The sequence below is a fragment of the Pseudomonas sp. GV047 genome (assembly GCF_003058245.1).
GTDB classification, from domain to species: domain Bacteria; phylum Pseudomonadota; class Gammaproteobacteria; order Pseudomonadales; family Pseudomonadaceae; genus Aquipseudomonas; species Aquipseudomonas marginalis.
The window spans coordinates 1-56,221 of record NZ_QCWA01000020.1; the positions used below are offsets into that span (position 1 = coordinate 1).

Here is a 56,221-nt window from a genome sequence, read left to right on the forward strand (position 1 = left end):
AAGCCATGTTCCTTGCCGGCTTTTTCGGCAAAGGCCCATTCGGTCTGGAACCACGGTTCCTCGGCCTGCTTGACCAGGAAACCGATCTTCACTTCCTCGGCAAATGCGAAAGTACTGAGGCCGCTGAGCACGGCGGCAGCTGCCAGTACGCGTATTGCTTTTTTCATGAACGGCACCTCTTGTTGTTATTGGGAGTGGCAAGTTCTAGTCGTGGTACATCACCGACCGCCCGCCATCGATCATCAGGCAGGTGGCATTGATAAAGGGCGCCTCGTCGGTGGCCAGGAACAGCGCCGTCATCGCCACCTCGACGGGCTGGCCGATGCGCTTGGGCGGGTGCAGGTCGAACGCGCGCTGGCGCTCGGCGTGGGGGTCGGGGAAACCGTTCCAGTAATCGACGTTGAGCTGGGTCTCGATATAACCCGGGGCGATGGCATTCACGCGGATGCCCTTGGGCGCGTATTCGATACCCAGGGCGCGGGTGAGCCCGAGCAGGCCATGCTTGGCCACGGGATAAGGGAAACAGCCGGGAATGATGTGGCTGGAATGGGTGGAGGCGATATTGATGATGTTGCCGATGCCCTGCTCGATCATGTGCGGCAACACCGTGCGGCAGCCGTACCAGGCGCCGTCGAGGTCGATGGCGAAGCAACGGCGCCAGTCTTCGTCGCTCATCTCCAGCGGGTCGCGGAACACGTTGACCCCGGCGCAGTTGACCAGCACATCCACCCGGCCGAAGCGCTCAATGGCCACATTGACCAACGCCAGCCATTGCGCTTTGCAGGTGATATCGACGGGTTGGGCGTAGATCTCGGCGCCGCATTCGCGCCAGTGGGCGGCGACTTTCTCGACCTTGTCGCCCTGTATATCCGCGATCACCAGGCGCGCCTGCTGGGCCTGGAAACACGCGACGATCGCCTCACCAATGCCCTGGGCGGCGCCGGTGATGATCACCACCTTGTTCTTCAGGCGCTCGCCGTAGGTTGGCTCGGGCACGGCGGGTAATGACAACGGTTGGGCCTGCATCGCGTCACCTGTTTTATTTTTGGCAGTGAGTGCTGATGCAGACGACTATAAACCCATCATTTGAAATATCTCAATATATAAATTTGCATCCCATATAGTGAGCAAAATCAAAAAATAATGTGGGAGCAAGCCGCCTCCCACATTTGATCTACAGTGCTTTCAAAACGGTGGCTTCAGCCGAGGGCGAAGTCCCGCAGCGCATCACCTTCCATGCGATAACGCACCCACTCCTCCTGCGGCTGGGCACCGATGGATTTGTAAAAGGCAATCGCCGGCTCGTTCCAGTCCAGCACGCTCCACTCGAAGCGCGCGCAACCGTTATCAAAGGCAATCTTCGCCAAATGACGCAACAGCTTCTTGCCCGCCCCGCCGCCACGCTGTTCCGGGTTGATGTACAGGTCTTCCAGGTACAGGCAGTTGCTGCCCAGCCACGTGGAATAGCTGAAAAAGAACACCGCAAACCCAATCGGCAAACCATCCCGCGAGCAGATCAGGCCATGGGCCGTGGCGCCCTCGCTGAACAGGCTGCGCTGGATGTCCACCACGCTGGCGATCACTTCATGCCGGGCTTTCTCGTACTCGGCGAGTTCGGTGATGAAAGTCAGGATCTGCGCAGCATCGCTGGGCACGGCGGGGCGAATCTCGATGGTCATGGGCGAGCCTTGGCAATTTCAAAGCACACATACTAAGGCGCTTTGATGACTGATTGCAGTGCAATTTATGGGGAACCCGGCAGCCGACACACAAAATCTTACAGGTGCCACGGCACCGTTCGTCGCCACCCAGGCACGATCATCAAGGCACAACTGACCAATAGAGGGTAAGGACATCAATCATATGGAGACACCCTCATGAAGCATTCCAAGTTTGCCGCCCTCGCATTTGCCGGCCTGTTGTCTTCGGTTTCGCTGAGTGGTTTCGCTGCCACGTCGTCCACCGGTCCTACCAACCCGGACGCCACCACGGAATCGCAGAAATCCATGGGCACCGGCCTGGACACCAACGGCGGCGCGGTCATCGATAACACCAATGGTGCCGACCCGCATACCCAGGGCCACGATACCCAACGCCAGGCTCCCGCTGCCGTCGGCAACGGCAAAATGGGTCCTTCGGTGAATGAGCCGAAGATCAATAAAGGCGATGACTCGAACCTGCCGGGCGCGCCGAAACAGCCTGCGCCTTAACGCTTCACACACAATCGCAACACCCGATCATTCCCCAATGAAGAGGTACGCATGAACGTCGATAAAGACCTTGAAAAAGAAGTCCTCACCCGCCTGCTGCACGCTCATCCCCAGGGGCTGGGCAAGGAGGTGCTGGATAACTACCGCGGAGAGAAAGTGGTCGCCAGTGCGTTGGCATTTCTGCAGGACCGCGGGTTGATCAAGGATGGGCATGTGACCACCGACGACGCCGGTGAATACTCGCTGAATCTGCCGATCAAGTTGACGGCGTCAGGTGTGGATGAAGCGCGCAAGCTCGAAGGTGAAACGCGCCAGTAGCCCTCATGCAAAACCCAATGTGGGAGGGAGTAAACCTTCCTCTCACATGCTTGGGCCTATCTTCAGTCCGTAAGTAATGCGTCGACTTCGGCGGTGCCCGGGGAAGTTGCCGGCCCCCAACGCGTCACCGCCAGGGCCGCCGCTGCATTCGCCCGCCGCGCCGCCTCAGCAGGTTTCAAACCATCCGCCAAACCCGCAATAAACACCCCCGCATGCGCATCCCCCGCGCCATTGCTGTCGACCGCCTGTACCTTGAAGCCGGGCACATGCTCGATCTGACCCGCACGCCCCACCCAGCAGCCATTCGGTCCGTCACGCACCACCAATAGCGTCTCGGCGCGCAGGTGCTGGCTGAGCGCCGGCAACGCGGCAGCGATGTCCGCCGCGCCGGTAAACGCCAAGGCTTCAGGACCATTGCTGGTCCAGATATCGATACGTGGCAACAGCGCACCCATCAAGGCCGAATCCGGCGCTTTGACCAGCGGCCCCGGATCGAACACCACCACGACTTCCCGGGGCAGTGCCAGCAGCCAGTCGATCAGCGCCTGGGCCTTACCTTCCAGGAGCAGGCTGTAGCCACTGACATAGACGTAGTCGTCGACACGCGCTGCGACGGTGGTCAAATCCTCCTGGCTGAGTTCACCCTCGACGCCGATATGGGAAATGAACGTGCGCTCGGTGGTGGCTTCGGTCAAGGACACACACAAGCCAGTGTCCTTTGCGCTGCTGGCTGCCAGGGCCATTTCAATGCCCTCGGCCTGCATCGCCGCGCGGGCCAGGTCGCCGAAGCGACCAGTGCCGTGACGGCCCAGATAGACCACCGGCAAGCCATTGCGCCGCGCCGCCGCCATCACATTGAAGCCCCCGCCAGCTTCGAAGCTGGCGGACTTTGCCAGCACGTCGCCGCCGGTCGCGGGCAAGGTGTCGAGGGCCATGACCAGGTCGACGATGACCTGGCCGGTGTGCAGCAATCTAGACATTAGCACTCTCTACCAACGCCGGACGACGGTCAGCCGCGCCGCCCAGTACCGCATAAATCCCACCGGCAACCAGGAAAGTGACGATCCAGCCCAGGCCATTGTGGCCCAGCCAGGAGTCGGACAACGGCCCGGCGAACCAGATGTTCTCGGCAGTGGTGCCGATGGTGGTGAAGCTGAAACCCAGCACGATGGCCACGGCCCAGGCGCCGAAGGCACGCCATTCCACACCGCCGCGATACCAGTAGGCGCTGCTCGGGCTCACGTCCAGCAGGTCCTTGGGGCTGTAGTAGTGACGATGGATCAGGTCGACCACGAAGATCCCCACCCACGCGGTGATCGGCACCGCCAGCAACGAGATGAAGGTGATGAACGGGCCGTAGAAACTGTCGGCGATCAGCATGAAGTAGATGGAGCCGGCGAAGATCGCCACGATGTCGACGATCACCGCATGCACGCGCTTGACCTTCAGGCCAAGGGTCAAGGTGGTCAGGCCGGCCGAATACACTGACAGGTTGTTCGACAGCAGCAGCCCGCCAAACGCAGTGATCAGGTACGGCACCGCCATCCAGGTGGGCAGCATGTCGCGGATCGCGATGATCGGGTCAGTGGCCGCGGCCAGGTCGTTGTTGCCGACCGACAGCAGGCCGCCAAGGGTAATCAGCAACACCAGCGGAATGCCTGCACCAAATGCCGCCGACGCCACCAGGCGCGCGGCCGTGACGCTGCGGTGCTGGTAGCGCGACATGTCGGCACCGGCGTTGGCCCAGCCGATACCGGTACCGGCGGCCATGGTACCGACGCCGATGATCATCGCGCTCAGGGGAGCCGGGGTGGCGTTGAACACCGCGCTCCAGTCGATGGTGGCACAGAGGAAACCGCCCACCAGGATATTCAACGCGCCGAACACGTAGGTGGCCCACTTCTGGATCACCAGCAAGGTGGCGTGGCCGAGGCCCGAAACGGCCAAGGTCAGCAACACGAAAATGCCGATGAAGATCAGGGTGAGGACCGGTGCGCTTTTCGCTTCCACCGCAGAGCCGAACAGAATCGAACACAACGACAGCAGCACGAAGGCGGCGGTGGTGGTGTTGACGGTTTCCCAGCCCAGGCGCGACATCAACGACACCAGCGTCGGGCCGATATTGCCGCGCACGCCGAAGATGGCGCGGGACAAGGTCAGGCTGGGGGCACGGCCGCGACGGCCGGCGATGGAGATGATGCCCACCACGGCGAACGAGCCGGCAGCGCCGAGGATCGCGACGATGATCGCCTGCCAGATGGCCAGGCCGCGAAACGCCACGAGGGTGGCGCCGAGGGGCAGGCCGAGGATGCTGATATTGGCGGCGAACCACACCCAGAACAGTTGCAGTGGATGGCCGTTGCACTCGCCCTCAGGGACCGGTTCAATACCGCGGGTTTCCAATTGCCCGGCGCTTTGGCCGGAAGAAGTGCTGCTCATGAGTGGTGCTCCTGGTGCCTGTATTGTTGTGGTTGTGGCGGATACGCGGTCTTCCTGACTCAGCGCAATGCGAGCAAGCCTTGAACCAGCGGCTGCAGATCGAGGCCGTTGACCTGCTTGACCTGTTCGATCATCGATTCGGGCCAGCACGGCAGGCCGAGGCAGGCACCGAGCATCGCGCCGAGCATCGCGGCAATCGTGTCGGTATCGCCGCCCAGGCTGGCAGCCAGGCACAGGGCTTCGAACGCGTTCATGGCCCCCACCGCCACTTGCTGGGCGAGGGCAAACGACACCACCACCGACTCCTGGGAGGCGACGGAGGTGCCGATCAATTCATACAGCAGGTCGGCGAACAGGGCTGTGTCGCCGCTGCCGACGCTCAGGGTGCGCGCCCAACTGATACGGGTGGAGATGCGCCCGCCGGCAATCCAATGGCCATGGCCTTCCGCCTGTTGAGCCACCTGGGTGCCGATATTCAAGGCCTCACCCAAGTCCACACCGTTGATGCCTGCGGACACCACCGCCGCCACTGCCGCGGCGCTGGAGATGCCCAGGGTGGTGTTGTGGGTGACCTGGCAGGCCTGGATCACCGCCTGGATAAATCGCGCCGGGTCGCTGACATCGGCGGCGATCCCCACGGGCGTGATGCGCATGGCGGCGCCATTGGTGGTGCCGTAGCGCCCGGATTCTTCCGGGGTATGGCCGTTGAGGATCATGTCGATTGCACGCTTGGTCGACGGGCCGAGCAGATCCTGGGAACCTTTGGCGCGCATCACCGCTTCCCAATCGATCAGGCGCCGGGCGAGCACGGCGGGGTCGATCTTGCCTTGGCCCTCGACCAGCAGTTCACCCACCAGGATCGCTTGCTCGGTGTCATCGGTGATGGAGCCCGCCGGCATATTGGGCGCGATGGGTTGGTCGGCGTCGGCATCTTCCAGGCCGGTAATGGCACCGAAGCGCTGTTGCACTTGCTCACGGCTCAGGGATTGGGTGGGCATGCCCAGGGCATCGCCCAACGCCAGGCCGTAGAAAGCGCCGAGGGCGCGGGTATTGGGGGTCATTTCGAAGATCCAAACTGCAGGTGCAGGCGAAAGTGCAGAGGGTCGAGCAGGCTTTCGACGTACTCCATGAAGCGCTCGCGGCGATCGTAGGTGGTGCGGGAGGCCTTGAGGAACACCGTGCCCACCGGGCGGCCAAGCAGCTCGGCGTCTTCATCGCTGAGGGGCTCGGCGCCGATCCACTGGTCACCTTCGGCACCGACGTAACCGTAGGCTGCCAGGGTGATGGTCAGGGAATTATCGATCAGCCCAACGCGCGGCAGGCTTTCCAGGCCACCGGACGCGGGCATCAGCGAGCGCTCAAGGGAAACGGCCGTGCCATCAGTCGTGCGGCGACGGCGGTCGAGGGCGATAAATTGGTCGGTGCCGAAGCGACTGAACAGATCGGCGCGCGTCACCGCTTCCAGGCGCAGGATATCGGTGGTCACCAGGGCCCCGGTGTCCGCCAGGGCCTGGGCCCAACCGCTGGTTTGATCCAGCGCCATGCCATCAAATGTGACGATGGAGCCCACGCCGCTCTGGGTCGCGATGTAATTGCGCCTTTTGAGTTCGGCGAGGGCTTCACGCAGCGTGCCCCGGCTGACCGCAAACTCTTCAGCCAGTTGATGCTCGCCCGGCAACAGGAAACCATCGGCCATCACCCCTCCCTCGATACGGCGGATGAGCTCGTCGACGACGCGTTTTTTCTTATCAAATCGGACATGTCTAATCATGTACAAATTGATAACCGAAAGCGGCCATTTGCAGCAAGGGAATTATTTCAGGGAGATGAAAAAACCGGCCTCACGGCTCCAGGCCAATACGGAAAAACTCGCCGCCGCTCCATACGCCAAGCCAGTTCTGACCATTGATCGGGCGGCTCACTGCCAACTCCACCAATTGGTAGAACACATTGCGATGCACCAGGGCTTCGAGGTTGGTACGCACCCGCAGATAGGGGGACGGTTCCTGGGTGACGGGGTCGATCACCACCCGCAGTGGATGCTCGATATCGGCTGCAACCTGTTCGTCGACGTTGGTGGTGAAGCGCAGCACCTGGCTTTCGCCCTGCCCTTCGACGTCGAGGGTAACCGCGACAAAGGGCGCATCATCGACGGTGATACCGACTTTTTCCACCGGGGTGATCAGGAAGTAATCATCGCCATCGCGGCGGATGATAGTAGAGAACAATTTGACCATCGGCTTACGCCCGATCGGCGTGCCCTGGTAGAACCAGGTGCCGTCACGGGCGATGCGCATGTCGATGTTGCCGCAGAAATCCGGGTTCCACAGATGCACCGGCGCCGGTCCCTTGCCCTTGGGCAACTGAGCCAACAGATCGTTGGTCTTGGCGGAATCGGTCATGGTGTTCTCCTCGGTGTTACTGATCGCCCATTCCCAGCAGGCCTCGGGCGTACTGCGCCAAGGGGCGGGCAATCAGGTCTTCTGGCTTGTTGTCGTGGAACGTCAGTAAACCGCCACGACTGCGAATACGTGCAGTATCAATCAAATACTGGGTGCTGGTCTCGATCAACATGATCTGGATTACCCCGTTGTCCAGGCCAAGCCGGTCCAGCGCCTCTTGATCAGCCCATTCGTCGGCGTTGCCGATACGGTCATCGGCCTTGGCGAAGCGGCAGTACAGCAGATAATGGGCACCCGCCGCACGGGCTTCGGCCATCGCCTGCTCCAGGCCTTCCGGCTGACGAGCACGACGCACCATGGGGAAGTATTCGACGAAACCGTTGAAGGCTTCCTCCGCCACCACATTCGGCCGCGGGTAGGCGCTGCCGGGGGGTACGAACGCACCCTGGGCGATAAAGACAAAGGAATCCGGCTGTATGCGCACCGAGGCAGTCCGACGAGTGTCGCTGTGGTCCAGCAACCCGGCGTCGCTCATCTGATAACGGGTGCCTTCGGCCATATCGCTGACGGTCATGCAACCACTCAGCGTCAACGACGCCAGCAACAAAACCAGACTACGCATCCTAATCCTCCAGAAGCCGGTGACGGAAAACCGGCGAATGGGCACGAGATGCAGAATCCGCGCCATTTGGAAACAACGCAGAACTAAATGTGGGAGGGGGCTTGCGCCCTCCCACATTGGATGATGTTTAATCTTGGGAAAGCATTATCCGCCGATGATCTTCATGACCGTCGCGCCGCCGGAGAAGGCCACTTCCTGCTTGTCGCCCAAGGCCTTCATCAGCAGGCCTTGCAGGGCCGGCAACGCCTGGTGGCGAGGCTTGTCCAACAGATCGCCGACATAGTGACGGTTGCTCGACGACAGGCAGCCATGCAGCCAGCCGGTCGACGACAAGCGCAGCCGTGAACAGGTACGGCAGAACGGCACGCTTTCGTTGGCGATCACGCCGAAGAAGCCTTTGCCCGGCACCTCGTAGCGTACCGCCGTGGCATCCACGGGAGCGTTGGCTTGCAGGTATTCGTGGTGTTCGCCGATCAGGCCGAGCAGTTGTTGCAGGCTGACGAACTGCTGCAGGAATGCATTGGAGTCCTTGGCCAGGTGGCCCATGCGCATCAACTCGATAAAACGCAGCTCGTAGCCACGCTCCAGGCAGTAATCGAGCAGCGGCATCACCTGGTCGAGGTTCTGGCCGCGCAACGGCACCATGTTGACCTTGATCTTGATCCCGGCGGCACGCGCCTGGTCCATGCCATCGAGCACGGTCGCCAGGTCGCCGCCACGGGCGATGCTGCGAAAGGCATCGGCATCCAGGGTGTCGAGGGAAACATTGATGCGCCGAATCCCCGCATCCACCAGCAGCGGCAGTTTGCGCGCCAGCAACTGGCCGTTGGTGGTCAGGCTGATGTCGCTGAGGCCCATGCCGCCCACCGCGCCCATGAAGGCTTCCAGCTTGGGGCTGACCAGCGGTTCGCCGCCGGTGATACGCAAGCGGTCGATGCCCGCCGCCTCGATCAGGTAGGCCACGCCACGGGCCATGGCCTCGGCCGAGAGTTCGTCCTGGGCAGCCACCAGCCGCTTGCCGTTCGGCACGCAGTAGGTACACGCGTAGTTGCAGGCTGAGGTCAGGCTGATCCGCAAATTGCGAAAACGCCTGCCTTGACGATCAACGATCATGGATCACTCCGGCAGAGGATGATTCGGGCGCGCTAAAAGCTGACTGATAAATCAGCTTTTAGCAAGATCCTTGCCTGAGTATATTCCTGGGTTACTGCGCCTGGCAGCAAATCATTACGTGGCCGGGGTTTCGACGGGGGCCGCTTCAACCAGTGCCGGCTCGGAGCTGTGCTTACGCTTGTTGCCCATGCGCACACCGATGTCCATCAGGAACTGGAAGAAACCTTCCTGGTCTTCCAGCACATTGCTCCAGAACGGTGAGTGGTACAGCGCCACGGCGCCGTGCACCAAGGCCCAGGCGGCGCAGTAGTGGAAGTACGGCGGTACGTCTTCAAGCTTGCCTTCGCTGATGCGGCCCTTGATCAGCAGGGTCAGGCGCTCGAAGTTCGAGGCGCGAATCTTGTGCAACTCCTCGACCATCTCCGGCACTTGATGGCCCTTGACCACCTTCTCTTCCAGGCGGTCGAACAGGCGGTAGCGCTGCGGGTCACGCATGCGGAACTCGAAGTAGGCGCGGGACAGCGCTTCCTTGTCCTTGTCGACATCGGCCGAATGCAGCAGCTCGTTCAAGTCGCGCTCGTAGTCGAGCATCAGGCGCAGGTAGATCTCGGCCTTGGACTTGAAGTGCTTGTAGATCGTGCCTTTGCCGATACCCACGGCATCCGCGATCATCTCGACGGTGACGCTGTCTTCGCCTTGTTCGAGGAACAACTTGAGTGCGGTGTCGAGAATTTCCTGCTCACGGCGGCGAAACTCACGGACCTTACGGGGTTCTTTGTGCATGAGGAAGAGGTCTGCAAAGGTCGGAATAGGGAGGGCTGCGCAGGGCCACGAATACATGGCGATACGATTTACCCAGTGCGAGGGATTATCCCGACTGAACGGTCGTTGGGCAACGTCTATGTGAACCCGTCCTGCACTTTACTTTCAAGGCGCCAACGTTTTCATGTCTACCAGTCAGAAATAATACGCAACAACTGCACCCGTGCACTGCCCAATGAGAACTCAAGCGAAGCGCATGTATTCCAAATCTGTTTAAAAAACGATCAGTCGCGACTGGACTGAATCAGATACTGATCAATACTTGAACTGTCGGCGTGACATCTCCCCCAAGTGAAGCGCCGACCTGGGTACCGACGGACTGTGTGCCCTTGTTTTACTCCTAATGGTCTTAACCCGGATTCACCCCCCAGAACCCGGGTTTTTTTTGCCTGCGATTCAGTCGTGTCATGCAGCAACGTGGGCCAGCGGGAACAGGCGCTTGAAGTTCTCGGTGGTCTGCTCGGCAAAGCGCTCATAGGACTCACCGCGCAGCATCGCCAGGTAATCCGCCACATCCCGTACATATTCAGGCAGGTTCGGTTTGCCACGATGGGGAATCGGCGCCAGGTACGGCGAGTCGGTTTCCACCAGCAGGCGGTCGGCTGGCACCTGGCGCGCCACGTCGCGCAGGGCATCGGCATTGCGGAAAGTGACAATGCCCGACAGGGAAATATAGAACCCCAGGTCAAGTGCGGCCCTGGCCATGTCCCAATCCTCGGTAAAGCAATGCAACACGCCGGCCTGGGGCAACGCGGCTTCGCGCAGCAGGGCCAGGGTGTCGGCACGGGCGCCACGGGTGTGGACGATCACCGGCTTGCCGGTTTGCCCGGCGGCCTGTAAATGCAGGCGAAACGAGGCCTGCTGCAACTCGGCGGCTTCCGGCTCGTAATGGTAGTCCAGGCCAGTTTCGCCAATGGCCACCACCCGCGGGTGATTGAGTTCGCCCAGCAGCCAGTCGAGGGCCGGGGCTTCGCCAGGCTTGAGATCCAGCGGGTGGATACCCACCGAGCAATCCACATCGGCATAACGCTCGGCCAGGGTTTTGACGTCGGCAGCATTGTCGGCGCTGACGCCAATGCACAGGAAATGCCCTACCCCACGCTGGCGTGCAGCGTCGAGGGCAGCATCCAGGGAGCCGCCGTGCTGGGCGAGGTCAAGGCGATCAAGGTGGCAATGGGAATCTACAAGCATAGGAAATTACGACTTAGGTCACGGAAAGTGTCTGGCCAACGATACATCCGTCGGCCACGGAAATTAACGCCGGCCGAGCAAGCCGACCCACTGCACCAGCAGCGCTTCAAGCAACAGCACGCGGTTGAGGTTGGCCTTGCCGAGCACCTTCTGGCGCTGGGCGAGGATCCAGTCCTGGATAGCCAGCACCTTGTCCTGGGCACTTTTCTGCGCGAGGTATTGCACCACCTTGCGCATGTCGGGCAGGCCCAGGCCGTTTTCGTCCTGGGTCAACTGGTAGCGCAGGATCAGGCTCGACCAATCACAGAACCAGTCGAACAGCAGCAGCAAGGGAATGTCCTTCCAGGCGCTTTCAGCCAACTGGGTGGCGGACAGCTCTTGCTTGAGCAGTTTTTTCACCCCATCCACAACCAGGGCGCGTTGCTCACGCACACCTTGGGCTTGCAGCTTGACGGCCGCCAGGGGGGAACCGGCCGCCAGGGTCAGCAACTCGATCCGCTCCTCTGCGGAGCAATCCGGCAGCGCCTTCGCCAGCCATTGCAGGCTCATGGTTTCACTGGGTAACGGGCAGGCCTGCTGTACGCACCGGCTGCGAATGGTCGGCAACAAGCGGCTGGACTGGTGGCTCACCAGCAACAGCACTGTGTCGCCGGAGGGTTCTTCCAGGCTCTTGAGCAAGGCGTTGGCAGCGTTGACGTTCATGGCCTCCACCGGCTCGATCAGCACCACCTTGCGCCCGCCCATCTGCGCGGTCTGCACCACGAAACTGACGAGGTCACGCACCTGGTCGACCTTGATCGCCTTGTCGGCTTCCTCGGGTTCGAGCAGGTAGTTGTCCGGGTGGCTGCCGGCCTTGAGCAACAGGCAGGATTTGCACGCGCCGCAGGCTTCAAGGTTGACCGGGCGCTGGCACAGCAGGCTGGCCATGAGTCGCTCAGCCAGATCGCGCTTACCAATCCCGATCGGCCCGTGCAGCAGATAGGCGTGGGCGTGCTGGGCACGGCCGGCCAACTGCTGCCAGAGACTGTCCTGCCATGGGTAGGCTTCAGCCACGGGCGCACTCCAACAGCTTGGGTAACAGGGCGTCGATGGCCTGCTGCACCTGCGTCAACGGCTGGGCCGCGTCCAGCAGGTGGTAGCGCGCCGGTTCAGCCTGGGCGCGCTTGAGAAACGCGCTGCGCACAGCATCGAAAAACCCCTGGCCTTCCAGTTCGAAACGATCGAGACGCCCACGGGCGCTGGCGCGGGCCATGCCCACTGCCACCGGCAGGTCGAACAACAGGGTCAGGTCGGGACGTAGATCACCCTGCACAAAGGTTTCCAAGGTGGCGATACGCGCCAGGGACAAACCCCGGCCACCGCCCTGGTAGGCATACGTGGAATCGGTAAAACGGTCGCAGATCACCACGGCACCGCGGGCCAGGGCCGGACGAATCACCTCGGCCAGGTGCTGGGCACGGGCAGCGAACACCAGCAGCAGCTCGGTGTCCGGGTTCATCTGTTCTTCGCCTGGGGCCAGCAACACGTCACGGATGCGCTCGGCCAGGGGTGTACCGCCGGGCTCACGGGTCAACACCACCTCGACACCTTCAGCCCGCAAGCGGCCGGCCAGGTAATCGCGGTTGGTGCTTTTGCCGGCGCCTTCCGGGCCTTCCAGGGTAATAAACAAGCCAGTCACAGGCAGTCCTTAGTCAGAGTCATTGCGGGCTTTGCGGCGCGGCGGCATCCGGCGCGGGCGCGGCGGGTGCATCAGCAGGCGGCGCCAGGTCTTCCTGCGGTTTTACCAGCGGTGCCGGGCTTGAGCGGTAATCGGCACGGCGCTTGAGCTGGAACTCACGCACAGCGGCATTATGCGCACCCAGGTCATCGGAGAAAATATGGCTGCCGTCGCCACGGGCGACGAAATACAAGCTGCTGCCCGGCACCGGGTTCAACGCGGCATGGATCGCCTCGCGGCCGACCATGGCGATGGGTGTCGGCGGCAGGCCGGCCACCATGTAGGTGTTATAGGGGTTGGCTTCCTTGAGGTGCGCACGGGTCAACTTGCCGTTGTAGCGCTCGCCCAGGCCGTAGATCACGGTGGGGTCGGTCTGCAGCAGCATGCCGATCTTCAGGCGGCGTACGAACACACCGGCAATCTGCCCGCGCTCTTCCGGCACACCGGTCTCTTTCTCCACCAGGGAGGCCATGATCAAGGCTTGATAGGGGTCGGTATAGGGCACGTCGGCAGCACGCTTGCTCCACTCCTGGGCGAGGACATCATCCAGGCGGTTATAGGCTTTCTTCAGGAACTCGACATCGGTCATGCCGCGCACGAAGCGGTAGGTATCCGGGAAGAACCGACCTTCGGGGAACACGCCAGGATGGCCGAGCTTGTCCATCACTTCGCTGTCACTCAGGCCCGCCAGGGTCTGCACGATCTTTTCATGCTTGGCCAGGGCCGAACGCACCTGGCGGAAATTCCAGCCCTCCACCAGCGTCAGGCTGTATTGCACCACCTCGCCGTGCTGCCACAGGCCGATCAGGCCTTCGGCGGTCATGCCCGGGGTCATGCGGTATTCACCGCTGTGCAGCGGTTGGCCGTCAAGGTTGAAGCGCCAATACAGACGTAGCCAGAACGCGCCGTCGAGCACACCATCCGCCTCCAGACGATTGAAGGTGCCGGTGGGGGTGGCCCCTGCCGGCACATCGAGCAATTGCTCCTGGGTCAGATTCAACGGCTGCTTCAAGGCAGCGTCATATTTCCACGCGGAAAACCCCAACAGCAAAGCCGCCGAGAACAGACCGATCAGCAGCAGTACAACCAGTTTTCGTATCAACTCAAATATCCAATAGCGCGCGAACAATGCCCTGCAGTTTACGGGTGAGCGGCCCAACCGACCAGCTCATCGCAGCGCACCCACGCACCGGCCAAATGCCATAAACGCTGTTGCACACAAAGACTTCGTCAGCCTCCCGCAATTGCTCAAGGCTGATGTCAGCCACGGCCACCGGGATGCCCAAGGCGCTCGCCTGAGCCAGAATCTCGGCGCGCATGACGCCTGCAACGCCGCAACGATTCAGATCGGCGGTTAGTAACAAGCCATTACTTACCAGGAACAGGTTGCTGAATACGCCTTCGATGACACGCCCGGACACATCCAGCATCAACCCTTCGGCATGTTCGGCATCCTGCCATTCGGCACGGGCGATCACCTGCTCGAGGCGATTGAGGTGCTTGAGACCGGCCAGCAACGGCTGCTCGGCCAGGCGGGTGGCACACGCAAACAGACGAACACCGTCGGTTCCATGGGCCTGGGGATAGGTCGCAGGCGGACTGCCCTGCAAGATACGACGCACCGGGGCCTGGGGGTTGATGCCATAACCGCGCAGGCTATCGCCGCGGGTGAGGATCAGCTTGAGGACACCGTCGCCGAGAGCGGCGGCATAGGCCTGCACTTCGCTGCGGACCAACGTCTGATCCACAACGAAAGCGAGGCGCCTGCAGCCCTCATCCAGGCGCTGCAGGTGACGGTCAAGCAGCACGGGCTGCCCGGCCTTGACGGCGATGGTCTCGAACAGGCCATCACCGTACGCCAGGCCGCGATCTTTCAGGGGCACGCTGTCCGCTGGCTGACCGTCGACCCAGCTGTGCATCACTCGGCGAACCGGCGGAACACCAGGGAACCGTTGGTGCCACCGAAGCCGAACGAGTTGGAGATCGCAACGTCGATCGGCATCTGTTGCGGCTCATGCGGCACGAAGTTCAGGTCGCAGCCTTCGTCCGGCTCATCGAGGTTGATGGTCGGCGGAGCGACCTGGTCCTTGATGGCCATCACGCTGAAGATCGCTTCTACCGCGCCCGCCGCACCCAAGAGGTGGCCGGTCATGGACTTGGTGGAGCTGACCGCCAGCTTGTAGGCGTGCTCGCCGAACACCGACTTGATGGCTTCGGCTTCCGCCAGGTCGCCCGTCGGGGTCGAGGTGCCATGGGCATTGATGTACTGCACTTGGTCCGTGTTGACCTTGGCATCGCGCAAGGCATTGGTGATGCACCGCGCAGCGCCGGCACCGTCGGACGGTGGCGAGGTCATGTGATAGGCGTCGCCACTCATGCCAAAACCGATCAACTCGGCATAGATGGTGGCACCACGCGCCTTGGCGTGCTCCAACTCTTCGAGCACCAGGGCACCGGCGCCGTCGGCCAGTACAAAGCCGTCACGGCCCTTGTCCCACGGACGGCTGGCACGGGTCGGCTCGTCATTGCGGGTCGACAGGGCACGGGAGGCGCCAAAGCCGCCCATTCCCAGGCCACAGGCGGCCATTTCAGCACCACCGGCGATCATCACGTCGGCTTCGTCATAGGCGATGTTACGCGCCGCCATGCCGATGCAGTGGGTACCCGTGGTGCACGCGGTGGCAATCGCGTAGTTAGGCCCCTGCGCCCCCAAGTGGATGGACAGGAAACCGGAAATCATATTGATGATCGAGCCAGGCACGAAGAACGGTGAAATTCGACGAGGGCCGGAATCATGCAGCGTGCGGCTGGTTTCTTCGATATTGGTCAAACCGCCAATACCCGAACCCATGGCCACGCCGATGCGCTCACGGTTGGCGTCGGTCACTTCCAGGCCAGCGTTACGCACTGCCTGGAAACCGGCTGCCAGGCCGTATTGAATGAACAGGTCGAGCTTGCGGGACTCTTTGATCGAGAGATATTCCTCGACATTGAACCCCTTTACCGAGCCGCCAAAACGGGTGGAATAGGCAGAAAGGTCCGTGTGTTCGATCAGACCAATACCACTGCGGCCAGCCAGAATGCCCTGCCAACTGCTCGGCACATCCGTACCCAGTGGCGACAACATACCCATACCGGTGACTACGACGCGTCTACGCGACACAGCACTCTCCTTTTTCTAATGACGACACTTTGCTTCAGAGCTTACTTTTCATCAGCGCTAAAGAAAAAACCGCACGCCGTTACAGCAGTGCGGTTTTTCCCTAACAGCAGGCGACGACTACAAACTATTACGCCTGGTGGTTCGTAACGTAGTCGATAGCAGCTTGAACAGTAGTGATTTTTTCAGCTTCTTCGTCCGGGATTTCGGTCTCGAATTCCTCTTCCAGAGCCATCACCAGCTCAACGGTGTCAAGGGAATCGGCACCCAGGTCTTCTACGAAGGAAGCAGTGTTGACCACTTCTTCTTCTTTGACGCCCAGTTGCTCGGCAACGATTTTCTTGACGCGCTCTTCGATGGTGCTCATACCTTGTTTAACTCCTAATGGACAAATTCAGGCAGCTGGCCAGTGGGTAAGTGTATAGAAAGCCTTTTCAGCTTTTCAACTGAAAGCTTCACCCTGTACCCGGTTTGCCACCTGCCTATAAATTAAGTTGCAGCTTTATAACGGATTTTAGACAGCTCGTATGACATTTTTTTGAAGCGATCCGTCACAATTTAGCTCATGTACATCCCGCCGTTCACCGGGATTGTAGCCCCAGTCACGTATGCCGCACCGTCGGATGCCAGGAAAGCGACCACATTCGCGATCTCTTGAGCCTGGCCCAGACGGCCCAGCGGAATCTGCGTCAGCAAGCCTTCACGCTGTGCTTCCGGCAGTTCGCGGGTCATATCGGTGTCGATGAACCCTGGGGCCACCGAGTTGACCGTAATCGACCGCGAGCCGACTTCACGCGCCAGTGCACGGCTGAAACCTTCCAGGCCGGCCTTGGCGGCTGCATAGTTTACTTGGCCTGCGTTGCCCATGGCACCCACTACGGAGCCAATATTGATAATTCGACCCCAACGGGCCTTGGTCATGCCGCGCAAAACACCCTTGGACAGGCGAAACAGACTGTTCAGGTTGGTATCGACCACGTCGTACCATTCGTCGTCTTTCATGCGCATCATCAGGTTATCGCGGGTGATACCGGCGTTGTTCACCAGAATCGCCGGCGCACCGAACTGGGCGGTGATCTCGGCCAGTACGGCAGCCACGGACTCATCGCTGGTCACGTTCAGCTCAAGGCCGGTGCCTTGAACGCCGTTTTCCTTCAGGGTCGCGGCGATACGCTCGGCGCCCGAGGCGGAAGTGGCGGTGCCGATCACGACGGCGCCCTGACGGCCCAGTTCCAGGGCGATGGCCTGGCCAATGCCACGGCTCGCGCCGGTAACCAGTGCAACTTTACCTTGCAGACTCATGCAGGCTTCTCCTAAGTTCGGGGATCAGGCCAGCGCCGCACGAGCGGCAGCGAAGGCATCCGGGGTATTGAGGTTGGCAGTCGACACGCCGTCGGCGCAGCGCTTGTTCAGGCCAGCCAGGACTTTGCCCGGGCCGCACTCGACCAGCTCGGTGGCGCCATTGGCGGCCAGGGTCTGGACCGACTCGACCCAGCGCACAGGCTTGTAGAGTTGCTCCAGCAGGTCGCGCTTGAGGGTGTCGAGGTCGGCGGCCACGGCCGCGCTGACGTTCTGCACCAGCGGAATCTGTGGCGCCTGCCAGTTGATGGCAGCGATGGACTCGGCAAAGCGCTCGGCAGCCGGGCGCATCAGCTCGCAGTGCGACGGCACGCTCACCGGCAACGGCAATGCACGCTTGGCACCGCGCGCCTTGCAGCCTTCGATGGCACGCTCGACGGCCGCCCTGGCGCCGGCGATCACCACCTGGCCTGGGGAGTTGAAGTTTACCGCGCTGACCACTTCACCCTGGGCCGCTTCGGCACAGGCTTCGATCACCACAGCATCGTCCAGCCCCAGAATAGCGGCCATGCCGCCCTGCCCGGCCGGAACGGCTTCCTGCATCAGCTGGCCACGACGCTCGACCAGCTTGACCGCTTCAGCAAGGGTCAGGCTGCCCGCCGCCACCAGGGCGCTGTATTCGCCCAGGCTATGACCGGCCACGAACGCCGGACGCGCACCGCCTTCGGCCACCCACAAGCGCCACAGGGCGATCGAAGCGGTCAGGATGGCTGGCTGGGTTTTATCGGTTTGATTGAGCTGCTCTTCCGGCCCCTCTTGGGTCAGCGCCCACAGGTCGTAACCCAGGGCCTCGGAAGCTTCCTTGAACGTGTCCAGGATCAGCGGGTATTGCGCGCCCAGCTCGGCCAACATGCCGAGGGACTGCGAACCCTGCCCTGGAAAGACGAATGCGAGGGATGTAGACATGTAACAAGCCCCTAATGATCTGGTCGTCGAAAATGGTCGCTCCTCGGTGGGAGCGCACGAAACTGACAGATTGGATGGTCAATTGAACTGGCCGGTCACATTTAAGCATTCCCCGGCCGATTCGCCTAAGGCAACAGGTCCTCGAGGCGGCCGTGCAAGCGTTGCGGCAGGTTTTCCTGGATCTCGATCACCGCGCGCGCAATCGCACTCTGGAAGCCTTCGACCCCGGCCGAACCGTGGCTTTTCACCACGATGCCCTGCAACCCCAGGAAGCTCGCACCATTATGCCGCGCCGGGGCCAGGTCGGCCTGCAGGCGACGCATCAACGGCAGCGCCAGGGCGCCCACCAGGCGCGATACCAGGTTACGCCTGAACAAGGCCTCGATACGCGAGGCGATCATGGTCGCCAGGCCTTCGCTGGACTTGAGCAGGATATTGCCGACAAACCCGTCGCACACCACCACATCCGCCTCGCCCCGGTACAACCCATCACCCTCGACAAAGCCGATGTAGTTCAGGCCTCGCGCACCTTGCAGCAAGGTGGCGGCAAGCTTGACCTGCTGGTTGCCCTTGATGTCTTCGGTGCCGATATTCAGCAAGGCCACCCGCGGCCGGGCCACGCCCAGCGCTTCGGCGGCCACCGAGCCCATCACGGCAAACTGGAACAGGTGCTCGGCACTGCAATCGACGTTCGCCCCCAGGTCCAGCAACTGGCAATAGCCCTTCTGCGTCGGAATCGCCGCCACCATTGCCGGCCGATCAATGCCCGGCAGCGTCTTGAGCACATGCCGCGACAACGCCATCAACGCCCCTGTGTTGCCGGCGCTGACACAGGCTTGCACCTTGCCATCACGCAGCAGCTCCAAGGCCACCCGCATCGAAGAGTCAGGCTTGCCACGCAGGGCCGTCGCCGGTTTCTCATCCATGGTGATGGTTTCGCTGGCTGGCGTAATCGTCAGGCGCGCGCGATCCACCGCCGGATGGCTGGCAATCAGTTCTTCAAGGAGGGAGGGTTGACCGACGAGGGTCAGGTGCAGCGAGGGCGTGGCAGACAGGCTGGCAATGCAGGCCTGAACAATGCTGCGGGGACCGAAGTCCCCGCCCATTGCGTCAATCGCGATGACTTGAGCAGACAAGTGATTACTCGTCAGCGCCCTTGTCGATCACTTTACGGCCACGGTATACGCCTTCTGGCGATACGTGGTGACGCAGGTGAATTTCACCGGTGGTTTTTTCTACAGACAGAGTGCTTGCCGTCAGGGCGTCGTGGGAACGACGCATGTCACGGGCAGAGCGGGATTTTTTGTTCTGCTGAACAGCCATAATTGATTAACTCCTAAACGTTTGGGTCACGCTTTAACTGCGCCAATACACTGAACGGGTTGGACCGCGTTACCTCGTCCTCGCTCGGTTCGGACTCGTCATCGAGACCCGCCGGCTGCTGGCATTCTTCCGGATGATGAGCAGGCACAATGGGCAAGGCGAGCAGAAGCTCCTCCTCGATCAGTGCATGCAGATCCAAAGGATCTTCGCCCAGTTCCAGCACGTCATAACCTTTCGGCAACGACTGGGTATTCGCACCCTCCTTTACCACAGCATAACTGCACTCGCTGTGAATCGGCAGGGTGACCAGCTCAAGACAACGCTGGCAAACCATTTTGACCTCGGTGTCGATAAAACTGTGAATTACCACAGATTTACGTTCATCTCGTTCAAAAACGAATTTGGCCTGCACCGTACCGACAGTGTCGGAAAGCGGGTCGCAGAGTCTCTCCAAATCGGCCAGCAGCAACTCACCTTGAAGGGAAGTGCCACGATCAGCCAATTTGCGCGGGTCAACGTGAGGTGGAATCGGGTCATTCAACATAGGCGCAGCATTATAGGGATGCCCCCAGCCATGTCAAAGGAAATTCAGCCCTGTGCGTCGGCCGGTCGCCCCGCTAGAATCGGCGGCTGCCTTGAGGAGACGTATATGCTGCCTTTATTACTCGCTTCCAGCTCGGTTTATCGCCGGGAATTGCTCAGCCGCCTGCACCTGCCATTCATCTGCAGCTCGCCGGATATCGACGAAAGCCATGCTGCAAACGAGTCCGCCACAGACCTGGTCAAGCGCCTGGCCGAACAGAAAGCCCGCGCCCTCGCCGCCAGCCACCCCGGCCACCTGATCATCGGCTCAGACCAGGTCGCCGCGCTGGAAGGCCGCATCATCGGCAAGCCTCACACCTTCGAAAATGCGCGCGAGCAGTTATTGGCCGCCAGCGGCAAGCGTGTCAGCTTCCTCACCGGCCTGGCCCTCCTTAACAGCGAGACCGGGCACTGCCAGGTGGACTGCGTGCCTTTCACTGTGCACATGCGCGAGCTGGATGCAGCGCGCATCGAGCGCTACCTGCGGATCGAGCAGCCGTATGACTGCGCGGGCAGCTTCAAGGCGGAAGGGCTGGGCGTGAGCTTGTTCCAAAGCACCGAAGGGCCGGACGCGACAAGCCTGGTCGGCTTACCGCTGATTCGTTTGGTGGACATGCTGCTCAGCGAAGGCGTGCAAATCCCTTAAGAACACTGCTAAACCAAATATGGGAAGGGAGGGCTTACCCCCGATAGCAGTGTGTCAGCCAACCTTGGATTGATTGATCCACCGCTATCGGGGGGCAAGCCCCCTCCCACATTTTGATCTACGACAGACTTGAGATATTAACGCAGTGCCGGACCCTGGAAGCCCATGTACAGCGCCAGCTTCTCAGCCACGCTGGCGCCGAGCTTCTTGGAGAAACGATCAAACGGCGATTCTTCAACGGTGAAGTCCACCAGCTCTTTCTCGCCGACCACATCCCGCGCTACCGAACTGGCACTGCCCAAACCATCGATCAGCCCCAGCGGCAATGCTTGCTCCCCCGACCACACCAACCCGGAGAACAGCTCCGGATGGTCTTTGTCCTTCAGGCGATCCCCACGCCCCTGTTTCACGCTGGCGATGAACTGGCGATGGGTGGTATCGAGCACTCCCTGCCAGAACTGGGTTTCATCGGCCTTTTGCGGCTGGAACGGATCAAGGAACGACTTGTGCTCGCCCGAGTTGTAGGTACGACGCTCAACCCCCAGCTTTTCCATGGCACCGACAAAGCCGTAGCCGGCTGCCGTCACACCAATGGAGCCGACAAGACTGGCCTTGTCGGCGTAGATCTGGTCGGCGGCACTGGCAATGTAATACGCGCCCGAGGCCCCCAGGTCGGAAATCACCGCGTACAGCTTGATATCCGGGTGCAGGCCGCGCAGGCGGCGAATCTCGTCATACACATAACCCGATTGCACCGGGCTGCCGCCTGGGCTGTTGATGCGCAGGATCACGCCCTTGACCTTGGGGTCTTCAAACGCGGCACGCAGGCTGCTGACGATATTGTCAGCGCTGGCAGGCTCCTTGTCGGCGATCACTCCCCGCACTTCGATCAACGCGGTGTAGTTGGCGCCACGGGTCGCGCTTTTTTCCATGTCCATCAGCGGGCTGAACAGCGCCAGCATCAGCAACAGGTAAGTGAAGGTCAGCAGCTTGAAGAAAATCCCCCAGCGCCGTGCACGGCGTTGCTCCTGGACGCTGGCCAGGAGCGTCTTCTCCAGCAGCTTCCAGCTCTTGTCGTCACCGCTTTCAGCCTTTTCAGGCGCTTTCCACTCGTCACTCATGCCATCAACCCCAGCAAAGACTTATTGGGCCCGACCGAGCCAGGCCTGCAATTCAGAAAAATGATCAATCGTGACCCTCGGCTCGTATTGCTGTAACGCCTCGGCGGACTGGGCGCCATAGCTGACTGCCACGCTGTCCATGCCGGCGTTGCGCGCCATCATCAGATCGAAGGAAGCATCACCCACCATCAACGCCTCACGCGGCGACACACCGCAATGGGCAAGGATCTGCTCCAGCATCAGAGGGTGAGGTTTGCTGGCGGTTTCATCTGCGGCACGGGTGATGTCGAAATAATCCTCCCAGCCATGGGCGCTGAGCACCCGGTCCAGCCCGCGGCGGGCCTTGCCGGTGGCGACGGCCAGGTGATAGCCCCCGGCGCGAAAAGCCTCCAGCGACTGCGCCACACCCTCGAACAACGGCGAAGGTGTGGCCTCCAGCGCAATGTAGTGATCCGCGTAATGCTCGCGGAACGTCACCAGTTCAGCGTCGCTGATCTCGGGGTACAAGGTGCGGATCGCCTCAGGCAAGCCCAGGCCGATAATGCCTTTGACCGCCAGGTCAGTGCACACGTCGAAGCCCGAGCGGGTCGAAGCTGCGTGCATCGACTCGACAATCCGACCGATGGAGTTACACAGGGTGCCGTCCCAATCGAAAATCAGCAGCTTGTAGTCAAGGTGCGACACTCAAACGCTCCACGGTCTTGGCCCACATCTCATCCACCGGCGCCTGCAGCTTCAGCTCGCCGCCGTCAGGCAGCGGCACGGTGAGCATGTAGGCGTGCAGGAACAGGCGCTTGCCGCCCAGGTCACGGATTTCCTTGGAAAAATCCTCGTCGCCATACTTGGTATCGCCGGCGATGCAATGGCCTGCATGCAGGGTGTGCACACGAATCTGGTGGGTGCGCCCCGTCACCGGCTTGGCCTCGACCATGGTGGCGAAGTCACCGAAACGACGCAGCACCTTGAACAGGGTCAGGGCTTCTTTGCCCTCCTCGTCCACTTCGACCATGCGCTCGCCGGAACGCAGGTTGCTCTTCTGCAACGGCGCGCGGACGCTCTTGATCGAGCTGGCCCAGTTACCGCGCACCAGCGCCATGTAGCGCTTGTCCACACCATCGCCGCGCAGGGCGGTGTGCAGGTGGCGCAACATGCTGCGTTTCTTGGCGATCATCAACAGGCCGGAGGTGTCGCGGTCCAGGCGGTGAACCAGTTCCAGCTCCTTGCAATCCGGGCGCAACTGACGGAAGGCTTCGATCACACCGAAATTCAGGCCGCTGCCACCGTGAACCGCAATGCCGCAGGGCTTGTTGATCACGATCAGCTTGTTGTCTTCGAAGACAATCGATGCCTCAAGGCGCTGCAACAGGCCCTGGGCCAATGGCACGGGCTCATCGCGTTCAGGCACGCGCACGGGCGGCACACGGACAATATCGCCCGCCTGCAACTTGTACTCAGGCTTGATGCGGCCCTTGTTCACGCGCACTTCGCCTTTGCGCAAGATGCGGTAGATCAAGGTCTTGGGCACACCCTTGAGCCTGGCCAGGAGAAAATTATCGATGCGTTGGCCGGCATATTCCGGCGAGACCTCGAGCAGCTGGACGCTGGGGGTCTGGGGGGCGGTAGTCGTCATGGCGGCGATGATAACAATTTTTTATGGAATTGAAGCACTTAATCATTGCTGCTATAGTCGCGAACGCCGCCAAAAGCGGCCTGGGCAGAGGACTAGCGGCAAACTGTCGGCCCTGACCATCGCAATTCATCAGGACGCGAGGCCGTCCTACGGGGCTTTCGCCACCCTGGAAGGCTCGAGATTGTAACAAGCGCAGGTGACATGAGGCCTGAAGCGAGTGCAGAAAGCAGAGTGAATACTCGCGTTCTGCGCCGATATTTACGGCCAGTTCACAAAGTGCAGTCAGTCTTGAGCCGGACCACGGCGAATGCTTCGGAAACAACGCCTGTTAAGAGCTGAGTGTGAGCGCAGTCGCCCACATTCAGTCTTGTTTAGCCATGAGCGTGGACTCCCCATTGGAGAACACGGTAAATGCCAACCCGCTGCGGATTCTGCGCGCGGCAGCACCCGAATTATCAGGGATACGTGTAGGGTGGAGATGCACAACCGTCGGACCGTGTAGCACTAGGCTTATATTTAGACGCTTCATCTCGTCCACAGTCGCCGGTTGATTCCTCCTCCTGACCTTAGCTTTTGTTGAAGTGGTGCCTTTGTCACCACCGCTAACAAGCAGGACGCGTCCGTCGCGATACCGGCCCAATTGGCCGATTTTGCTGGACACTGGAGTGGCCAACCACTCTTGACGCACCTGACACCGACCGTGAGAAGTCGTGTGTGCCGAACGCCGTTTCCGGCAGCCCGGAAACCGACGGTACAACATGAAAAGAATGCTGATTAACGCAACTCAACCCGAAGAGTTGCGTGTTGCACTGGTAGATGGCCAACGCCTCTACGACCTGGACATCGAATCCGGTGCACGCGAGCAAAAGAAGGCCAACATCTATAAAGGCCGTATTACTCGCATCGAACCAAGCCTTGAGGCTGCCTTTGTCGATTTCGGCTCCGAGCGCCACGGCTTCCTGCCCCTCAAAGAAATCTCCCGCGAATACTTCAAGAAATCCCCCGAAGGCCGCGTAAACATCAAGGACGTCCTGAGCGAAGGCCAGGAAGTCATCGTTCAGGTCGAAAAAGAAGAACGTGGCAACAAGGGCGCTGCCCTGACCACCTTCATCAGCCTGGCCGGCCGTTACCTCGTGCTGATGCCGAACAACCCGCGTGCCGGCGGCATCTCCCGTCGCATCGAAGGCGAAGAGCGCAACGAACTGCGTGAAGCGCTGAACGGCCTGATCGCACCGGCCGACATGGGCCTGATCGTGCGCACTGCCGGCCTGGGCCGCAGCAGCGAAGAAATGCAGTGGGACCTCGACTACCTGCTGCAACTGTGGACCGCCATCAAAGAGGCCTCCCTGGATCGTTCCGCGCCGTTCCTGATCTACCAGGAAAGCAACGTGATCATCCGCGCCATCCGCGATTACCTGCGCCAGGACATCGGCGAAGTGCTGATCGACAGCGTCGAAGCCCAGGACGAAGCCCTGACCTTCATCCGCCAGGTGATGCCGCAGTACGCCAGCAAGATCAAGCTGTACGAAGACAGCGTGCCGCTGTTCAACCGTTTCCAGATCGAAAGCCAGATCGAGACCGCTTTCCAGCGTGTGGTCGAGCTGCCTTCCGGCGGCTCAATCGTGATCGACCCGACCGAAGCCCTGGTGTCCATCGACATCAACTCGGCGCGCGCCACGAAGGGTAGCGACATCGAAGAAACCGCCCTGCAGACCAACCTGGAAGCGGCTGAAGAAATCGCCCGCCAGTTGCGCCTGCGCGACATCGGCGGCCTGATCGTGATCGACTTCATCGACATGACCCCCGCCAAGAACCAGCGCGCCGTGGAAGAGAAAGTCCGCGAATGCCTGGAAGCCGACCGAGCCCGCGTACAGGTCGGCCGTATCTCGCGCTTCGGCCTGCTGGAAATGTCCCGTCAGCGCCTGCGTCCATCCCTGGGCGAGAGCAGCGGCATCGTCTGCCCGCGTTGCAACGGCACCGGCATCATCCGTGACGTTGAATCGCTGTCCCTGGCGATCCTGCGCCTGATCGAAGAAGAAGCCCTCAAAGACCGCACCGCCGAAGTCCGCGCGCAAGTGCCGATCCCGGTCGCAGCCTTCCTGCTCAACGAAAAACGCAACTCGATCACCAAGATCGAACTGCGCACCCGTGCTCGTATCGTGATCCTGCCGAACGATCACCTCGAGACGCCGCACTTCGAAGTACAGCGCCTGCGTGACGACAGCCCGGAAGCCCACAGCGGCCAGTCCAGCTACGAAATCGCTGCCGCCGCCGCCGAAGTGGAAGAAGTCCAGCCAGCCGCCGCGACCCGCACCCTGGTGCGCCAGGAAGCCGCCGTGAAAACCGCCCCAGCCCGTGCCAACGCACCGGTGCCGGTTGAAGCCGCTGCCCCGGTTGCCGCACCGGCCGCCCTGCCTGAGCCGAGCCTGTTCAAGGGCCTGGTGAAGTCGCTGGTCAGCCTGTTCGCCACCAAGGAAGAGCCTGCGGCACCGGTCGTGGTTGAAAAACCTGCGACCGAACGCCCTGCACGCAACGAAGAGCGTCGCAACGGTCGCCAGCAGAGCCGTAACCGCAACGGTCGCCGTGACGAAGAGCGCAAGCCGCGTGAAGAACGTGCGCCTCGCGAAGAACGCGCACCACGTGAAGAGCGTGCACCTCGCGAAGCGCGTGAAGAAACCCCGGCCGTAGCCCGTGAAGAACGTGCACCGCGCGAAGAGCGCGCACCACGTACCCCACGTGCTCCGCGTGAAGATCGCAAGCCGCGTGGCGAGCGTGAAGAACGTGTGCGTGAACTGCGCGAGCCATTGGATGCCGCCCCTGCCGTTGCAGGTGTTGCAGCCGCTGCCGCTGAAGAGCGCCCAGCTCGCCAGCCGCGCGAAGAGCGTGCACCACGTGAAGAGCGCCAGCCGCGCCCACCGCGTGAAGAGCGTCAACCACGTGCCGAGCAAGCCGCTGCCGCCAGCGAAGAAGAAGTGCTGGCCGGCGAAGAGCAATTGCAGGAAGACGGTCAGGACAACGCCGAAGGCGATCGTCCACGCCGCCGCTCCCGTGGCCAGCGTCGTCGCAGCAACCGCCGTGAGCGTCAGCGTGATGCCAATGGCAATGTGATCGAGGGCTCGGAAGAGGCCGGCGAGAACGCAGAAGGCGCCGCCCACGAACCGACCGGTGCCGAACTGGCTGCCGGCCTGGCCGTTACCGCAGCGGTTGCCAGCTCGGTGATCAGCGCACCTGCTGAAGCCCAGGCTCACGAACAGGCTGAACGCGCGACTGCCGCTGTCGAAGAAACCGTTGCCGTTGAAGCGCCAGTTGCCGAGACCCCAGCGGTTGAAGCACCGGTCGTTGAAGCAACTACCCCTGTCGAAGCCCCAGTGGTTCCGGAAGTGGAAGTGGCACCGACCCGCGACGCCCAGCCAGAAACCGAAGTGGTCGCAGTTGAAGCCGCTCCGGTGGTTGAGCCTCAGCCAGTAGTTGAAGCCGCCGCTGAAGCCCCGGCTGTCGAAGAAGCTGCCCCGGCAGTGCGTGAAGTTCGCGAAGAACAGACCGCCTTCCAGTGGACTGCCGAACCTGCCGCCCCGGTTGAAGCACCAGCGCCTGCACCGGTGGTAGAAGAAGCGCCTGCGCCGGTTGCCGAAGTAGTGGTTGCCGAGCCTGCGCCAGCTGTCGAGGCTGCGCCAGTGGTTGTTGAGGCCCCGGTGGTTGCCGAAGCACCCGTGGTAGAAGCCGCACCAGCCAGCGCCCTGACCGAAAACGGCCGTGCGCCGAACGACCCACGTGAAGTGCGTCGTCGTCGCAAGGAAGCTGAGGCAGCTGCCGCCGCCGCTGCTGCCGCTCCAGCCGTAGTCGAAGCTGTCGAGGCGCCAGCCCCGGTTGCTGAAACCGTGGTTGAGCACACCGCTGCTGAAGCAGGGGTAGAGCACAAGGCCCTGGAAGAAGAACACGAGCCTAAACCCCTCGCCTGATTCCATCAGCCACTAAAAAGCCCCGCCTGAGTGATCAGGCGGGGCTTTTTTTATGTCCTTTACTTAGTCCGCACTAAAATTTAACCGTTTCGGCAGATCCACATCCCACAGAACACCCGCATCTTCCACCTGCACTTCCCGCACCCGGACACGTGCGAACAATGGCTTGCCTCCACGATCCCCGGTCAGCGCCATCAAGTCCGGACCAAAAGCGCGACCAAAGGCCACTGGATGCCCATAGTCACCCGCCTGCACCGGCACGCTGATGCCATCCTCCTCCAGCGCGTCAATCACCCGTTCAATGCTCGATGACTGGATAAACGGCATATCCCCCAACACCACCAGCCAGCCATCCGCCGAGGCACTGGCCGCGACGGCTGCGGCGATGCTCTCGCCCATGCCGGCTGACTGCAACAGCAAGACCTGGCAGCCATACGCCTGGGCCAACCGAATGATCTCCGTGCGATCCGGCGTGGTCACCAGCCAGCGCGCCATCAGGCGATCCGGCAAATTCACCAATACCTGCTCGATCACCGGACGCATCACCCCATCACGGCCCACGCAATCGGCCAGCAACTTATCCTGGTCAGCCCCCGCCTCGGCTCGGAACCGGCTGCCCCGCCCCGCCGCCAAGACAATCGCCGCCAGCATTATTCAGCAACCGCCGGCAGGGGCTTTTTCTGCATTGGCGCCACGCCGTTCTTGATCGCGACAATTTCCGCCATCAACGACAAGGCGATCTCCGCCGGCGTATGGCTACCGATATGCAGGCCAATCGGCCCATGTAAACGCGCAATCGCGTCCGTCGACAACCCCAGCGCCGCCAGGTTCTCGCGACGCGTCTGGCTATTGACCCGCGAACCCAGCGCGCCGATGTAGAAGGCACTGGAGTTCAACGCCGTCAGCAACGCCATATCATCAAGGCGCGGATCATGGGTCAGGCAGACAATGGCCGTGCGCTCGTCGGTCTGGATATTCAGCACCGCCTCATCAGGCATACCCGGCACGAAGCGGCCGTGCTGCTCTTCCCAGCCGTAGACAAACTCACTACGCGGATCGCATATCAATACTTCGAAATCCAGCAGGCGCGCCATTTCCGCCACGTAGCGCGACAGTTGCCCGGCACCGATCAACAGCAGGCGCCAGCGCGGGCCATAGATAGCCCGCAGGCGTTCGCCATCAAAGGTGACCACATCGGTCTTGTTCGCACTGCTCAACGTGACTTCACCGGAGACCAGGTCCAGTTCCCGCGCGACAATTTCATGCGCTTCGCAACGCTCCAGCAACTGCGCGACCCAGGCCCAGTCTTGCACCCGCTCTTCGGTCAAGCGCAAGGTGCCGCCGCATGGCAGGCCGAAACGCGCCGCCTCGTCGCGCGTCACGCCGTAGGTCACCAACTGCACCAGCGGCCCGTCGTGCGTCAGGCGACCATCCTGCAAGCGGGCGATCAAGTCGTCCTCGATGCAACCGCCGGACACCGAGCCGATCACCACGCCATCCCCCCGCAACGCCAGCATGGCGCCCGGTGGACGCGGCGCGCTGCCCCAGGTCTGGACAACGCTATACAACACCACCTGCTGCCCGGCGCGGCGCCATTCGAGCACGCTGCGCAGGACATTCAAATCAACACTGTCCATATATCCTCCTGCCAGTCTGCGTTTGGAACATGCCGCGTAGCGCGAATTTCATCAGTCACTGACTCTAAGTGAAAATATTGCAAAAAAATAATCCCGCACAAACGCAAACGCCCCGAACCAGTCGGGGCGTTTGCGGATAGCTGTCGGCGCGGATTTCACGCCATCAGCGGTTTACTTGATCACAGGGGCTGGGCCCTCGGCCACGCCCAGGTCATCGACTTCGCGGGTTTCAGAGATACCGGTACCGCCGGATGCCAGCTCGCTTTGCAGCTTGTCGGTGTCCAGTTCCTTGACCCACTTGGCCACAACGATGGTAGCAACGGCGTTACCCACCAGGTTGGTCAGTGCACGGGCTTCGGACATGAAGCGGTCGATACCCAGGATCAGCGCCAGGCCGGCAACCGGCAGGTGGCCGACAGCCGACAGGGTGGCAGCCAGTACGATGAAGCCGCTGCCGGTCACGCCAGCAGCACCTTTGGAGGACAGCAGCAGCACCAGCAGCAGGGTGATCTGGTGGGTGATGTCCATGTGGGTGTCAGTCGCCTGGGCGATGAACACGGCCGCCATGGTCAGGTAGATCGAGGTACCGTCGAGGTTGAAAGAGTAACCGGTCGGGATTACCAGGCCGACTACGGATTTCTTCGCGCCCAGACGCTCCATCTTGATCAGCATGCGTGGCAGTGCGGACTCGGAGGAAGAAGTACCCAGTACGATCAACAGTTCTTCACGGATATAGCGGATCAGTTTGATCACGCTGAAACCGTGGGCGCGGCAGATACCGCCCAGCACCACCAGCACGAACAGCAGGCAAGTGATGTAGAAGCAGATCATCAACTGGCCCAACTGCACCAGGGAACCTACACCGTAGGCACCGATGGTGAACGCCATGGCGCCCAGGGCACCGATTGGCGCGAGCTTCATGATCATGTTGATGATGTTGAACATCACGTGGGCGAAGCGATCGATGAAGTCCAGCACCGGCTTGCCGTAGGCACCCAGGCGATGCAGGGCGAAACCGAAGATCACCGAGAACATCAGCACTTGCAGGATGTCGCCGTTGGCGAAGGCGCCGACGATGGTGTTCGGGATCACATTGAGGATAAAGCCAACGATGCTCTGGTCTTTACCGGCAGTGACGTAGGCCGCCACTTTGGAGGCGTCCAGGGTTGCCACGTCGATGTGCATGCCGGCGCCCGGTTGCACGACGTTCACCACGATCAAGCCGATCAGCAGTGCGATGGTGGAAACGATTTCGAAGTACAGCAGCGCGTAGCCGCCGGTTTTGCCGACCGATTTCATGCTTTGCATGCCGGCGATGCCGCTGACAACGGTGCAGAAGATGATCGGGGCGATGACCATTTTGATCAGCTTGATGAAGCCGTCACCCAGTGGCTTGAGCGCCACGCCGGTCTGCGGGTAGAAATGACCGAGCAAAATACCGATAACGATTGCAACGATCACCTGGAAATACAGGGATTTGTAGATTGGCTGACGAGTCGTCATTGCAAAATTCCTCAATCGTCCCGTGTGGCAAATATCCGCCATTGCCCACGACACTTGAATTGCGAACCCTCCTGCACTGGAGGGATTTGTTGTTTGCGAAGCCTGTAGGACCAGGCTTGCGCTGTAATCCTTATCGCAAACGCCGTGCCACTTTGCTGAAAACCCCTGGGAGCCTTAATACATCAGGGTTGCGGATTTCAAAGCCGCCACCAATGTGCCGAATAGGCTGGCGGATTTCCGCCACGCCGCCCAATCCCGTCCTACAATTTGGCGGATATCCGCCTTGTCGCCCTGCCAGGTGATGACTACCATCCGCCATTCCATGGACGAGGGCCCCGCATGCGTGAACGTACCATCGCCAGCCATTACGCCCGGGCAGCCCTGGGCGGTGCGCGTCGAACCGGTTACGACTATTCGGGCCTGTTGCAACAGCTGGGCATCACCCCGGAACTGTTGGCCGAACCCCGTGCCCGCATTGCACCCGAGCAATTCACCCGGCTGTTGCAAATGCTCTGGCTCGCTTTAGACGATGAGTACCTGGGGTTCGCCGACGGCCCGAGCAAACGCGGCACCTTCGCCATGATGTGCCATGCGCTGATCCACTGCCGCACCCTGGAGAAGGCCCTGGAGCGCGGCTTATTATTTTATAGCCTATTCCTACAAGGCCCGCGCTGGCAGCTGACACGAGAAGGCGAAATGGCCCGCCTGAGCCTGGATGATTCTCACCTGTGGGACCCGGATCACTTCCTCAGCGAATGCCTGCTGGTGATCTGGCACCGCCTGGGCAGTTGGCTGATCGGCCGGCGCATTCGTTTGCACCAGGCCACCTTCAGCTACCCGATGCCGGCCCACGCCGCTGAATATGACCTGCTGTTTCCCTGCGCCCAGGTGTTCGGTGCCCCGCACAGCAGCCTGGTGTTTCCCGCCCGCTACCTGAGCCTGCCGCTGTTGCAGGACGAGCGCACCCTCAAGCATTTCCTCGAGCGCTCCCCCGCCGACCTGCTGTCACGCCCGGATGAAGGCGACAGTTTGAGCAGCCAGCTGCGACGCTTATTGAGCCGCGACCGCACGCCCTGGCCAGACCTGGAGGCCGTCGCCCGGCACTTGCACGTCAGCCCGCAAACCCTGCGCCGACATTTGCGCGAAGAAGGCACCAGCTTTCAGGCGCTCAAGGATGAATTGCGGCGGGACATCGCCATCTACCACCTGGGGCGGGCGGACTTGTCCTTGCAGGCGATCGCCGAGCAATTGGGGTTCTCAGAACCGTCGGCGTTTCATCGGGCGTTCAAGAAGTGGACGGGGCTGACACCGGGGGCCTACCGGGCGCAGGAGAGCTAGCGCTGCGTCGTGTGTGAGGGCCTCATCGGGGGCAAGCCCCCTCCCACCTTTGACTGTGTTTACAAAGTTTGATCTGTGAATACGTTCAAAATGTGGGAGGGGGCTTGCCCCCGATAGGGCCAGCCCAGCCGCTACGGTTCACAAGGCCGGAAAGTGAATCTTGAACGCCGCACCACCCAGCGGCGAATCCCCCAGGGTCAATCGCGCGCCGTAGCTTTCTATGATGTCCTTGACCACCGCCAACCCGATCCCCTGCCCCGGATGCTGACGGTCCAGGCGCTCGCCCCGTTGCAGGATCCGTGCACGCTGGTCCGGCGGCACTCCGGGGCCGTCGTCCTCGATGCACAACTCGAGCCCTTCGGAATTTTCCACCAGGCTGATGCGTACTTCACTCAGGCACAACCGGTAGGCGTTTTCCAGCAGGTTGCCGAGCAATTCAAGCAGGGCACCCTTCTCGATCGGTACATCGCATTCGTGTGGCAGGTCAAAGGACACCGTGACGCCCTTGTCGCGGTAGACCTTGCCCAGGGTATCGCAGAGGCTTTGCACTACCGGCTCCAGGCGCACCTGATGGCGCACCAGGCCGCTTTTGCGCAGGCTGGCACGCTGCAGCTGGTAGCCGATCTGCTGGCTCATGCGTTCGATCTGGGATTGCAGCACCCAGGCCTGGTCGCGATCTTCCGGACGTTGCGCCATGTCTTCGCTCACGCTTTGCAACACGGCGAGCGGCGTTTTCAGGCTGTGGGCCAGGTCATCGAGGGAGTCGCGGTAACGTGCCCGTTGTTCGCGCTCGCTGTGCAGCAGGCGGTTAAGGGAGCCGGTGAGACGCAGCAATTCGCGCGGGTGTTGCTCGGAGAGGCTTTCGCGGGTACCGCCTTCGATCTGGTCAAGCTCCTGGCTCAATCGCCGCAGGGCCTGCAGGCCCCAGGTCAGGCCCAGCCACAGCAAGGTCAGCAGCACCAGCAGTGCCGCGCCGAAGCCCAGGTAGAGGTTTTCGCGCAGGCCTTCGAGGGTCAATTGGTATTCGCGCACCGGTTGCAGGGCCACGATACTGAACGCCGCGCTCTTGCCACCGAGCAGCCTGACCTCGACGTCGTAGACGAAGAACTCCTGGCCGTCGGCCTCGCGAATCCGCGCGAACTCATTGCCGCGCCCGTCATAGCGCGGCTTGTAGTTGATGTTTTCGTCCCGGGTGGCCCGCGAACGCCACACCAAGTGGCCTTCGCGGTCATAGATATAGCCGAGCAAGCGGCTATCGGTGAGGTTGAAGCGTTCATCCGGCAACTGCGCCGGCATCAGCAGGCGATTGTTTTCCACCCGCGCGGCGGAGATCAGGGTGGTGACGTCCGACGCCAGGCGCTGCTCGATGGAATCCTGCAATGCCAGGCTGAACGCACCCTGCATGGCGGGCAACAGGCCCAGCATAAACAGCACGGCCAGGGTGGCGGCCGCCAGCATCAAGCGCACACGGAGCGAGCGAATCAACGGCAGCGCTCATTGAACAGGTAGCCCAGGCCGCGCACGGTGTCGATCGGCTTGAACCCCGCCGGGCCTTCCAGCTTGCGGCGCAGGCGGCCGACCAGCACTTCAATCACATTCGGATCGCGCTCATCGTCGTCAGGGTAGAGCTGCTCCATCAGGCGGTCCTTGGCGACGACCTGCTGGTGATGGCGCATCAGGTATTCGAGGATGCGATATTCATAGGCGGTCAATGCCAGGGGCTGTTCATCGAGGGACGCCTGCTTGCGGTTGAGGTCCAGCAGCAAGGGCCCGGCGACGATGGTCGACTGGGTAAACCCGCTGGAGCGGCGCAGCAAGGCGTTCATCCGCGCCTCCAGCTCTTCGAACTGGAACGGCTTGACCACATAGTCGTCGGCCCCGGCGGCCAGGCCTTCGACCTTGTCCTGCCAGTTGCCGCGCGCGGTGAGGATCAGGATCGGAAAGGTCTTGGCCTGGCTGCGCAGTTGGCGGATCAGGTCCAGGCCGCCCATGCCGGGCAGGCCCAGGTCGATGATCGCCAGGTCATGGTTGAATTGACCGGTCTGGTACAGGGCCTCTTCGGCATTGGCCACGGCCTCGACCACGTGGCCGCTGTCGGTCAGGCGGGTAAACAGGTGATGGCGCAGCAGCGCCTCATCTTCCACCACCAGCAATTTCATAAGGCTCTCCAAAGCAAATCAACTGTCCGACAGAGGGATATCATAGCGGCCCTGCAGGTCTTGCGGGCGCAGTTTAATGCCGTTGAACCGGCCGCTCAGGTGTTCATAGCCGGCGCGATAGCTCGGCTGCGGGGTGGCCTGGCCCAGGGACTGGCCCCAGGGCGCGGGCTGACTGCCAGCATCTTCGATGCTGACGCGCTGCATCAGGATGCTGGACTTCTTGGTTTTCTCACGACCGAATGCGGCAAAGGCACCATCGGAGGCCTGAACCCCGACGGTGGCACTGAGCATGGTTAAGGCCAACATCAGCTTCTTGATCGCAGTCATGGTGTTACCTCATTACGCGTTTGGCTGTGAGGCCAGACTACGCAAGCGCCCCTGAACTCCCCCTGAACAGGCTTTGAACCTCGCCTGAATCACGGCGGGCTATCCTCTTGCCCTCCAACTCGGCAAAATACCGCCCATGACCCCCCTACCCGCTTGCTGCACCCCACTCGACGCCCATTGGCCGCTGCCCGCCCCCTTGCCGGGCACGGTGTTTCTCAGCACCCGGTTCGATCCTGCATTGCTGGCACCCGGCGACTTCCAGCATTGCGCCGTGCCGCCACCGGCGAGTATCCAGCGTTCGGTGGCCAAGCGTCAGGCCGAGTTTCTCGCCGGTCGCCTGTGCGCGCGCGCGGCCCTGCAACGGCTCGATCAGATCAACTGCATCCCGGCGATCGGCGAAGACCGCGCACCAGTGTGGCCCGCCCATATCAGCGGCTCCATCACCCACAGCACCGGGCATGCCGCCGCGATTGTCGGGCACAAGGCGCAATGGCGCGGGTTGGGGATGGACCTGGAAAACCTGCTGAGCCTGGAACGGGCGGAGCGCCTGGCCGGGGAGATTCTGACGGCGCAAGAGCTGCAGCGTATGGCCGACCTGCCGCGAGAGCAGATCGCCTTGCTGGTGACGCTGACGTTTTCGGTCAAGGAGAGTTTGTTCAAGGCGCTCTACCCGATCGTGCAGAAGCGCTTTTATTTTGAACATGCCGAGGTGGTGGAGTGGTCAGAGGCCGGGCATGTGCGCTTGCGCTTACTCACAGACCTGTCCAGCGAGTGGTGCCACGGCAAGGAACTTACCGCGCAGTTTGCGGTGAATGAGGGGCAGTTGTTGAGCCTGGCTGCCATCGGCGCTTGATAGACCGACATCAGGGTTTGTCTTGATCCCTTGGCCAACTCAGGCTGAAACACGCACCGCCCAGGTTGTTGCTCTTGCTGATCAATGCTCGCCCGCCGTGCCAATAAATGATGCGCCGCACAATCGACAACCCCAGGCCATGCCCGCCCGAGGCGCGGGTGCGGCTGTCGTCCAGGCGCAGGAACGGCGTGAAGATACGCTCCCAGGCGCTTTCCGGCACACCGGGCCCGTCGTCCTCTACATCAATGCGACAGCGCACCTGGCCCACCTGATAACTGATCAGCACCTGGCCCTGGGCGTGGCGCATGGCGTTGCTCACCAGGTTTTGCAGGGCGCGGTGCAAGTAGCGCGGCTCGGCATCGACCCAAGCGTCGTCCCAATGTGCCGACGACAGGCAAATCCCCCTGGCCACGCTCACCTGCGGGCGCAGTGGCGATAATTCGCCGATCACCTGGTCAAGTAGCGCATCGAGGTCGACCCGCTGGAAAATCAACGCCGGCGCACCCTGCTCCAGCCTTGCGTAGGTGAGCATTTCATCCACCAGGCCGTCGAGGTCCTGGATATCACTGTCCATGCCTTCCAGGTACTTGCGCCGGGCTTCAGGCGTGGCGGCGTCGCCGATCATCTCCAGGCCGAAGCGCAGGCGTGCCACCGGTGTGCGCAATTCATGGGACACCGCGCGCACCAGTTCACGCTGGATCGCCAGCAGTTGCTGCAGGTGCTCGGCCATGCCATTAAAGGCCGCCGCCAGGCGCCCCACCGAGTCGGCACCCCGGGCCGGCACACGCACCTCGAGATTGCCTTTGGCGATGCGCGTGGCGGCGGCTTCCAGGCCTCGGAGCCGGCGCTCAAGCTGACGCACCAATAGATAGACAATCAGGCCGATCAGGGTCAGGCCGATCAACGCGATCAGGACCAGCCATTGCGCCGGATACGGGTTCATCTGATACAGCGGGCCAAGCTCCAGCACCCAGGGCGTGCCGACCATGCCGGCAAACACGCGGATCGAATCGCCGCCCTTGCCCAGGGCCATGACCGTATCGCCCTCCGATACGCGGCGGCGCTGGTCGTCGTCCATATCGGCCTGATCCAGGGTCATCAGGTGCATTTCGAAACCAAAGCCCTTGGCTTCCTTTATATCCGCCAGCCGTTGCGGCTGCTCGGCCACGGGGAAACGCACCAGTTCATCGGCCAGCAGGTAAATGGTCGCGCGGGCCAGTTGCTCGCTGATCTGCTGCACCTCCCCCGTCAAAACCCACTGTTCCTTATCGCTGACCAGGCGCAGCACCCGGGCGGCGTGGGGGCCGGTCTGTTCCACCAACACCTGGCCGCGTTGCAGGCGGGTTCGCTGGCTGAGGTCCAGTTGGGCATCGGTAAGGCTGCGCAATTCCAGGGGGATGCCGAGCAAACGTTCCCACACGGCCAGGGCGCGCTGGCGTTCGATGGCGCTCATGGGCTGCAGGTTATCGCCCATCAAGGCGAAGGTGCCATGGGCCAGGCGCTCGCGGTATTGGCCGCTGCGCACCTCGTTGAGCAGGTGCAGGGCCAGCACGCCGAGCAGTGCCACCAGAATCAGCGCCGCGCACATGCCGCCATAGATTCGCAGGAAGATCGAGTTCACAACGGCATATCGGCAGCGGCTTCAGGGACGAACAGATAGCCTTTGCTGCGGATGGTCTTGATCAGCCGTGGGTGGATCGGGTCATCGCCGATTTTCGGGCGAATCCGTGAGATGCGCACATCAATGGAGCGGTCCTGGCCGTCATAGCCGATGCCGCGCAGGGCGATAAAGATTTCTTCGCGGGACAGGATGCGCCCGGCATTCGCCACCAGCAGCCACAGCAGGTCGAACTCGGCACTGGTCAACTCGATACCTTCACCCTGCAGCCAGGCTTCGCGCAGGGCGTTGTCCACCAGCAGCGGGCCGAATTGCAGGCGGCGCTGGCTTTCCACGCTGGTGGGTTCCGCCGGCTCACTGCGGCGCAACAGGGCCTGGATACGCGCGAGCAACAGGCGCGGGCGCACGGGTTTGCACACGTAGTCGTCGGCGCCCATGTCCAGGCCGAGCACCTGGTCCATGTCGTCGGTGCGGGCGGTGAGCATCAGGATCACGCCGTCGTAGCGTTCGCGCACTTTGCGGCAAATGCTCAGGCCGTCTTCGCCGGGCAGCATCAGGTCGAGAATCACCAGGTCCGGCTGCTCGGCGATGATCCGCGCCGCAGCCAGGGCGCCATCACCTTCCACAGAAACCCGCAGGCCGTTGCTCTCCAGGTAATCGCGGGTCAACTCGGCGAGTCGCTCGTCGTCCTCGACGATCAGGATGTGCCAGGCTTCTTGCTCCACGGGTGATCCTCGTTGTTATAAAGGGATGCGTTGGCCGAGCAGGCCACACCTTATTTGTAATGTTTTGAGGGCATAACAGAGGCCGATTGTAGCCATGCCCAAGCCCTCTCGCACAAGCCGGGAAATCCATTCGGTGATCGCGCTTTTCTGTGATAGGGTTCGCGCCCTCAAAAATCCAACCGGCTGTTTTCAACTTGGAATATTCAGTGACAAACGGCCTAATCCAGCAGTGCTGCGGCCTACACGGGTGTTCCACGTTTCATACACATTTTACCCACAACGTTATCCACAGGTAGTGCGTTGCTAAGCCCCCCAAAACGCATTATCTTGTAGCTCGGCGCAAAAAAAACCCTACATGTAGGGTTTTCAGCGAAAAGACCCAACACAAATCAGACAAGAAACTCAAGCCCTTTCTTGCTTCTGTTGGGTCTAATCCAAGCATTTTTTGAAAGCCCAAACCGCTCAAGCGGATGGCAGCCGTTTTCCAGCTCCAACAGCGGAAAACGGTACGGGTGTTGCAGTGCTTGAACCTGGCAACTGTCACCCACCAGGAATACGGCCAAGGGCGTTTGAGCCCCGAACCGAAGACTTCGGCATGGAAGCGGCGCGTTCAGCTCCCTTCCTCCTGTCCCGAAGTTGTTATGCCAGGCCCAGGCCTGCTGTAAGTGCTTCAGGACGGAACGGTGGGCACCGTGATGGTGCCCAAATAAATATAGAAATGTGGAGACAACCCCCCATGCAAACCGACACAACTCGCGAGAACCCGCAAGGCTCCGTGCCGCAGGCCGCCGATTCGACTATGGATCTGTCCGCCACTGCACCTGGCCAATTGCGCGTGATCAAGCGTAACGGCACTGTCGTTCCTTACACCGATGACAAAATCACCGTCGCCATCACCAAAGCGTTTCTTGCAGTTGAAGGCGGCACCGCTGCTGCCTCGTCGCGCATCCACGACACCGTTGCCCGCCTGACCGAACAGGTCACCGCGACCTTCAAGCGTCGCATGCCGTCGGGCGGCACCATCCACATCGAAGAAATCCAGGACCAGGTCGAACTGGCCCTGATGCGTGCCGGCGAGCAGAAAGTGGCCCGCGACTACGTGATCTACCGCGATTCGCGCGCCAAGGAACGTGCCGTCCGCACCCCGGCCGAAGAAGCCGCCGTGCAAGCGCACCCGTCGATCCGCATCACCCTGGCCGACGGCAGCTTCGCGCCGCTGGACCTGGGCCGCCTGAATACCATCATCACCGAGGCCTGCGAAGGCCTGGAAGAAGTCGACGGTGACCTGATCCAGCGCGAAACCCTGAAGAACCTGTACGACGGTGTGGCCCTGACCGACGTCAACACCGCCCTGGTGATGACCGCCCGTACCCTGGTTGAACGCGAGCCGAACTACTCGTTCGTGACCGCGCGCCTGCTGATGGACACCCTGCGTGCCGAAGGCCTGGGTTTCCTGGGCGTGGCCGACAGCGCCACCCACCACGAAATGGCCGACCTGTACGCCAAGGCGCTGCCTGCCTATATCGCCAAGGGTATCGAATTCGAATTGCTGAACCCGGTCCTGGCCACCTTCGACCTGGAAAAACTCGGCAAGGCGATCAACCACGAGCGCGACCAGCAGTTCACTTACCTGGGCCTGCAAACCCTGTACGACCGTTACTTCATCCACAAGGACGGGATCCGCTTCGAACTGCCGCAAGTGTTCTTCATGCGCGTGGCCATGGGCCTGGCGATCGAAGAGAAGCACAAGGAAGACCGTGCGATCGAGTTCTACAACCTGCTGTCGTCCTTCGACTACATGTCGTCCACTCCGACCCTGTTCAACGCCGGTACCCTGCGTCCACAGCTGTCGAGCTGCTACCTGACCACCGTGCCGGATGACCTGTCGGGCATCTACCACGCGATCCACGACAACGCCATGTTGTCCAAATTCGCCGGTGGCCTGGGCAACGACTGGACACCAGTGCGCGCACTGGGTTCGTACATCAAGGGCACCAACGGCAAGTCCCAGGGCGTCGTACCCTTCCTGAAAGTCGTGAACGACACCGCCGTAGCGGTTAACCAGGGTGGCAAGCGCAAAGGCGCTGTGTGTGCCTACCTGGAAACCTGGCACATGGACATTGAAGAGTTCATCGAGCTGCGCAAGAACACCGGTGATGACCGTCGTCGTACCCACGACATGAACACCGCCAACTGGATCCCTGACCTGTTCATGAAGCGCGTCTTCGATGACGGCAAGTGGACCCTGTTCTCGCCATCCGAAGTACCGGACCTGCACGACCTGACCGGCAAGGCCTTCGAAGAGCGCTACGAGTACTACGAAGCCCTCACCGAATACCCAGGCAAGGTCAAGCTGTTCAAGACCATCCAGGCCAAAGACCTGTGGCGCAAAATGCTGTCGATGCTGTTCGAAACCGGCCACCCATGGCTGACCTTCAAGGACCCGTGCAACCTGCGCAGCCCGCAGCAGCACGTGGGCGTGGTCCACAGCTCGAACCTGTGCACCGAGATCACCTTGAACACCAACAAGGACGAGATCGCCGTTTGCAACCTGGGCTCGATCAACCTGCCGAACCACATCGTCAACGGCAAGTTGGACACCGCCAAGCTGGAACGCACCGTCAACACCGCCGTACGCATGCTCGATAACGTGATCGACATCAACTACTACTCGGTGCCACAGGCGCAGAACTCCAACTTCAAGCACCGTCCGGTCGGCCTCGGCATCATGGGCTTCCAGGACGCACTGTACCTGCAGCACATTCCCTACGGTTCGGACGCTGCGGTCGAGTTCGCCGACAAGTCCATGGAAGCGGTCAGCTACTACGCGATCCAGGCTTCCTGCGACCTGGCCGACGAGCGCGGCGCCTACGAGACATTCCAGGGTTCGCTGTGGTCCAAGGGCATCCTGCCGCTGGATTCGCAACAGATCCTGATCGAACAGCGTGGCCAGAAGTACATCGACGTTGACCTGAACGAATCCCTGGACTGGGCGCCGGTACGTGCCCGTGTGCAGAAAGGCATCCGTAACTCCAACATCATGGCCATCGCACCGACCGCGACCATCGCCAACATCACTGGCGTATCGCAGTCGATCGAACCGACCTACCAGAACCTGTATGTGAAATCGAACCTGTCGGGCGAATTCACCGTGATCAACCCGTATCTGGTCCGCGACCTGAAAGCCCGCGGCCTGTGGGACTCGGTCATGATCAACGACCTGAAGTACTACGACGGTTCCGTGCAGCAGATCGAACGCATCCCGCAGGAACTCAAAGAGCTCTACGCGACCGCCTTCGAAGTGGACACCAAGTGGATCGTCGACGCCGCCAGCCGTCGCCAGAAGTGGATCGACCAGGCTCAGTCCCTGAACCTGTACATCGCCGGCGCATCGGGCAAGAAGCTCGACGTGACCTACCGCATGGCCTGGTACCGTGGCCTGAAAACCACTTACTACCTCCGTGCCCTGGCCGCGACCAGCACCGAGAAGTCGACCATCAACACCGGTAAGCTGAACGCTGTGTCCAGCGGTAACCACGGTGATGATTCGGTGCTCGCCGCCCCGGCCGGCCCGGCGCCAGTGCCAAAGGCCTGCGCGATCGACGAGCCGGATTGCGAAGCTTGTCAATAAGCTGAGCGGTTCCCGGGCTTGAACGCCCGGAACTGAAAAAGCCCGATAGACCCCGACTGTATAGGGTTTATCGGGCTTTTTTCGTTTTCCGGCAAGGCGTTTGCCACTCCAACCTCTAGAGAAATGTGTATGCAATACCCGCTTTGGGATGACCGCCACGGGTCCCCCACATCTCCACCAGCCCGCCAATCACAGCCATTGAATGGCCGTCATAGGCCACGATCCCCAACCTGCCATTCGCGAGTTCACTGCTCGTAGAAGGCCTGTAGAGCCCCCTCAACCCCAGACGATCCAAGGCCTCATGGGCCGCCTCGCCGTTGTTCATGCTTTCCAACGCATCGGCATAGCTCCTTTTTGATTTATTGATATCGTCGTCGATACCATTACCCTCCATTTCAATGCGCTTGCCGCTCACGGCAAACATGAAAATGGCGTCGGCCAGCATCTCCGGATCGGTCCCTTTAAACTTAGACGCAAGGGCAGCCTGCCTTAACTCGTCCTTGGTTAAATGAAGCTCAAATCCATCCCGCATCTTCACGTAATAGCCATCGTCCGTTTCTTTCACCTCCTTGAAGACATCGGTGGGTTTCTGGCCAAACTGCATCATTGCAGCCTTTATCGCTGAAACGGTGACGCAATTGCCATCAGGCCCCTGGCTGAATCCACTCCAAATATCATTGGGTTTCTTGCCAGGGTTGGATCGATCCGGTCGATAGTTAAAATAATTCGCCCCACTCAAAATGGGCTTGTTGCTCATTTTCTCGCCAAACCCATATACCCTGCCGCTTGAAGGTCCACCGCCAGCCGCACCTCCTCCTACTCCTAGACCCCCAGCAAGCCTTGGACCGAGCAACGGCTGAAGAAGCTGGCGAAACTGCGGGGACTCCGAGCCCGCAGCCAGCTCGCCAAGTATGTTTTTGAATTGTTCAGCACCCAGTTCCTCGCGAAGATCGTTCAGCTTATCGCGCAAGTCCTGAGCCAATTGTTTTTTTGAGCCTTGCTCTGCGTAAAACAGCTGGTTGAGCAACTGCTTGACCGCCGACCCGCCAGCCACGGGCTGAGTGCGAGTCGATGCTCCTGAAGCGATACCGGGCACGAATGTTACGTGCCCAGCGCCTGACACGGACACTATTGAACTGCACATCTTCACCTCTCCATAGATTGATGAGCCTGCAGGCCCTAGACCAATCAGTGGCAAGGTAGGAATGGAGTGTTCCTCTCCATACATTTCAACGCGTAACCTGCCGCGTCTAGAGGTATTTTCCCACATCCACAAAAAAGCCCCTCTTACGAGGGGCTTCTTGTGGAGCACTACCGCATCAGGTCATCTGAATGATGGTCTGCATGATGGTGCTCTGGGTGGAAATGGTCTTGGCGTTCGCCTGGTAGTTGCTCTGGGCCTTGATCAGGTCCACCAGTTCGTTGGTCAGGTTGACGTTGGAGTTCTCCAGGGAGTTGGCCACGATCGAACCCAGGGTGCCGGATTGCGGGGAGTCATAACCTGGCTGGCCCGAAGCGAAGGTTTCTCTCCAGGTGGTGCCGCCCGATGGCTGCAAGCCTTGCTCGTTGTTGAAGCTGGCCAGGGATATCTGGCCGATGGCCTTGCTCTGCTGGTTGCTGAACGTGGCGAACATTACGCCATTGCCGTCGATTTTCAGGCCGGTGATCTGGCCAGTGGCGTAACCGTCGGTGGTCGGCGGGTTGCGGTAACTGGCGGAGTTGTACTGGGTGATATTGGCCATGTTGACGGCAATGTTTGGCGCTGTAGCCTTGTTAGGCGTCCATACGCCATTGGTCACCGAGCCCGGGATCCAGCCGGTGAGCGTCAGGGTCGTGCCGGACACGCCTGCTGTGGTGATATCCGTCAGTTTACCGGCACCGTCAAAGCTCAATACCGACGGCACGGGAGCAGTGGTACCCGTCGTTGTAGGCTTGGAACCATCCAGGTTACGGCCATCGATCAGCGTGTAGGCGCTCCACTTGTTGGCGTCGGTTTTCACCATGTACTGCACCATCTCGTGGGAGTTGCCCTGGGAGTCGTACAGGGTGGTGCTGTACTGGGTGGTGAAAGTGGTGGTGTCAGTCGGGTCGAACGGCTTGGTGGTCTGGTTGATCACCGGCTCCGACGAGTTCAGGTTACTGGTGGAGTCCACTTTGGTGGACGCCTTCGGTGGCAGGTACGACAGGTTCAATTGCAGGTCGGTCAAGCCGCCTTTGATGATCTTGCCGTCGTCATCTGCCGCGTAGCCCTGCAGGCGCGAGGTACCGGTGTTGTTGGTGATGTAGCCGTCTTTGTCGGCACGGAAGGCACCGCTACGGGTGTATTCCAGCGAGCCATCGCTGCCCTTCTGCACGAAGAAGCCACCGCCCTGGATCGCCATGTCCAGCACGCCGCCGCTGTTGTTGACGTCACCCTGGGTGAACTGCTGGGACACCGCTGCCAGGTTCACACCGTTGCCGATGCTGTTCTGGCCGGTGCCCAGTTTGGACGCGGCGTAGATATCCGCGAACTCCGCACGGGACGACTTGAAGCCAGTGGTCGCAACGTTGGCGATGTTGTTGCCGGTTACGTCCAGTTGTTTGTTGGCCGCATAGAGGCCGCTAAGGCCGATATTAAAAGACATGTTTCTCTCCCTCTGCCGTATTTAGCCGGCTCTATGTACCGATAGTCTGAATTTGCGACAGCTTGACGCTGCCCATGCCACCTGCAAGGTTCAGCAGCATTTCGCCGCCGGTCTTGCTCAACGTCACACTGGTCACCGTTGCCGGCAACGAAGTCGCCATGGCCACCGATTCACCCTTGTCGTTCTTGGTCGTCGCCGCGAAGGTGTAGGTGCCGGCTGGGGCGACCTCGCCCTTGTCGTTCTTGCCATCCCAGATGAAGTCGGACGAACCCGCGCTTTGGGCACCCATATCGATAGTGCGCACCACGTTGCCGTCTTTATCGGAGATCTTGATCGAGACGTTGCCCGTCGCCGCAGTCACCGCCACCGAACCGGTCATGCTCTTGCTCGTGTCTACCAAGGCCTTGTTGGTCTGGGTAATGATCGAGCGCCCCACCAGCGACGAAGCCTGCAACGCCTGCGACGAGCTGAAGTTGCTGGAGATCGCATTGACCGAGTCGTTCAGGGTGTTGATGCCTTCCAGGCTGCTGAATTGCGCCAGCTGGGCCACGAACGCACCGTTGTCCTGAGGCGACAGCGGGTTCTGGTTTTTCAGTTGGGTCACCAGCAGTTGCAGGAACGCATCCTTGCCCAGGGACTGGCTGCCGGTCGCCGTCTTGGTAGCATCGGCGACGGTGGTGTTGTCGGTGGCGGTCTTGACCTTGGAGTTGAAAAGGTCCTGGACTGCCGTGTTGGTCGTGGTATCAACGATGGCCATTATTTGGCGCCCCTTATCACTGACCCAGGGTCAGGACCTTCTGCATCATGGTTTTGGCGGTGTTCATCATTTCCGCGTTGGTCTGGAACGAGCGGCTGGCGGAGATCATGTCTGCCATTTCCTCGACCACGTTGACGTTGGGGTAATAGACATAACCCTTTTCGTTCGCGGCAGGATGGTTCGGCTCGTAACGGGCCTCGAGGTTGCTCTGGTCTTCGACCACACCGAGGACCTGCACGCCCTGGCCGGCAGCATCCTGGTTCTGGAACAGCGAATCGCTGCCACCGCTCTGGCCACCCTGGAACATGGTGGCGAACACCGGGTGACGGGCGCGGTAGGTCTGGTCGATGCTCGAAGACACGGTCTCGGCGTTGGCGATGTTACTGGCGACGGTGTTCAAGCGCGTGGTCTGCGCGCTCATGCCACTGCCGGCAATATTGAAAACACTGGACAGGGACATGGCTTACTCTCCACGCAGGGCTGACATCAGCCCTTTGAATTTACTGTTGAGCAGGGTAAAGCTGGCCTGAAAGTTCACCGAGTTCTCGGCATAGGCCGATTGCTCCAGCTGGGCGTCGACGGTGTTCTGGTCGATCGACGGCTGCATCGGCGTGCGATACAGCAGCGACTCGTCACCACTGCTCAGGCCTTGTGCTTCGATATGACGGTTGTTGGTCATGTTCAAGGCGAAGGTGCCGTTCTTGGTCTTGTCCTGCTGTGCGGCGAGCACGGCGGAGAAATCCAGGTCCCGAGCCTTGTAGTTCGGGGTGTCGGCGTTGGCAATGTTGTTGGCCAGGACTTCGGCACGCTGGGCGCGAAAGCCCAGGGCTTGTTCGTGGATACCGAGCGCTTTATCGAAGCTGATGCTCATGGCGGAAACCTTTAGGCTGACCTGCTGTTAACAGGGTTATAGCAAGGCGCATGCCAATATCTGATACCCCCGTAAATCAAGGGGTTGCGAGGAGCTTGCCGGCGGCAATGCCAGAAAAGCGGCAACGGGTTTCCGCGTGGCGCCAGTAAAGCGGCAATGGGGAGTTGCCGCTTTCTTCAACTTTTTTGCCGCAGAAACAAATGTGGGAGGAGGCTTGCCCCCGATAGCGGCTGATCAGTTGATGTCTCTATCACTGATACACCGCTATCGGGAGCCAGCCCGCTCCCACATTATTATCAGGCCTGATTATTTGGCCTGGTAGATGATCCCAGGGCTGCATTGCACCATCTGGAAGTGATCCGGCAAACCATTGAGCGCCTCGGATGCACCGAGAAACAGGTAGCCGCCACGCTTGAGGGTGCCGTGGATGCGCAACAGGATGTCTTTCTTCACCTCGGCCGAGAAGTAGATCAGCACGTTGCGGCAGAACACCATGTCGAACTTGCCCAGGCTGGCGTAGCTGTCGAGCAGGTTGAACGAGCGAAACTCCACACGGTTCTTGATCGGCGCCTTGACCGCCCAACGCCCTGCCCCTTTAGGGTCGAAGTAACGTTGCAGGCGTTCCTGGGACAAGCCACGACCCAGGGCCAGGCTGTCGTACTCGCCGGTCTTGCAGTTGGTGAGCATGGTGCCGGACAGGTCGGTGGCGACAATCTGCGCCCCGGCTTTCAACTGGCCCATGTTGGTCCGCTCGAACTCATCGATGGACATCGAAATCGAGTACGGTTCCTGACCCGAAGAGCAGGCGGCCGACCAGATACGCAGGCGCTGGCCCGGGCTGGCCTTGATGGCCTCCGGCAGCACTTTGCTCTTGAGCACTTCAAAGGGGTAGGTATCGCGAAACCACAGGGTTTCGTTGGTGGTCATGGCATCGACCACCATCTCCTTGAGGCCACTGCGCGGCTGCCCCTGGATCCGCTGAACCAACTCGCCCAGGGACTTGATACCCTGCTGCTCCATCAGTTTGTTAAGACGGCTGGATACCAGGTATTGCTTGTTTTCACCGAGCAATATGCCACAGGCTTTTTCCAGGAAGACCCGGAACTGTTCAAAATCCAAATTACCCGTAGACACTGATACCGCCTCTAAAATCGTATGACCGCCAGGGGAAAACCCTAGCCGTGATCTGCTGCCTTGATCCGGTCGACTACCCGGGATGCCAGGTCATCAGGGCGGAATTTGGCCAGGAAGTCATCGGCACCGACTTTCTTGACCATCGCCTGATTGAATACGCCCGACAACGAAGTATGCAGGATGATATGCAGTTTTTGCATGCGTGGATCGCTGCGTATCTCAGCAGTGAGGGTATAGCCGTCCATTTCCGGCATCTCGATGTCAGAGATCATCATCAAGAATTCTTCTTCCGGCTTCTTACCTTCATCCACCAGCTTGCGCAGGTAATCCAACGCTTGGCGCCCGTCATTGAGGGCGACAACGTCCACGCCGACGGTTTGCAGGCAACGAGTCACCTGTTTGCGCGCTACCGAGGAGTCATCCACCGTCAGCACACGCAGCGAGACCGCCTTGTGCGCCGTTTCGGCGTCGACCACTCCCACGGAAATCGACTCCGAGGTGGGCGCCACTTCGGCGAGGATCTTCTCCACGTCGATGATCTCGACCAACTGGTTATCGACCCGCGTCACCGCCGTGAGGTAGTGATCGCGACCGGTGCCCTTGGGCGGCGGATGGATCTCTTCCCAGTTCATGTTGACGATGCGCTCCACCGAGCGCACCAGGAAACCCTGGGTCTTGGTGTTGTACTCGGTAATGATCACGAACGGGTTCTCGCGATCCTGCAGGCCGGCCGAACCGGTGGCCAGGGCCAGGTCAAGAATCGGGATAGTCGCACCACGAATATTCGCCACACCGCACACCACCGGACTGGACTTGGGCATGATCGTCAGCTTGGGACATTGCAGCACTTCCCGCACCTTGAATACGTTGATGCCATACAGCTGCTTGCCATCCAGGCGAAACAGCAGCAACTCCAGGCGATTCTGCCCTACCAGCTGTGTGCGCTGGTTTACTGAATCCATTACTCCTGCCATGCCATGACTCCTACGCTAAAACCTTTGGCTATACCTACAAGGGCGGCGCGCCCCAACACTAAAACGGCACGAGCTTTGCTATTTGTTCAATTATGGACATTACAACGACAGTTTCCCGACGCCTTCACCTGACACGGTTTTGCAGATTGCTCTGCGTACCGTTGGCGCTGCTTGCCTTCAGCCTGGGCACCACGGCCCGTGCAGAGAACGTCACCTTGCCTGATCTACTTATCGGCGTCACCCAAGGCTTTCTTGAGTTCACTGTAGAAGATTATCTGGCAACCACACAGACGCCGGGGCGTTATGAAATCCAGGTCAACCAGTTGGACCCGCGCCTGCGCATGCCGATGTGCGACAAGGAATTGACAGCAACCCTGGAAAGTCCCGCCCAACCCATCGGGCGCGTAACGGTCAAGGTACGCTGCGAAGGCGCCTCGCCCTGGACCGTGTTCGTACCGGCCCAGGTCAAATTGTTCCGTGATGTGGTGGTGGTTGCCCGCCCACTGAAGCGCACGGGCATCATCGATTTCGAGGACGTCGTACTGCGTGAGCGCGACATCAGCCAGATCAGCCAGGGCTACCTGACATCCCTGGACCAGGCCATCGGGCAGAGATTGACCCGACCAGTGGTCACCGATCAGGTGATTACCCTGGTGCACCTGGAACAGGCCGAGGTCATCCGCAAGGGCGACCAGGTGGTGATTTCCGCGAGCAGCGGCGGCTTGAATGTGAAAATGCCGGGCGAAGCGCTGTCCAACGGCGGCATGAGCGAACAGATTCGCGTCAAGAACCTCAACTCCAACCGCGTGATCAAGGCGCGGGTAACAGCCCCAGGGCAAGTCGAGGTCGCTTTATAGATTACTGGTACAGGACGCTGGGTTTTCCTACACTGTGCACGAGAAGCCCCGTGCGGAGATTTATTGTCATTCGCGCCTAAAGTTTGTCCGGGTATGGCCGAAAACATGGCAAGCGTCCAAATACCCAGAGGTTTTTTTATCATGGTCATCGATTTCAGCCGTTTGAATAACACCCCGACGACGTCAGGCACTACGCGCACCACCAGTCCCAAGGACAACGTAGAAGCCAAGGCCCCGGCGCTGCCCGCCAAGGCAGAACAGGCCAGCGCCAGCCAGAGCGGGGAATCCGTACACCTGAGCAATGAGGCTCAACAGTTGCAGAAGGTCACTGACTCGCTGCGCGACCAACCGGTAGTCAATAAAGCCCGCGTGGCCGAATTGAAACAGGCGATCGCCGATGGCAGCTATAAAGTCGACAGCAACCGTGTAGCCAGCAAGCTGCTTAACTTCGAAGCCGAGCGCTAGGCAAAGGCCTGCGCAGGGCTTTTGGACGCTTAAAACCCAAGGCCAGCCATGCATCACGACGAACATTTGCTTCAACTGATCATTGATGATCTAGCGCCGACGCAACAATTGCTCGAGCTGCTCAAAGAAGAATCACTGGCCCTCTATGGCCGGGACATGCCGCTGCTGGAAGAAATTCTGGCACGCAAGCAGTCGTTGATCGTCCTGCTGGAACAGCACGGCAAAAAACGCAGCCAGATCCTCATCAGCCTCGGCCTGCCGGCAGACCACGACGGCCTGGCGCAGTTGGCCAGCCACTCCTCGGTCGGCGATCAATTGCTGGCCCAGAGCAAAGAACTCAACCAATTGCTCGCCCAATGCCAGGAAGCCAACCTGCTTAACGGTCAGTCGATCCAGCTTCAGCAAGCCACGACCGCCAACCAGTTGCGTATACTCCACGGCGGAGAGCCTCCGGCACTCTATAACGCCCAGGGCTCCACCTCGCGCCTGGTCAAGCCAAGCACCCGCAGCCAAGCCTGACACCGGTTTACAGCGCGCCCTATCCAAGGCGCGCCACATGCTGGCAAAATGCCGGTTCTTGCGTGTAGTCGTATTTTGTCTGGAGATGGAAGAACCGTGTTCAACGCCCTTAATGCGGAAGATGCCCCGCAGCCACCCAAGGTCCTCACCACGCCTCTGGAAATCGCCGGCACCTTGCGGATGCTGCAAGACAGCCATGATCCGCTGATCATCACTTTCCATGAACGCAGCCAGCGCTTCCAGAGCTACCTGGTGGACGTCAACCGCGACAGCAACACGCTGGCGCTGGACGAAATGATCCCCCGTGACGGCGAGCGCCACCTCGAAAACGGCGAACCCTTTCGCATCGAAGGTTTCCATGATGGCGTACGCGTCGCCTGGGAAAGCAAAGGCACCCTGACCATCAGCGAAAAAGGCGGCCACCGTATCTATACCGGCAGCCTGCCGGATGAGGTGGTCTATCATCAGCGCCGCAATGCCTTCCGCGCCGCGTTGAAGCTGGCGCAACTGGTGAATATCGAGCTGGGCGGCGAGAAGCTTCAGCTGCCGGTCAACGGCAAACTGCTGGATATTTCCGCCACCGGCTGCAAATTGCGTTTTGAAGGCGATATTTCCGAGCGCCTGCAACTGGGCCAGGTCTACGACCGATTTATCGCAGCCCTGCCGTTTGGCAGCATGACCACCGCCGTCGAACTGCGATACCTGCACTTCGAAGAAAGGATCAACACGACCTTTGCCGGCGTGCGCTTCCACAACATGAGTGGTTTGGTGCAACGCCAGGTCGAGCGCTTTGTGTACCAACTGCAGCGTGAAGCACGACGGTTCGACAAAGACGACGATTTTTGATCCTTAACCATCGCAGCAAAAAAACGGGCAGACCCTTTGGGATCTGCCCGTTTTTGCTTTCAGGGGCGTGCCCTGCTCAATTCGTGAGGATGCTCGTCCGGCCCCAGGGGCTCAGGTGGGCCTTCGAAGGCGGGCTCATCCACCAGCGGCTCCGGATCGGCCTGCGGCTCGGGGTCGGGTACAGTCTGCATCTGCTCCTGCACCACCTGCTCGTCGACCCGCGGGTCCAGCGCCGCCACCAGCGGTGAACTCGACATACTGTCGGGCATTGCCACGTGATGCAGGGGGGCATCTTCCACCTGGTGCAGATTGGTCACCGCCTTAGGCCGGATCCGCCACACCAGGATCAGCGCGCACAGACTGAAAAACGCATACAGCATCTGGCTGCCGAACAGCTTCATCACCACACCCGCCAGCAACGGCCCGACGCTGGCGCCGATACCGTAGGTCACCAGCAGCATGGCCGTCAGCGATACCCGGCGATCCCCCTCCACATGGTCGTTTGAAAACGCCACCGCCAATGGATACAGGCAAAACTGCACGAGAGAACACAGGAAGCCCGCCACGAACAGCACCTCCAGCGGCACCTGGGTCATGATTGCCAACGGCAGTGCCGCCACCGCCAGGCATAAGGCGAAGCAGCGGATCAGCAGCGCGCGATCATAACGATCCGACAACCAGCCCAGGGGCCATTGCACCAGCAACCCGGCAAAAATGCAGCTACCCATGAACAGGCCCACCTGTTCGGTGCTCAACCCTTGCTGGGAGGCATACAGCGGCGCCAGGCCGTAGAACGAACCGACGATCAACCCCGCCCCCAACACCGTACTCAGCGACTGCGGCACACGCTTGATAAAGAAGCGCGGCTCCATCGGCGCAGGATGCAAGGCCGCCGGGTGAATGCGCCGGGTCATGGCCACCGGCACCAGGCACAGGGCGAAACACAGCGCCACCAGCATCAGCAGCTCAAGGCCAAGCTGGGGATGCATCACCAGTATCAACTGGCCCAATACCAGACCCAGGTAGGAGGCGATCATATAACCGCTGAACACTACGCCACGCTGCTTGGCATCGGCCTGCTCATTGAGCCAGCTCTCGATGACCATGTACTGGCACATCATCCCCAGGCCCACGATTATCCGCAGCACAATCCAGGCCGGCAGCCAATCGACCAGGCCATGACCCAGCACCGCCGCACCGACAATCCCGGCACAGGTGGCATAGGCACGGATATGCCCGACCCGGGCAATCAGGCGATGCCCGATCTTGCCGCCCAGTACCAGGCCAAAGTAGTTGGCCGCCATCAGTGCACCCACCCATAGGCTGTCGACATGGTCGGCCGCCAGGCGCAAGGCCAGGTAGGTACTGAGCAGGCCGGAGCCAATCAGCATCATCAAGGAGGCGAAATAAAGGGCTCGAAAAGATTTCCAGATCTGGCGCATCGGCGTTCCGAGCGGCTCCTTGCGGTGAGAGACAGGGCTATCGGCATGATAGTCCGGGGTGACCGGGTCCGGACAGGCAACATGCGCTGTTTCCGGGGATTATTTTGCTTAACAGCTCAGACGCTGTCGGATGGCGCGCAAGGTACATGGTTGCGACAAATACATCACAGCACCTGCTGTGAACCTTGATCGGCGGCAAGGTTCGACCTGCGTGCAAAAAGATCGAGCACGCACAAAAAAGCCCCGCCAGGAGGTTCTGTACGGGGCTTTCTCTATGGGCTACGAATCTGGTGTCCCAGGGCCGGTTCGAACGGCCAACCTTCCCCTTAGGAGGGGGATGCTCTATCCAATTGAGCTACTGGGACAAATGACAGCCATCAGGCCAAGGGCACTGCGACGGACGGCGTGCATGTTAACGGCCGAGGTGGGTTTTGTCATGTCGTCCGTGGGCTTTTTAAGTGTAGGCGGAGCATTGCCCGAGCAAATGCGGTTTCGCCCCGCGAATACGGGCATCTGGCCTGATCGTGCAAAATGCAACCACCCAAAATGCCAGCATTGCAAATTGCAATCCTTCACCCCCTCAAAGTAAACTCAAGCCATTGATTTTATTGAATTAATACATTGGCACGACACCTGCAACAGTTCTCCTGCAAACCCCATCCAGCCAAGGCATTAAACGGAGAACATGACCATGAACAGTGCCATTCTGTTAGCTCTCAACACCGTCGCCCTGGCTGCACTGGTGATGTTCCACTTTCAATCGACTGGCAGCAACGACCCCGCCCAGATCAGCCAGCAGGCAGTCCCCCACCACTTGCAACAACGTCCGCAACTGGCCGTGATGACACCGAATGCACAAGCGCCAGTACGCCTGACTCAAGGCACCCACGCCGCGCCGGCATCTGAACACTGGGTTTTTTAAGGACGCTGATCATGAGCAAATTTGCCTGGCTGTTCCTGAGCCTGACCATCGCCACTGGCCTTATGGGCCTGAGTGCAAGCTCCCAGGATGGGCAAACCAGCGCATTCGTCGCCGCCGGCGTTTTCGCAGGTCTGCTTCTGTTGACCCTCGTCGTGGGTCGCCGAATCAAATTTGACCCGGTTTTACGCTGACCCCTCCCTTCCCTGCGCTGCCCTCCCCCTACCTTATGTCGCCTCGTCCTAGTAAATCGGCAAATTGCCACTAGTCTTAAAACTAAGGGCAAAAGGCCACTTTGCTATAGGATGTGCGACCTCAAACCCTGTGGTGGCCTGGACTTACGGGAAGTTCCCTCGTGGAATCACTCATGGAAAAGTTTTCCAACCAGTCCGCAAAAATGCAAATGAGTGCTGGCATAAAGCCTCTAGGCAGTTCAATATTTGTCACAGAATTGACGCCAAGGAACTGGCAAATCTGAGGCATGATGCGGCCTCTTTGCAATTCGGGTTGAACTTTGGTCGTGAGTCTTGTCTTAACACTCATCTTGCGGCCAATTCCAATAACCGCTCCCCTGAACTAACCGGTTAAATATATGCGCCCATTGAAACAGGCAATTTATTCCAGCCGTACGGCTGACAAGTTCGTCGTACGTCTGCCAGACGGAATGCGGGAACGCATTGCCGAGGTGGCTCGCAATCATCACCGCAGCATGAACTCCGAAATCATCGCGCGCCTGGAGCAGAGCCTTATTCAGGAAGGTGCGCTGGGTGAAGAACTGAGCATGCGCCTGGACAGCCCCGAGCTGTCGCTGCACGAACGCGAACTGCTGCAGCGTTTTCGTCAGCTCTCCCACCGCCAGCAAAATGCCCTCGTCTCGCTTATCGCGCACGACGTAGAGGCGGCCGCAGAAGCCAATTGATCCGCCACTGAAAGCCGAAGCCAGCCCTGTGCTGGCTTTTTTTTGCCTGGGATTCACAGGGCTCGGCATTCTTATCACGTAGCAGAGGGCGCCCGCCCGAGACAGATCAGAGCAGGAAGATCGTCGCCAAACCGAGGAAGATGAAGAAGCCACCACTGTCGGTCATGGCCGTGATCATCACGCTGGCGCCCATGGCCGGGTCGCGCCCAAGGCGTGCCAGGGTCATGGGGATCAGCACCCCCATCAGGGCCGCCAGCAGCAGGTTGAGGGTCATGGCAGCGGTCATCACCACCCCCAGGGACCAACTGCCGTACAGCAAGTAGGCCACCACGCCAATCACCCCCCCCCACACCAGGCCGTTGATCAGGCCCACGGCCAACTCCTTGCGCAGCAGGCGCGAAGAGTTGGCGGTACTGACCTGGTCCAGCGCCATGGCGCGTACGATCATGGTGATGGTCTGGTTGCCCGAGTTACCACCAATGCCTGCCACAATCGGCATCAACGCTGCCAAGGCCACCAGCTTCTCGATGGAACCTTCGAACAGCCCGATCACACGGGAGGCGATAAACGCGGTAATCAGGTTAACGGCCAGCCAGGCCCAGCGGTTATGCAGGGAACGCCAGACTGACGCAAAAATATCTTCCTCTTCACGCAAACCCGCCATGTTGAGGACTTCGGTTTCACTCTCTTCACGAATCAAGTCGACGATTTCGTCGATGGTCAGACGGCCGATCAGCTTGCCGTTCTTGTCGACCACCGGGGCAGAGATCAAGTCGTAACGCTCAAAGGCCTGCGCTGCGTCGTAGGCATCCTCATCGGGGTGAAAGCTCACGGTATCGCTGGCCATCAGGTCAGCAACCTTTTTCTCCGGATCGTTGACCAACAGGCGCTTGATCGGCAGCACGCCCTTGAGAATGCCTTCATAGTCGACCACGAACAGTTTGTCGGTATGACTCGGCAGCTCTTTCAGCCGGCGCAGGTAACGCAAGACCACTTCCAGGCTGACGTCTTCGCGGATGGTGACCATCTCGAAGTCCATCAGTGCGCCGACCTGATCCTCGTCATAGGATAACGCGGAGCGCACGCGCTCACGCTGCTGGCCGTCAAGGGCCTCCATCAACTCATGGACAACATCACGCGGCAACTCTGGAGCCAGGTCGGCCAGTTCGTCAGCGTCCATCTCCCTGGCGGCCGCCAGGAGCTCGTGATCGTCCATGTCGGCGATCAGGGTTTCACGGACCGAGTCGGATACTTCGAGCAGGATATCGCCGTCGCGGTCGGCCTTGACCAACTGCCAGAGGGTCAGTCGATCATCCAGGGGCAAGGCTTCGAGAATGTAGGCAACGTCGGCGGAGTGCAGGTCATCGAGCTTGCGTTGCAACTCGACGAGGTTCTGGCGGTGGACCAGGTTTTCGACGAGGTCGTTATTCGGACCATCCTGGCGGTGCGTGAAATCTTCGACCACGCGCTGGCGCTGCAGCAGCTCGATGACTTGAGCCAGGCGATCCTGCAGGCTTTCCTGTGTTTTCTTTACTTCTACTTCGGTCATAGGCGAACTCCACTCCCAGCAGCGGGGCACGCCGGAAGGATCAATCAGTCAATTCATGATTGGTAAAACGGGGTACTGAGTAACTACTGGGTAAGTCCATGGAGGTATTCCATAAGCCCCGGCGGGGCTGACGGGCGCAATGATACACCGTGCGTCCGGTTTTAACGTCAAAAAACTGGAAAGAACAAGCGCTTGCGAGCCAAAGTTGAGTATTGGCCACACCTATTCAACTGCGACGCCATCACCGGAATGGAAAACACATAAGGAAGGAGAAAAAGATAAGGATCCACACAAACCCCAGACGGCAAAAAGCCCGCACTAGGCGGGCTTTTTGTTTGTATGGTGCACTCGACAGGATTCGAACCTGTGACCGCTCGGTTCGTAGCCGAGTACTCTATCCAGCTGAGCTACGAGTGCATATTGTGTTTTTAGACCAGATCACAACTGGTTGAAGCCGAGCTACCCGCATTGCTGCAACTAACTCTTAAATGGTGCACTCGACAGGATTCGAACCTGTGACCGCTCGGTTCGTAGCCGAGTACTCTATCCAGCTGAGCTACGAGTGCATTTGTTGCCGCGCATTATAGGCCGTTCAATCTCTATGTAAAGCTATTTTTTCGTTTAATTTCAACAACTTAACGAAAAAACCAGATTGCAACGTACTAAGCAAATAATGGCGGAGAACGGGGGATTCGAACCCCCGACACCCTTTTGAGGTGTACTCCCTTAGCAGGGGAGCGCCTTCGGCCACTCGGCCAGCTCTCCGCAACACGGGGCGTATATTAACCACGTTCATCCCCGTTTGCAAACATAAAAAACGATAAAAATTAAAGGCTTGGTTCTCAGTCCTTTTCCTCGTCCTTCTGTTCGTCGTTTTGCGCGTCCTGATCTTTACCCTTCTCTCTGTCCTTCTCTTTACTGATCCGCAAGAAGATTTCCTCGCGATGGACCGCCACCTCTTTCGGAGCGTTAACCCCGATACGCACTTGATTGCCTTTGACGCCGAGCACGGTCACGGTGATTTCGCCATCACC

The 56,221-nt window shown here is 60.4% G+C and carries 58 protein-coding genes, 4 tRNA genes and 1 pseudogene (1 of these 63 cut by a window edge); 14 read left to right on the forward strand and 49 right to left on the reverse strand.

The window, feature by feature from the left end:
* From C8K58_RS30375 to C8K58_RS30385, 3 genes and pseudogenes are all read right to left on the reverse strand, one after another.
* Positions 1-167 (reverse strand): annotated as a pseudogene (locus tag C8K58_RS30375) (arabinose ABC transporter substrate-binding protein); the annotation flags it as partial.
* Between the two features lie 37 nt (positions 168-204).
* A complete protein-coding gene (locus tag C8K58_RS30380; RefSeq protein ID WP_092359472.1) occupies positions 205-1,026 on the reverse strand; it encodes an SDR family oxidoreductase in 822 nt (273 codons plus the stop codon).
* Positions 1,027-1,199: 173 nt separating this feature from the next.
* On the reverse strand, positions 1,200-1,679 hold the full coding sequence (locus C8K58_RS30385; RefSeq protein WP_027607824.1) for a GNAT family N-acetyltransferase: 480 nt from the start codon (positions 1,677-1,679) through the stop codon (positions 1,200-1,202).
* A 198-nt stretch (positions 1,680-1,877) separates the two neighbouring features.
* Between C8K58_RS30385 and C8K58_RS30390 the strand changes: the two genes are divergently transcribed.
* Complete coding sequence (locus C8K58_RS30390; RefSeq protein ID WP_027607823.1) at positions 1,878-2,210, forward strand: hypothetical protein; 333 nt, start codon at positions 1,878-1,880, stop codon at positions 2,208-2,210.
* Between the two features lie 51 nt (positions 2,211-2,261).
* The gene (locus C8K58_RS30395) at positions 2,262-2,528 is read left to right on the forward strand and encodes a hypothetical protein (protein ID WP_027607822.1); all 267 of its coding nucleotides are present in this window, start codon (positions 2,262-2,264) and stop codon (positions 2,526-2,528) included.
* A 62-nt stretch (positions 2,529-2,590) separates the two neighbouring features.
* Here the strand turns inward: C8K58_RS30395 and C8K58_RS30400 are convergent, their stop codons facing one another.
* The 20 genes from C8K58_RS30400 to C8K58_RS30495 form a co-directional block, all read right to left on the reverse strand.
* Positions 2,591-3,508, reverse strand: a complete 918-nt coding sequence (locus C8K58_RS30400) for a PfkB family carbohydrate kinase (protein ID WP_092359474.1) — start codon at positions 3,506-3,508, stop codon at positions 2,591-2,593.
* Positions 3,501-4,967: a cytosine permease gene (locus C8K58_RS30405; protein ID WP_092359476.1), complete on the reverse strand. Its 1,467-nt coding sequence runs from the start codon at positions 4,965-4,967 to the stop codon at positions 3,501-3,503. The genes C8K58_RS30400 and C8K58_RS30405 overlap by 8 nt, the downstream gene beginning before the upstream one ends.
* A gap of 59 nt (positions 4,968-5,026) precedes the next feature.
* Entirely contained in the window at positions 5,027-6,028 is a 1,002-nt protein-coding gene (locus tag C8K58_RS30410) for an ADP-ribosylglycohydrolase family protein (RefSeq protein WP_027607819.1), read from the reverse strand.
* Positions 6,025-6,738, reverse strand: coding sequence for a GntR family transcriptional regulator (locus C8K58_RS30415; protein ID WP_051429403.1), 714 nt, complete (start codon positions 6,736-6,738; stop codon positions 6,025-6,027). The genes C8K58_RS30410 and C8K58_RS30415 overlap by 4 nt, the downstream gene beginning before the upstream one ends.
* 70 nt (positions 6,739-6,808) lie before the next feature.
* Entirely contained in the window at positions 6,809-7,369 is a 561-nt protein-coding gene (locus C8K58_RS30420) for a DUF1285 domain-containing protein (RefSeq protein WP_027607817.1), read from the reverse strand.
* Positions 7,370-7,385: 16 nt separating this feature from the next.
* A complete protein-coding gene (locus tag C8K58_RS30425; protein ID WP_027607816.1) occupies positions 7,386-7,991 on the reverse strand; it encodes a DUF4823 domain-containing protein in 606 nt (201 codons plus the stop codon).
* A 144-nt stretch (positions 7,992-8,135) separates the two neighbouring features.
* Positions 8,136-9,104 carry a GTP 3',8-cyclase MoaA gene (locus C8K58_RS30430; protein ID WP_027607815.1) on the reverse strand — a complete coding sequence of 323 codons (969 nt, stop codon included), beginning with the start codon at positions 9,102-9,104 and terminating at the stop codon, positions 8,136-8,138.
* Positions 9,105-9,218: 114 nt separating this feature from the next.
* Complete coding sequence (locus C8K58_RS30435; protein WP_027607814.1) at positions 9,219-9,887, reverse strand: TetR/AcrR family transcriptional regulator; 669 nt, start codon at positions 9,885-9,887, stop codon at positions 9,219-9,221.
* A 444-nt stretch (positions 9,888-10,331) separates the two neighbouring features.
* Positions 10,332-11,117, reverse strand: a complete 786-nt coding sequence (locus C8K58_RS30440) for a TatD family hydrolase (protein ID WP_065947753.1) — start codon at positions 11,115-11,117, stop codon at positions 10,332-10,334.
* A gap of 63 nt (positions 11,118-11,180) precedes the next feature.
* Entirely contained in the window at positions 11,181-12,170 is a 990-nt protein-coding gene (locus C8K58_RS30445) for a DNA polymerase III subunit delta' (RefSeq protein ID WP_108574834.1), read from the reverse strand.
* The gene (gene tmk / locus C8K58_RS30450) at positions 12,163-12,795 is read right to left on the reverse strand and encodes a dTMP kinase (protein ID WP_108574835.1); all 633 of its coding nucleotides are present in this window, start codon (positions 12,793-12,795) and stop codon (positions 12,163-12,165) included. Before tmk ends, C8K58_RS30445 begins: the two co-directional genes overlap by 8 nt.
* Positions 12,796-12,814: 19 nt before the next feature.
* Positions 12,815-13,936 (reverse strand): endolytic transglycosylase MltG, encoded by a 1,122-nt coding sequence (gene mltG / locus C8K58_RS30455; RefSeq protein ID WP_108574836.1) that lies wholly within the window; start codon positions 13,934-13,936, stop codon positions 12,815-12,817.
* A gap of 1 nt (position 13,937) precedes the next feature.
* Positions 13,938-14,753, reverse strand: coding sequence for an aminodeoxychorismate lyase (pabC, locus tag C8K58_RS30460; RefSeq protein ID WP_108574837.1), 816 nt, complete (start codon positions 14,751-14,753; stop codon positions 13,938-13,940).
* A complete protein-coding gene (fabF, locus tag C8K58_RS30465; RefSeq protein WP_108574838.1) occupies positions 14,753-15,997 on the reverse strand; it encodes a beta-ketoacyl-ACP synthase II in 1,245 nt (414 codons plus the stop codon). The genes pabC and fabF overlap by 1 nt, the downstream gene beginning before the upstream one ends.
* 127 nt (positions 15,998-16,124) lie before the next feature.
* On the reverse strand, positions 16,125-16,361 hold the full coding sequence (acpP, locus tag C8K58_RS30470) for an acyl carrier protein (RefSeq protein ID WP_003442511.1): 237 nt from the start codon (positions 16,359-16,361) through the stop codon (positions 16,125-16,127).
* Positions 16,362-16,552: 191 nt separating this feature from the next.
* Positions 16,553-17,296, reverse strand: a complete 744-nt coding sequence (gene fabG / locus C8K58_RS30475) for a 3-oxoacyl-ACP reductase FabG (protein ID WP_065926164.1) — start codon at positions 17,294-17,296, stop codon at positions 16,553-16,555.
* A 24-nt stretch (positions 17,297-17,320) separates the two neighbouring features.
* Positions 17,321-18,259, reverse strand: coding sequence for an ACP S-malonyltransferase (fabD, locus tag C8K58_RS30480; RefSeq protein ID WP_108574839.1), 939 nt, complete (start codon positions 18,257-18,259; stop codon positions 17,321-17,323).
* A 125-nt stretch (positions 18,260-18,384) separates the two neighbouring features.
* Positions 18,385-19,395: a phosphate acyltransferase PlsX gene (gene plsX, locus C8K58_RS30485; protein ID WP_074847485.1), complete on the reverse strand. Its 1,011-nt coding sequence runs from the start codon at positions 19,393-19,395 to the stop codon at positions 18,385-18,387.
* Between the two features lie 4 nt (positions 19,396-19,399).
* Entirely contained in the window at positions 19,400-19,582 is a 183-nt protein-coding gene (gene rpmF / locus C8K58_RS30490; protein ID WP_008152339.1) for a 50S ribosomal protein L32, read from the reverse strand.
* Between the two features lie 13 nt (positions 19,583-19,595).
* On the reverse strand, positions 19,596-20,126 hold the full coding sequence (locus tag C8K58_RS30495; RefSeq protein ID WP_027607804.1) for a YceD family protein: 531 nt from the start codon (positions 20,124-20,126) through the stop codon (positions 19,596-19,598).
* A gap of 105 nt (positions 20,127-20,231) precedes the next feature.
* Here C8K58_RS30495 and C8K58_RS30500 point away from each other — a divergent pair, with 105 nt between their 5' ends.
* Positions 20,232-20,810 carry a nucleoside triphosphate pyrophosphatase gene (locus C8K58_RS30500; protein ID WP_108574840.1) on the forward strand — a complete coding sequence of 193 codons (579 nt, stop codon included), beginning with the start codon at positions 20,232-20,234 and terminating at the stop codon, positions 20,808-20,810.
* A 137-nt stretch (positions 20,811-20,947) separates the two neighbouring features.
* Here the strand turns inward: C8K58_RS30500 and C8K58_RS30505 are convergent, their stop codons facing one another.
* From C8K58_RS30505 to rluC, 3 genes are read right to left on the reverse strand one after another with little or no spacing between them, the layout of a single operon-like run.
* The gene (locus C8K58_RS30505) at positions 20,948-21,931 is read right to left on the reverse strand and encodes a S49 family peptidase (protein ID WP_027607802.1); all 984 of its coding nucleotides are present in this window, start codon (positions 21,929-21,931) and stop codon (positions 20,948-20,950) included.
* A 21-nt stretch (positions 21,932-21,952) separates the two neighbouring features.
* Positions 21,953-22,615 (reverse strand): HAD-IA family hydrolase, encoded by a 663-nt coding sequence (locus C8K58_RS30510; protein ID WP_098478888.1) that lies wholly within the window; start codon positions 22,613-22,615, stop codon positions 21,953-21,955.
* The gene (rluC, locus tag C8K58_RS30515) at positions 22,602-23,561 is read right to left on the reverse strand and encodes a 23S rRNA pseudouridine(955/2504/2580) synthase RluC (protein ID WP_065939065.1); all 960 of its coding nucleotides are present in this window, start codon (positions 23,559-23,561) and stop codon (positions 22,602-22,604) included. The genes C8K58_RS30510 and rluC overlap by 14 nt, the downstream gene beginning before the upstream one ends.
* Before the next feature lie 767 nt (positions 23,562-24,328).
* Here rluC and rne point away from each other — a divergent pair.
* Entirely contained in the window at positions 24,329-27,520 is a 3,192-nt protein-coding gene (gene rne, locus C8K58_RS30525) for a ribonuclease E (RefSeq protein WP_108574841.1), read from the forward strand.
* Between the two features lie 63 nt (positions 27,521-27,583).
* Here rne and C8K58_RS30530 read toward each other — a convergent pair whose 3' ends face one another.
* From C8K58_RS30530 to C8K58_RS32460, 4 genes are all read right to left on the reverse strand, one after another.
* Complete coding sequence (locus C8K58_RS30530; RefSeq protein ID WP_027607798.1) at positions 27,584-28,174, reverse strand: NTP transferase domain-containing protein; 591 nt, start codon at positions 28,172-28,174, stop codon at positions 27,584-27,586.
* Positions 28,171-29,157 carry an XdhC family protein gene (locus tag C8K58_RS30535; protein ID WP_027607797.1) on the reverse strand — a complete coding sequence of 329 codons (987 nt, stop codon included), beginning with the start codon at positions 29,155-29,157 and terminating at the stop codon, positions 28,171-28,173. Before C8K58_RS30535 ends, C8K58_RS30530 begins: the two co-directional genes overlap by 4 nt.
* Positions 29,158-29,328: 171 nt before the next feature.
* The gene (locus C8K58_RS30540) at positions 29,329-30,660 is read right to left on the reverse strand and encodes a dicarboxylate/amino acid:cation symporter (protein WP_027607796.1); all 1,332 of its coding nucleotides are present in this window, start codon (positions 30,658-30,660) and stop codon (positions 29,329-29,331) included.
* A gap of 174 nt (positions 30,661-30,834) precedes the next feature.
* Positions 30,835-30,972 (reverse strand): hypothetical protein, encoded by a 138-nt coding sequence (locus tag C8K58_RS32460; RefSeq protein ID WP_155954385.1) that lies wholly within the window; start codon positions 30,970-30,972, stop codon positions 30,835-30,837.
* A gap of 27 nt (positions 30,973-30,999) precedes the next feature.
* On the opposite strand from C8K58_RS32460, the gene C8K58_RS30545 reads away from it, so the two are divergent.
* A complete protein-coding gene (locus tag C8K58_RS30545; RefSeq protein ID WP_027607795.1) occupies positions 31,000-31,998 on the forward strand; it encodes an AraC family transcriptional regulator in 999 nt (332 codons plus the stop codon).
* A 138-nt stretch (positions 31,999-32,136) separates the two neighbouring features.
* On the opposite strand, the gene C8K58_RS30550 is transcribed toward C8K58_RS30545, so the two are convergent.
* Genes C8K58_RS30550 through C8K58_RS30560 form a run of 3 tightly spaced genes read right to left on the reverse strand, consistent with a single transcriptional unit; the run spans position 32,137 to position 34,484 of the window.
* Positions 32,137-33,483 carry an ATP-binding protein gene (locus C8K58_RS30550; protein WP_092359496.1) on the reverse strand — a complete coding sequence of 449 codons (1,347 nt, stop codon included), beginning with the start codon at positions 33,481-33,483 and terminating at the stop codon, positions 32,137-32,139.
* Positions 33,480-34,157, reverse strand: coding sequence for a response regulator (locus C8K58_RS30555; RefSeq protein WP_017138377.1), 678 nt, complete (start codon positions 34,155-34,157; stop codon positions 33,480-33,482). Before C8K58_RS30555 ends, C8K58_RS30550 begins: the two co-directional genes overlap by 4 nt.
* A gap of 18 nt (positions 34,158-34,175) precedes the next feature.
* Positions 34,176-34,484 (reverse strand): hypothetical protein, encoded by a 309-nt coding sequence (locus C8K58_RS30560; protein ID WP_108574842.1) that lies wholly within the window; start codon positions 34,482-34,484, stop codon positions 34,176-34,178.
* Between the two features lie 136 nt (positions 34,485-34,620).
* Here C8K58_RS30560 and C8K58_RS30565 point away from each other — a divergent pair, with 136 nt between their 5' ends.
* Entirely contained in the window at positions 34,621-35,337 is a 717-nt protein-coding gene (locus C8K58_RS30565; RefSeq protein ID WP_027607792.1) for a 4'-phosphopantetheinyl transferase, read from the forward strand.
* A 10-nt stretch (positions 35,338-35,347) separates the two neighbouring features.
* Here the strand turns inward: C8K58_RS30565 and C8K58_RS30570 are convergent, their stop codons facing one another.
* Positions 35,348-36,958: an ATP-binding protein gene (locus C8K58_RS30570; RefSeq protein ID WP_027607791.1), complete on the reverse strand. Its 1,611-nt coding sequence runs from the start codon at positions 36,956-36,958 to the stop codon at positions 35,348-35,350.
* Positions 36,955-37,680 carry a response regulator gene (locus C8K58_RS30575; protein WP_027607790.1) on the reverse strand — a complete coding sequence of 242 codons (726 nt, stop codon included), beginning with the start codon at positions 37,678-37,680 and terminating at the stop codon, positions 36,955-36,957. The genes C8K58_RS30570 and C8K58_RS30575 overlap by 4 nt, the downstream gene beginning before the upstream one ends.
* A gap of 736 nt (positions 37,681-38,416) precedes the next feature.
* Here C8K58_RS30575 and C8K58_RS30580 point away from each other — a divergent pair.
* The gene (locus tag C8K58_RS30580) at positions 38,417-41,311 is read left to right on the forward strand and encodes a ribonucleoside-diphosphate reductase subunit alpha (RefSeq protein ID WP_027607789.1); all 2,895 of its coding nucleotides are present in this window, start codon (positions 38,417-38,419) and stop codon (positions 41,309-41,311) included.
* Positions 41,312-41,426: 115 nt separating this feature from the next.
* On the opposite strand, the gene C8K58_RS30585 is transcribed toward C8K58_RS30580, so the two are convergent.
* From C8K58_RS30585 to C8K58_RS30615, 7 genes are all read right to left on the reverse strand, one after another.
* Positions 41,427-42,407, reverse strand: a complete 981-nt coding sequence (locus C8K58_RS30585) for a hypothetical protein (RefSeq protein ID WP_223841624.1) — start codon at positions 42,405-42,407, stop codon at positions 41,427-41,429.
* 223 nt (positions 42,408-42,630) lie between these two features.
* Complete coding sequence (flgE, locus tag C8K58_RS30590) at positions 42,631-43,935, reverse strand: flagellar hook protein FlgE (protein ID WP_092359502.1); 1,305 nt, start codon at positions 43,933-43,935, stop codon at positions 42,631-42,633.
* A 31-nt stretch (positions 43,936-43,966) separates the two neighbouring features.
* A complete protein-coding gene (gene flgD / locus C8K58_RS30595; protein WP_065939080.1) occupies positions 43,967-44,692 on the reverse strand; it encodes a flagellar hook assembly protein FlgD in 726 nt (241 codons plus the stop codon).
* Between the two features lie 16 nt (positions 44,693-44,708).
* Entirely contained in the window at positions 44,709-45,152 is a 444-nt protein-coding gene (gene flgC, locus C8K58_RS30600) for a flagellar basal body rod protein FlgC (protein ID WP_024076985.1), read from the reverse strand.
* A 3-nt stretch (positions 45,153-45,155) separates the two neighbouring features.
* A complete protein-coding gene (gene flgB, locus C8K58_RS30605; protein WP_017529461.1) occupies positions 45,156-45,563 on the reverse strand; it encodes a flagellar basal body rod protein FlgB in 408 nt (135 codons plus the stop codon).
* Positions 45,564-45,869: 306 nt separating this feature from the next.
* Positions 45,870-46,697 (reverse strand): protein-glutamate O-methyltransferase CheR, encoded by an 828-nt coding sequence (gene cheR / locus C8K58_RS30610; protein ID WP_027607785.1) that lies wholly within the window; start codon positions 46,695-46,697, stop codon positions 45,870-45,872.
* 41 nt (positions 46,698-46,738) lie between these two features.
* Positions 46,739-47,671 (reverse strand): chemotaxis protein CheV, encoded by a 933-nt coding sequence (locus C8K58_RS30615; RefSeq protein WP_027607784.1) that lies wholly within the window; start codon positions 47,669-47,671, stop codon positions 46,739-46,741.
* Between the two features lie 92 nt (positions 47,672-47,763).
* On the opposite strand from C8K58_RS30615, the gene flgA reads away from it, so the two are divergent.
* From flgA to C8K58_RS30635, 4 genes are all read left to right on the forward strand, one after another.
* Complete coding sequence (gene flgA, locus C8K58_RS30620) at positions 47,764-48,528, forward strand: flagellar basal body P-ring formation chaperone FlgA (protein ID WP_108574843.1); 765 nt, start codon at positions 47,764-47,766, stop codon at positions 48,526-48,528.
* 141 nt (positions 48,529-48,669) lie between these two features.
* A complete protein-coding gene (gene flgM, locus C8K58_RS30625) occupies positions 48,670-48,993 on the forward strand; it encodes a flagellar biosynthesis anti-sigma factor FlgM (protein WP_065939081.1) in 324 nt (107 codons plus the stop codon).
* A 48-nt stretch (positions 48,994-49,041) separates the two neighbouring features.
* Positions 49,042-49,512 carry a flagella synthesis protein FlgN gene (locus C8K58_RS30630; RefSeq protein WP_027607781.1) on the forward strand — a complete coding sequence of 157 codons (471 nt, stop codon included), beginning with the start codon at positions 49,042-49,044 and terminating at the stop codon, positions 49,510-49,512.
* 96 nt (positions 49,513-49,608) lie between these two features.
* Complete coding sequence (locus tag C8K58_RS30635; RefSeq protein WP_027607780.1) at positions 49,609-50,358, forward strand: flagellar brake protein; 750 nt, start codon at positions 49,609-49,611, stop codon at positions 50,356-50,358.
* 59 nt (positions 50,359-50,417) lie between these two features.
* Here C8K58_RS30635 and C8K58_RS30640 read toward each other — a convergent pair whose 3' ends face one another.
* Both C8K58_RS30640 and C8K58_RS30645 read right to left on the reverse strand, forming a co-directional pair.
* The gene (locus tag C8K58_RS30640) at positions 50,418-51,800 is read right to left on the reverse strand and encodes an MFS transporter (RefSeq protein ID WP_108574844.1); all 1,383 of its coding nucleotides are present in this window, start codon (positions 51,798-51,800) and stop codon (positions 50,418-50,420) included.
* Between the two features lie 288 nt (positions 51,801-52,088).
* A tRNA-Arg gene (locus tag C8K58_RS30645) sits at positions 52,089-52,165 on the reverse strand.
* A 326-nt stretch (positions 52,166-52,491) separates the two neighbouring features.
* Here C8K58_RS30645 and C8K58_RS30655 point away from each other — a divergent pair.
* The 3 genes from C8K58_RS30655 (at position 52,492) to C8K58_RS30665 (ending at position 53,638) form a co-directional block, all read left to right on the forward strand.
* Complete coding sequence (locus tag C8K58_RS30655; protein WP_027607778.1) at positions 52,492-52,722, forward strand: hypothetical protein; 231 nt, start codon at positions 52,492-52,494, stop codon at positions 52,720-52,722.
* Between the two features lie 11 nt (positions 52,723-52,733).
* Positions 52,734-52,913, forward strand: coding sequence for a PA3371 family protein (locus tag C8K58_RS30660; protein WP_027607777.1), 180 nt, complete (start codon positions 52,734-52,736; stop codon positions 52,911-52,913).
* A 398-nt stretch (positions 52,914-53,311) separates the two neighbouring features.
* Positions 53,312-53,638, forward strand: coding sequence for an Arc family DNA-binding protein (locus C8K58_RS30665; RefSeq protein WP_003193592.1), 327 nt, complete (start codon positions 53,312-53,314; stop codon positions 53,636-53,638).
* 106 nt (positions 53,639-53,744) lie between these two features.
* On the opposite strand, the gene mgtE is transcribed toward C8K58_RS30665, so the two are convergent.
* From mgtE to csrA, 5 genes are all read right to left on the reverse strand, one after another.
* Positions 53,745-55,187 carry a magnesium transporter gene (mgtE, locus tag C8K58_RS30670; RefSeq protein ID WP_065926188.1) on the reverse strand — a complete coding sequence of 481 codons (1,443 nt, stop codon included), beginning with the start codon at positions 55,185-55,187 and terminating at the stop codon, positions 53,745-53,747.
* 340 nt (positions 55,188-55,527) lie between these two features.
* Positions 55,528-55,604: transfer RNA gene (locus C8K58_RS30675), tRNA-Arg, on the reverse strand.
* 72 nt (positions 55,605-55,676) lie between these two features.
* A tRNA-Arg gene (locus C8K58_RS30680) sits at positions 55,677-55,753 on the reverse strand.
* 108 nt (positions 55,754-55,861) lie between these two features.
* Positions 55,862-55,952 (reverse strand) — tRNA-Ser (locus C8K58_RS30685).
* Positions 55,953-56,029: 77 nt separating this feature from the next.
* Positions 56,030-56,221 carry the 3' portion of a carbon storage regulator CsrA gene (csrA, locus tag C8K58_RS30690; protein ID WP_051429402.1) on the reverse strand. The gene runs 42 nt beyond the window's last position, so only the last 192 of its 234 coding nucleotides appear in the window; the start codon falls outside the window, past its right edge; it ends in the stop codon at positions 56,030-56,032.

Bases quoted from the DNA above. Each gene is read 5' to 3' on its own strand.
- C8K58_RS30495 (WP_027607804.1), bottom strand. From the start codon at position 20,126: ATGTTGAATGACCCGATTCCACCTCACGTTGACCCGCGCAAATTGGCT.
- C8K58_RS30500 (WP_108574840.1), top strand. From the start codon at position 20,232: ATGCTGCCTTTATTACTCGCTTCCAGCTCGGTTTATCGCCGGGAATTG.
- flgA (WP_108574843.1), top strand. From the start codon at position 47,764: ATGGACATTACAACGACAGTTTCCCGACGCCTTCACCTGACACGGTTT.
- fabD (WP_108574839.1), bottom strand. From the start codon at position 18,259: ATGTCTACATCCCTCGCATTCGTCTTTCCAGGGCAGGGTTCGCAGTCC.
- C8K58_RS30380 (WP_092359472.1), bottom strand. From the start codon at position 1,026: ATGCAGGCCCAACCGTTGTCATTACCCGCCGTGCCCGAGCCAACCTAC.
- C8K58_RS30580 (WP_027607789.1), top strand. From the start codon at position 38,417: ATGCAAACCGACACAACTCGCGAGAACCCGCAAGGCTCCGTGCCGCAG.
- pabC (WP_108574837.1), bottom strand. From the start codon at position 14,753: ATGCACAGCTGGGTCGACGGTCAGCCAGCGGACAGCGTGCCCCTGAAA.
- C8K58_RS30560 (WP_108574842.1), bottom strand. From the start codon at position 34,484: ATGACTGCGATCAAGAAGCTGATGTTGGCCTTAACCATGCTCAGTGCC.
- rluC (WP_065939065.1), bottom strand. From the start codon at position 23,561: ATGACGACTACCGCCCCCCAGACCCCCAGCGTCCAGCTGCTCGAGGTC.
- C8K58_RS30425 (WP_027607816.1), bottom strand. From the start codon at position 7,991: ATGCGTAGTCTGGTTTTGTTGCTGGCGTCGTTGACGCTGAGTGGTTGC.
- C8K58_RS30405 (WP_092359476.1), bottom strand. From the start codon at position 4,967: ATGAGCAGCACTTCTTCCGGCCAAAGCGCCGGGCAATTGGAAACCCGC.
- C8K58_RS30385 (WP_027607824.1), bottom strand. From the start codon at position 1,679: ATGACCATCGAGATTCGCCCCGCCGTGCCCAGCGATGCTGCGCAGATC.
- C8K58_RS30505 (WP_027607802.1), bottom strand. From the start codon at position 21,931: ATGAGTGACGAGTGGAAAGCGCCTGAAAAGGCTGAAAGCGGTGACGAC.
- C8K58_RS30540 (WP_027607796.1), bottom strand. From the start codon at position 30,660: ATGACGACTCGTCAGCCAATCTACAAATCCCTGTATTTCCAGGTGATC.
- acpP (WP_003442511.1), bottom strand. From the start codon at position 16,361: ATGAGCACCATCGAAGAGCGCGTCAAGAAAATCGTTGCCGAGCAACTG.
- C8K58_RS30535 (WP_027607797.1), bottom strand. From the start codon at position 29,157: ATGGACAGTGTTGATTTGAATGTCCTGCGCAGCGTGCTCGAATGGCGC.
- rpmF (WP_008152339.1), bottom strand. From the start codon at position 19,582: ATGGCTGTTCAGCAGAACAAAAAATCCCGCTCTGCCCGTGACATGCGT.
- C8K58_RS30430 (WP_027607815.1), bottom strand. From the start codon at position 9,104: ATGATCGTTGATCGTCAAGGCAGGCGTTTTCGCAATTTGCGGATCAGC.
- C8K58_RS30615 (WP_027607784.1), bottom strand. From the start codon at position 47,671: ATGGCAGGAGTAATGGATTCAGTAAACCAGCGCACACAGCTGGTAGGG.
- C8K58_RS30545 (WP_027607795.1), top strand. From the start codon at position 31,000: ATGCGTGAACGTACCATCGCCAGCCATTACGCCCGGGCAGCCCTGGGC.
- C8K58_RS30390 (WP_027607823.1), top strand. From the start codon at position 1,878: ATGAAGCATTCCAAGTTTGCCGCCCTCGCATTTGCCGGCCTGTTGTCT.
- C8K58_RS30630 (WP_027607781.1), top strand. From the start codon at position 49,042: ATGCATCACGACGAACATTTGCTTCAACTGATCATTGATGATCTAGCG.
- rne (WP_108574841.1), top strand. From the start codon at position 24,329: ATGCTGATTAACGCAACTCAACCCGAAGAGTTGCGTGTTGCACTGGTA.
- fabG (WP_065926164.1), bottom strand. From the start codon at position 17,296: ATGAGTCTGCAAGGTAAAGTTGCACTGGTTACCGGCGCGAGCCGTGGC.
- C8K58_RS30555 (WP_017138377.1), bottom strand. From the start codon at position 34,157: ATGAAATTGCTGGTGGTGGAAGATGAGGCGCTGCTGCGCCATCACCTG.
- C8K58_RS30435 (WP_027607814.1), bottom strand. From the start codon at position 9,887: ATGCACAAAGAACCCCGTAAGGTCCGTGAGTTTCGCCGCCGTGAGCAG.
- C8K58_RS30440 (WP_065947753.1), bottom strand. From the start codon at position 11,117: ATGCTTGTAGATTCCCATTGCCACCTTGATCGCCTTGACCTCGCCCAG.
- C8K58_RS30565 (WP_027607792.1), top strand. From the start codon at position 34,621: ATGACCCCCCTACCCGCTTGCTGCACCCCACTCGACGCCCATTGGCCG.
- flgM (WP_065939081.1), top strand. From the start codon at position 48,670: ATGGTCATCGATTTCAGCCGTTTGAATAACACCCCGACGACGTCAGGC.
- C8K58_RS30395 (WP_027607822.1), top strand. From the start codon at position 2,262: ATGAACGTCGATAAAGACCTTGAAAAAGAAGTCCTCACCCGCCTGCTG.
- C8K58_RS30415 (WP_051429403.1), bottom strand. From the start codon at position 6,738: ATGATTAGACATGTCCGATTTGATAAGAAAAAACGCGTCGTCGACGAG.
- C8K58_RS30420 (WP_027607817.1), bottom strand. From the start codon at position 7,369: ATGACCGATTCCGCCAAGACCAACGATCTGTTGGCTCAGTTGCCCAAG.
- C8K58_RS30400 (WP_092359474.1), bottom strand. From the start codon at position 3,508: ATGTCTAGATTGCTGCACACCGGCCAGGTCATCGTCGACCTGGTCATG.
- flgB (WP_017529461.1), bottom strand. From the start codon at position 45,563: ATGAGCATCAGCTTCGATAAAGCGCTCGGTATCCACGAACAAGCCCTG.
- flgE (WP_092359502.1), bottom strand. From the start codon at position 43,935: ATGTCTTTTAATATCGGCCTTAGCGGCCTCTATGCGGCCAACAAACAA.
- C8K58_RS30655 (WP_027607778.1), top strand. From the start codon at position 52,492: ATGAACAGTGCCATTCTGTTAGCTCTCAACACCGTCGCCCTGGCTGCA.
- C8K58_RS30410 (WP_027607819.1), bottom strand. From the start codon at position 6,028: ATGACCCCCAATACCCGCGCCCTCGGCGCTTTCTACGGCCTGGCGTTG.
- C8K58_RS30665 (WP_003193592.1), top strand. From the start codon at position 53,312: ATGCGCCCATTGAAACAGGCAATTTATTCCAGCCGTACGGCTGACAAG.
- mgtE (WP_065926188.1), bottom strand. From the start codon at position 55,187: ATGACCGAAGTAGAAGTAAAGAAAACACAGGAAAGCCTGCAGGATCGC.
- flgD (WP_065939080.1), bottom strand. From the start codon at position 44,692: ATGGCCATCGTTGATACCACGACCAACACGGCAGTCCAGGACCTTTTC.
- C8K58_RS32460 (WP_155954385.1), bottom strand. From the start codon at position 30,972: ATGGTAGTCATCACCTGGCAGGGCGACAAGGCGGATATCCGCCAAATT.
- C8K58_RS30640 (WP_108574844.1), bottom strand. From the start codon at position 51,800: ATGCGCCAGATCTGGAAATCTTTTCGAGCCCTTTATTTCGCCTCCTTG.
- flgC (WP_024076985.1), bottom strand. From the start codon at position 45,152: ATGTCCCTGTCCAGTGTTTTCAATATTGCCGGCAGTGGCATGAGCGCG.
- C8K58_RS30660 (WP_027607777.1), top strand. From the start codon at position 52,734: ATGAGCAAATTTGCCTGGCTGTTCCTGAGCCTGACCATCGCCACTGGC.